This window comes from Streptomyces sp. NPDC097595 (assembly GCF_044761525.1).
Taxonomy (GTDB): Bacteria; Actinomycetota; Actinomycetes; order Streptomycetales; family Streptomycetaceae; genus Streptomyces; species Streptomyces drozdowiczii_A.
The window spans coordinates 111,922-158,606 of sequence record NZ_JBIWCN010000021.1 but is presented as its reverse complement, the minus strand read 5'-3'; the positions used below and the strand labels follow the sequence as shown (position 1 = coordinate 158,606).

The 46,685-nt window shown below is 71.4% G+C and carries 39 protein-coding genes and 1 tRNA gene (1 of these 40 running past the window's edge); 15 read left to right on the top strand and 25 right to left on the bottom strand.

From position 1 onward, the window contains the following. Nucleotides 1-226: 226 nt before the first annotated feature. The 3 genes from ACIQZN_RS28635 to arc form a co-directional block, all read right to left on the bottom strand. Nucleotides 227-445, bottom strand: a complete 219-nt coding sequence (locus ACIQZN_RS28635) for a ubiquitin-like protein Pup (RefSeq protein ID WP_018103742.1) — start codon at nucleotides 443-445, stop codon at nucleotides 227-229. Between the two features lie 130 nt (nucleotides 446-575). Further along, complete coding sequence (gene dop, locus ACIQZN_RS28630; protein WP_361035226.1) at nucleotides 576-2,087, bottom strand: depupylase/deamidase Dop; 1,512 nt, start codon at nucleotides 2,085-2,087, stop codon at nucleotides 576-578. A 241-nt stretch (nucleotides 2,088-2,328) separates the two neighbouring features. Continuing rightward, the gene (gene arc / locus ACIQZN_RS28625) at nucleotides 2,329-4,095 is read right to left on the bottom strand and encodes a proteasome ATPase (protein ID WP_073864561.1); all 1,767 of its coding nucleotides are present in this window, start codon (nucleotides 4,093-4,095) and stop codon (nucleotides 2,329-2,331) included. A gap of 242 nt (nucleotides 4,096-4,337) precedes the next feature. Between arc and ACIQZN_RS28620 the strand changes: the two genes are divergently transcribed. After that, a complete protein-coding gene (locus ACIQZN_RS28620; RefSeq protein ID WP_161212208.1) occupies nucleotides 4,338-4,649 on the top strand; it encodes a ferredoxin in 312 nt (103 codons plus the stop codon). Between the two features lie 24 nt (nucleotides 4,650-4,673). Here ACIQZN_RS28620 and ACIQZN_RS28615 read toward each other — a convergent pair whose 3' ends face one another. The 3 genes from ACIQZN_RS28615 to ACIQZN_RS28605 form a co-directional block, all read right to left on the bottom strand. After that, the gene (locus tag ACIQZN_RS28615; protein WP_403999715.1) at nucleotides 4,674-5,264 is read right to left on the bottom strand and encodes a hypothetical protein; all 591 of its coding nucleotides are present in this window, start codon (nucleotides 5,262-5,264) and stop codon (nucleotides 4,674-4,676) included. 199 nt (nucleotides 5,265-5,463) lie between these two features. Then, nucleotides 5,464-6,369, bottom strand: coding sequence for a tRNA (adenine-N1)-methyltransferase (locus ACIQZN_RS28610; protein WP_073967941.1), 906 nt, complete (start codon nucleotides 6,367-6,369; stop codon nucleotides 5,464-5,466). A 72-nt stretch (nucleotides 6,370-6,441) separates the two neighbouring features. Beyond that, nucleotides 6,442-7,692: a site-2 protease family protein gene (locus tag ACIQZN_RS28605; protein WP_403999712.1), complete on the bottom strand. Its 1,251-nt coding sequence runs from the start codon at nucleotides 7,690-7,692 to the stop codon at nucleotides 6,442-6,444. 183 nt (nucleotides 7,693-7,875) lie between these two features. Here ACIQZN_RS28605 and ACIQZN_RS28600 point away from each other — a divergent pair, with 183 nt between their 5' ends. Next, nucleotides 7,876-8,721 carry a RecB family exonuclease gene (locus ACIQZN_RS28600; RefSeq protein ID WP_403999744.1) on the top strand — a complete coding sequence of 282 codons (846 nt, stop codon included), beginning with the start codon at nucleotides 7,876-7,878 and terminating at the stop codon, nucleotides 8,719-8,721. A gap of 9 nt (nucleotides 8,722-8,730) precedes the next feature. Continuing rightward, the gene (locus tag ACIQZN_RS28595; protein WP_018103734.1) at nucleotides 8,731-9,402 is read left to right on the top strand and encodes a response regulator transcription factor; all 672 of its coding nucleotides are present in this window, start codon (nucleotides 8,731-8,733) and stop codon (nucleotides 9,400-9,402) included. A 22-nt stretch (nucleotides 9,403-9,424) separates the two neighbouring features. Here ACIQZN_RS28595 and ACIQZN_RS28590 read toward each other — a convergent pair whose 3' ends face one another. From ACIQZN_RS28590 to metH, 3 genes are all read right to left on the bottom strand, one after another. Then, nucleotides 9,425-11,026 carry an ABC transporter substrate-binding protein gene (locus ACIQZN_RS28590; protein ID WP_403999709.1) on the bottom strand — a complete coding sequence of 534 codons (1,602 nt, stop codon included), beginning with the start codon at nucleotides 11,024-11,026 and terminating at the stop codon, nucleotides 9,425-9,427. Between the two features lie 157 nt (nucleotides 11,027-11,183). Continuing rightward, nucleotides 11,184-11,876 (bottom strand): HAD family hydrolase, encoded by a 693-nt coding sequence (locus tag ACIQZN_RS28585; RefSeq protein ID WP_403999706.1) that lies wholly within the window; start codon nucleotides 11,874-11,876, stop codon nucleotides 11,184-11,186. A gap of 119 nt (nucleotides 11,877-11,995) precedes the next feature. After that, the gene (gene metH / locus ACIQZN_RS28580) at nucleotides 11,996-15,508 is read right to left on the bottom strand and encodes a methionine synthase (protein ID WP_403999703.1); all 3,513 of its coding nucleotides are present in this window, start codon (nucleotides 15,506-15,508) and stop codon (nucleotides 11,996-11,998) included. A 238-nt stretch (nucleotides 15,509-15,746) separates the two neighbouring features. On the opposite strand from metH, the gene ACIQZN_RS28575 reads away from it, so the two are divergent. The 5 genes from ACIQZN_RS28575 to ACIQZN_RS28555 all read left to right on the top strand — a co-directional run bounded on the left by ACIQZN_RS28575 (nucleotide 15,747) and on the right by ACIQZN_RS28555 (nucleotide 21,526). Next, complete coding sequence (locus ACIQZN_RS28575; protein ID WP_403999742.1) at nucleotides 15,747-16,511, top strand: IclR family transcriptional regulator; 765 nt, start codon at nucleotides 15,747-15,749, stop codon at nucleotides 16,509-16,511. A 240-nt stretch (nucleotides 16,512-16,751) separates the two neighbouring features. Beyond that, nucleotides 16,752-17,543, top strand: a complete 792-nt coding sequence (locus ACIQZN_RS28570) for an MIP/aquaporin family protein (RefSeq protein ID WP_403999700.1) — start codon at nucleotides 16,752-16,754, stop codon at nucleotides 17,541-17,543. Between the two features lie 42 nt (nucleotides 17,544-17,585). Further along, nucleotides 17,586-19,127, top strand: coding sequence for a glycerol kinase GlpK (gene glpK, locus ACIQZN_RS28565; RefSeq protein ID WP_403999698.1), 1,542 nt, complete (start codon nucleotides 17,586-17,588; stop codon nucleotides 19,125-19,127). A gap of 5 nt (nucleotides 19,128-19,132) precedes the next feature. Further along, nucleotides 19,133-20,746: an FAD-dependent oxidoreductase gene (locus ACIQZN_RS28560; RefSeq protein WP_403999695.1), complete on the top strand. Its 1,614-nt coding sequence runs from the start codon at nucleotides 19,133-19,135 to the stop codon at nucleotides 20,744-20,746. A gap of 108 nt (nucleotides 20,747-20,854) precedes the next feature. Beyond that, nucleotides 20,855-21,526, top strand: a complete 672-nt coding sequence (locus ACIQZN_RS28555) for a FadR/GntR family transcriptional regulator (RefSeq protein WP_403999692.1) — start codon at nucleotides 20,855-20,857, stop codon at nucleotides 21,524-21,526. A gap of 107 nt (nucleotides 21,527-21,633) precedes the next feature. On the opposite strand, the gene ACIQZN_RS28550 is transcribed toward ACIQZN_RS28555, so the two are convergent. From ACIQZN_RS28550 to ACIQZN_RS28530, 5 genes are all read right to left on the bottom strand, one after another. Beyond that, nucleotides 21,634-22,686 carry an ABC transporter permease gene (locus ACIQZN_RS28550; protein WP_403999689.1) on the bottom strand — a complete coding sequence of 351 codons (1,053 nt, stop codon included), beginning with the start codon at nucleotides 22,684-22,686 and terminating at the stop codon, nucleotides 21,634-21,636. After that, nucleotides 22,683-24,203, bottom strand: a complete 1,521-nt coding sequence (locus tag ACIQZN_RS28545; protein WP_403999687.1) for a sugar ABC transporter ATP-binding protein — start codon at nucleotides 24,201-24,203, stop codon at nucleotides 22,683-22,685. The genes ACIQZN_RS28550 and ACIQZN_RS28545 overlap by 4 nt, the downstream gene beginning before the upstream one ends. A 2-nt stretch (nucleotides 24,204-24,205) precedes the next feature. After that, entirely contained in the window at nucleotides 24,206-25,246 is a 1,041-nt protein-coding gene (locus tag ACIQZN_RS28540; protein ID WP_403999684.1) for a sugar ABC transporter substrate-binding protein, read from the bottom strand. 62 nt (nucleotides 25,247-25,308) lie between these two features. Next, nucleotides 25,309-26,088, bottom strand: a complete 780-nt coding sequence (locus ACIQZN_RS28535) for an SDR family NAD(P)-dependent oxidoreductase (RefSeq protein ID WP_403999681.1) — start codon at nucleotides 26,086-26,088, stop codon at nucleotides 25,309-25,311. After that, nucleotides 26,085-27,422 carry an enolase C-terminal domain-like protein gene (locus ACIQZN_RS28530; protein WP_403999678.1) on the bottom strand — a complete coding sequence of 446 codons (1,338 nt, stop codon included), beginning with the start codon at nucleotides 27,420-27,422 and terminating at the stop codon, nucleotides 26,085-26,087. The genes ACIQZN_RS28535 and ACIQZN_RS28530 overlap by 4 nt, the downstream gene beginning before the upstream one ends. Before the next feature lie 232 nt (nucleotides 27,423-27,654). Between ACIQZN_RS28530 and ACIQZN_RS28525 the strand changes: the two genes are divergently transcribed. Further along, a complete protein-coding gene (locus tag ACIQZN_RS28525) occupies nucleotides 27,655-28,767 on the top strand; it encodes a PAC2 family protein (protein ID WP_403999675.1) in 1,113 nt (370 codons plus the stop codon). A gap of 60 nt (nucleotides 28,768-28,827) precedes the next feature. On the opposite strand, the gene ACIQZN_RS28520 is transcribed toward ACIQZN_RS28525, so the two are convergent. The 5 genes from ACIQZN_RS28520 to ACIQZN_RS28500 form a co-directional block, all read right to left on the bottom strand. Continuing rightward, on the bottom strand, nucleotides 28,828-31,878 hold the full coding sequence (locus ACIQZN_RS28520) for an NPCBM/NEW2 domain-containing protein (protein WP_403999672.1): 3,051 nt from the start codon (nucleotides 31,876-31,878) through the stop codon (nucleotides 28,828-28,830). A gap of 122 nt (nucleotides 31,879-32,000) precedes the next feature. Then, nucleotides 32,001-33,230, bottom strand: a complete 1,230-nt coding sequence (gene mshC / locus ACIQZN_RS28515) for a cysteine--1-D-myo-inosityl 2-amino-2-deoxy-alpha-D-glucopyranoside ligase (RefSeq protein ID WP_403999669.1) — start codon at nucleotides 33,228-33,230, stop codon at nucleotides 32,001-32,003. A 110-nt stretch (nucleotides 33,231-33,340) separates the two neighbouring features. Further along, nucleotides 33,341-34,180 (bottom strand): SCO1664 family protein, encoded by an 840-nt coding sequence (locus ACIQZN_RS28510; RefSeq protein WP_403999667.1) that lies wholly within the window; start codon nucleotides 34,178-34,180, stop codon nucleotides 33,341-33,343. Then, nucleotides 34,144-34,734: a DUF3090 domain-containing protein gene (locus ACIQZN_RS28505; protein WP_403999664.1), complete on the bottom strand. Its 591-nt coding sequence runs from the start codon at nucleotides 34,732-34,734 to the stop codon at nucleotides 34,144-34,146. Before ACIQZN_RS28505 ends, ACIQZN_RS28510 begins: the two co-directional genes overlap by 37 nt. 93 nt (nucleotides 34,735-34,827) lie before the next feature. Then, entirely contained in the window at nucleotides 34,828-35,526 is a 699-nt protein-coding gene (locus tag ACIQZN_RS28500; RefSeq protein WP_403999661.1) for a histidine phosphatase family protein, read from the bottom strand. Nucleotides 35,527-35,600: 74 nt separating this feature from the next. Between ACIQZN_RS28500 and corA the strand changes: the two genes are divergently transcribed. Further along, complete coding sequence (gene corA, locus ACIQZN_RS28495) at nucleotides 35,601-36,596, top strand: magnesium/cobalt transporter CorA (RefSeq protein WP_403999658.1); 996 nt, start codon at nucleotides 35,601-35,603, stop codon at nucleotides 36,594-36,596. A 15-nt stretch (nucleotides 36,597-36,611) separates the two neighbouring features. Here the strand turns inward: corA and ACIQZN_RS28490 are convergent, their stop codons facing one another. Next, nucleotides 36,612-37,400, bottom strand: a complete 789-nt coding sequence (locus ACIQZN_RS28490) for a ferritin-like domain-containing protein (RefSeq protein WP_403999655.1) — start codon at nucleotides 37,398-37,400, stop codon at nucleotides 36,612-36,614. Nucleotides 37,401-37,636: 236 nt separating this feature from the next. Further along, complete coding sequence (locus tag ACIQZN_RS28485; RefSeq protein ID WP_403999652.1) at nucleotides 37,637-38,686, bottom strand: LLM class F420-dependent oxidoreductase; 1,050 nt, start codon at nucleotides 38,684-38,686, stop codon at nucleotides 37,637-37,639. 106 nt (nucleotides 38,687-38,792) lie between these two features. Here ACIQZN_RS28485 and ACIQZN_RS28480 point away from each other — a divergent pair, with 106 nt between their 5' ends. Together ACIQZN_RS28480 and ACIQZN_RS28475 are read left to right on the top strand one after the other, a co-directional pair. Continuing rightward, a complete protein-coding gene (locus ACIQZN_RS28480; protein WP_403999649.1) occupies nucleotides 38,793-39,776 on the top strand; it encodes an aldo/keto reductase in 984 nt (327 codons plus the stop codon). Nucleotides 39,777-40,123: 347 nt separating this feature from the next. Continuing rightward, a complete protein-coding gene (locus ACIQZN_RS28475; RefSeq protein ID WP_403999739.1) occupies nucleotides 40,124-42,277 on the top strand; it encodes a helix-hairpin-helix domain-containing protein in 2,154 nt (717 codons plus the stop codon). A 64-nt stretch (nucleotides 42,278-42,341) separates the two neighbouring features. Here the strand turns inward: ACIQZN_RS28475 and ACIQZN_RS28470 are convergent, their stop codons facing one another. Next, nucleotides 42,342-43,001: a hypothetical protein gene (locus tag ACIQZN_RS28470; protein ID WP_403999646.1), complete on the bottom strand. Its 660-nt coding sequence runs from the start codon at nucleotides 42,999-43,001 to the stop codon at nucleotides 42,342-42,344. Nucleotides 43,002-43,048: 47 nt separating this feature from the next. Here ACIQZN_RS28470 and ACIQZN_RS28465 point away from each other — a divergent pair, with 47 nt between their 5' ends. After that, entirely contained in the window at nucleotides 43,049-43,237 is a 189-nt protein-coding gene (locus tag ACIQZN_RS28465) for a DUF5703 family protein (RefSeq protein WP_018103708.1), read from the top strand. A 100-nt stretch (nucleotides 43,238-43,337) separates the two neighbouring features. On the opposite strand, the gene ACIQZN_RS28460 is transcribed toward ACIQZN_RS28465, so the two are convergent. From ACIQZN_RS28460 to ACIQZN_RS28450, 3 genes are all read right to left on the bottom strand, one after another. Beyond that, the gene (locus ACIQZN_RS28460; RefSeq protein ID WP_403999642.1) at nucleotides 43,338-44,102 is read right to left on the bottom strand and encodes a chaplin; all 765 of its coding nucleotides are present in this window, start codon (nucleotides 44,100-44,102) and stop codon (nucleotides 43,338-43,340) included. A gap of 135 nt (nucleotides 44,103-44,237) precedes the next feature. Beyond that, on the bottom strand, nucleotides 44,238-44,471 hold the full coding sequence (gene chpH, locus ACIQZN_RS28455) for a chaplin ChpH (RefSeq protein ID WP_403999639.1): 234 nt from the start codon (nucleotides 44,469-44,471) through the stop codon (nucleotides 44,238-44,240). Nucleotides 44,472-44,615: 144 nt separating this feature from the next. Continuing rightward, nucleotides 44,616-45,950 carry a M20/M25/M40 family metallo-hydrolase gene (locus ACIQZN_RS28450; RefSeq protein WP_403999636.1) on the bottom strand — a complete coding sequence of 445 codons (1,335 nt, stop codon included), beginning with the start codon at nucleotides 45,948-45,950 and terminating at the stop codon, nucleotides 44,616-44,618. A gap of 182 nt (nucleotides 45,951-46,132) precedes the next feature. Here ACIQZN_RS28450 and ACIQZN_RS28445 point away from each other — a divergent pair. Both ACIQZN_RS28445 and ACIQZN_RS28440 read left to right on the top strand, forming a co-directional pair. Beyond that, a tRNA-Leu gene (locus ACIQZN_RS28445) sits at nucleotides 46,133-46,217 on the top strand. Between the two features lie 181 nt (nucleotides 46,218-46,398). Further along, nucleotides 46,399-46,685, top strand: the 5' end (the start) of a protein-coding gene (locus ACIQZN_RS28440) for a glycoside hydrolase family 2 TIM barrel-domain containing protein (RefSeq protein WP_403999633.1). 2,602 nt of this gene lie beyond the right edge of the window; only the first 287 of its 2,889 coding nucleotides appear in the window; the start codon lies at nucleotides 46,399-46,401; the stop codon falls past the right edge of the window.

Below are 46,685 nucleotides of genomic sequence, written 5' to 3'. Positions count from 1 at the left end.
TCCTGCGCGGACTCGAAGATCCTCGGCTCAGCCATGTCCCTGCTCCTGCCCTTCACGCTCCACTGATCGTCCACGCTTTTTCAGACCGACCGGCGGGTGGGGGGGGGGGGGGGGGGGGGGGGGGGGGGGGGGGGGGGGGGGGCTGGGGGGGGGGGGGGGGGGGGGGGGGGGGGGGGGGGCCCCCCCGCCCCCCCACACCCGCCGCCGGCCTCCGGCGCGGGGCCGGTTACTCGCCGCCCTTTTGTACGAATGACCTGACGAAGTCCTCGGCATTCGACTCCAGGACGTCATCGATCTCGTCGAGGACGTCGTCCACGTCGTCGCTCAGCTTCTCCTGGCGCTCCTTGAGGTCCTCGGAAGCCTGCGCGTCCTGCGCCTGCTCCTCGACCTCCTCCGTGGAACGCGTCGCCTTCTGCTGTCCGCCGCCGGTGTCCTTGGTCGCCATCTAGCTCACCCCGCTCGGTTCGAAGCACTTGATCAGACCCTACCTACGGGGTCCGACATTGGCCCGGTACTTGTCTCAACGTCCGGAGGTCATCGGAATGATTCCCAGCCGGGAGCCCTTTCAGGCGCTTTCAGCGGCCCGAGAGGACGTCGACCAGCTCCTGCGCCGTGCGGCACCGGTCCAGGAGGGATTTCACGTGCTCCCGGGTGCCGCGCAGCGGCTCCATCGTGGGCACCCGCTGGAGGGAGTCCTGGCCCGGCAGATCGAAGATCACCGAGTCCCAGGAGGCCGCGGCCACGTCGTCCGCGTACTGTTCGAGGCAGCGGCCGCGGAAGTACGCCCTGGTGTCCTCAGGCGGCGCCGTACGCGCCCGCTCGACCTCGCGCTCGTCCAGGAGGCGTTTCATCCGGCCGCGGGCCACCAGGCGGTTGTACAGCCCCTTGTCCTGCCGTACGTCCGCGTACTGGAGGTCCACCAGATGCAGCCGGGCGGCGTCCCAGTCCAGGCCGTCGCGGCGCCGGTAGCCCTCCATCAGCTGCCGCTTCGCCACCCAGTCCAGCTCGCCGGCCAGGCTCATCGGATCGTTCTCCAGCCGGTTCAGGGTGTCCTCCCAGCGGCTGAGGATGTCCTTGGTCTGCTCGTCGGCGTCCGCCCCGTACCGTTCCTCGACGTATTTGCGGCCCAGCTCGAAGTACTCCATCTGGAGCTGCACCGCGGTGAGTGTCCGGCCGCTGCGCAGCGTGATCAGCTGCTGGAGCCCGGGGTCGTGGGAGACCTGGTGCAGGGTGCGCACCGGCTGGTCGACGGCCAGGTCGACGTTGATGAAGCCGTCCTCGATCATGGACAGGACGAGCGAGGTGGTGCCCAGCTTCAGATACGTCGAGATCTCGGAGAGGTTCGCGTCGCCGATGATCACATGGAGCCGGCGGTACTTCTCGGCGTCCGAGTGCGGCTCGTCGCGGGTGTTGATGATGGGGCGTTTGAGCGTGGTCTCCAGGCCGACCTCGACCTCGAAGTAGTCGGCGCGCTGGCTGAGCTGGAAGCCGTGCTCGCCGCCGTCCTGGCCGATCCCGACCCGTCCGGCGCCGGTGACCACCTGGCGCGAGACGAAGAACGGCGTCAGATGGCGCACGATGTCCGAGAACGGGGTCTCCCGCTTCATCAGGTAGTTCTCGTGCGTCCCGTAGGAGGCGCCCTTGTTGTCGGTGTTGTTCTTGTAGAGGTGGATCGGCTGGGCGCCCGGGAGCTGCGCCGCGCGCTCGGCCGCCTCGGCCATGATCCGCTCGCCGGCCTTGTCCCACAGGACCGCGTCCCTGGGGTTGGTGATCTCCGGCGAGCTGTACTCGGGGTGCGCGTGGTCGACGTAGAGCCGGGCCCCGTTGGTGAGGATGACATTGGCCAGGCCGATGTCCTCGTCCGTGAGCTGGCTGGAGTCGGCGGTCTCACGGGCGAGGTCGAAGCCTCGCGCGTCCCGCAGCGGATTCTCCTCCTCGAAGTCCCAGCGGGCGCGGCGCGCCCGGTGCATCGCCGCCGCGTACGCGTTGACGATCTGGGACGAGGTGAGCATGGCATTGGCGTTGGGGTGTCCGGGGACGGAGATCCCGTACTCCGTCTCGATGCCCATTACTCGCCGTACGGTCATGCGGCCCTCCTTGCCCGGCGGCGCTCCCTTCCGGGGGCGGCGCTCAAGTACCGCTGCTTGTTCGGTGCGTGCGCGGTCTGCCCGTCCCGCGCTGCGTGAACGGGCGGTACGCCTGAGCCTAGAACGCTCGCGTGCCGGTGGGGAGATCAATTGCGTCGTCATTGCCGCGGTGTCGTCGCGGCTGGCCGGAAAGCAACCGGCTGCGGATGCCCGGCGGGGCATCCGCAGCCGGTACGGCCTTTTACAGGTACTGACCGGTGTTGGCCACCGTGTCGATGGAGCGGCCGGTGTCCGCGCCCTGCTTTCCGGTGACGAGCGTGCGGATGAAGACGATCCGCTCGCCCTTCTTGCCGGAGATACGGGCCCAGTCGTCCGGGTTGGTGGTGTTCGGCAGGTCCTCGTTCTCCTTGAACTCGTCCACGCAGGCCTGGAGGAGGTGGGAGACGCGAAGGCCCTTCTGGCCGTGGTCGAGGAAGGCCTTGATGGCCATCTTCTTGGCCCGGTCCACGATGTTCTGGATCATGGCGCCGGAGTTGAAGTCCTTGAAGTACAGGACTTCCTTGTCGCCGTTGGCGTACGTGACTTCGAGGAAGCGGTTCTCCTCGGACTCGGTGTACATCCGCTCGACGACCGACTGGATCATGGCGTGGGCGGCGGCTTCCTTGGAGCCGGTGTGCTCGGCCAGGTCGTCCGCGTGCAACGGCAGCGAAGGCGTGAGGTACTTCGCGAAGATGTCCTTCGCGGCCTCCGCGTCGGGGCGCTCGATCTTGATCTTGACGTCGAGCCGGCCCGGCCGCAGGATCGCCGGGTCGATCATGTCCTCGCGGTTGGAGGCGCCGATGACGATGACGTTCTCCAGGCCCTCCACGCCGTCGATCTCGGCGAGCAGCTGCGGGACGATGGTGTTCTCCACGTCCGAGCTGACGCCCGATCCACGGGTGCGGAAGAGCGACTCCATCTCGTCGAAGAAGACGATGACGGGGGTGCCCTCGCTCGCCTTCTCGCGGGCACGCTGGAAGACCAGGCGGATGTGGCGCTCGGTCTCGCCGACGTACTTGTTGAGGAGTTCCGGGCCCTTGATGTTGAGGAAGTAGCTCTTGCCGGCGGGCTGTCCGGTGACTTCGGCGACCTTCTTCGCCAGGGAGTTGGCGACGGCCTTGGCGATGAGCGTCTTGCCGCAGCCGGGCGGACCGTAGAGCAGGATGCCCTTCGGCGGGCGGAGCTCGTGCTCCTTGAAGAGGTCGGGGTGGAGATAGGGAAGCTCGACCGCGTCGCGGATCAGCTCGATCTGGTCGCCCAGGCCGCCGATCTTGTCGTAGTCGATGTCCGGCACTTCTTCGAGGACGAGTTCCTCGACCTCGCTCTTGGGCACGACTTCGTAGACGTAGCCGGACCGGGGTTCGAGCAGCAGGGCGTCGCCGGGGCGGATGGTGATGTCCAGCAGCGGCTCGGCGAGCCTCACCACCCTTTCCTCGTCGGTGTGCCCGATGACCAGGGCGCGTTCGCCGTCCTCAAGGATCTCCTTGAGGGTGACGATGTCCCCGGCACGCTCGAATTCCATGGCGTCGACCACGTTGAGCGCTTCGTTGAGCATGACCTCCTGGCCGCGCCTGAGGTCTTCGAGTTCGACGCTGGGACTTACGTTCACCCGGAGCTTGCGGCCCCCGGTGAAGATGTCGCAGGTGCCGTCCTCATTCGCCTGCAGGAACACCCCGAAGCCGGCCGGCGGCTGTGCGAGCCGGTCGACTTCCTCCTTGAGGGCCACGATCTGGTCGCGGGCCTCGCGGAGTGTGCCGGCGAGCCGCTCGTTCTGAGCGGACACGCCTGCGAGGTTGGTCTGCAATTCGACGATCCGCTCTTCGAGAATCCTCGTATGACGCGGAGAGTCGGCGAGCTTACGTCGCAGGACGGCGATTTCCTGCTCGAGATAGGCGACCTGGCCGGCTGGGTCGTCGGACCCCCGCCCGGGCCGGATGCCGCGGTTGATGTCGTCGTCGTGGGCTGCCACGGTCCTCACCTCCTCCAAGGGGAGCTGGACGCTTCCTGACCCTACCTGCGTGGGTGGTGATTGAAACCCCTAGATCACAAAGACTGTGAGGTGTGTCCGATCTTCACCCTTGCGCTCTCCCCGTCCCCGGAGGGATACCCACCGTTCAACATCGGAAAGCGGCCGGTTGTATCGTCAAAGCGTTCAACACCCGTCAGGGCTGGCTCTTTCCCGGTCCGGCTACGCAGGAAACGGCAGGCGACATGACCGTGCGGCAGGACTCTCCCACCGGTGGCGAGACGCAGGACCTGGAGGTGTGGATCGACCAGGACCTGTGCACGGGGGACGGCATCTGCGTGCAGTACGCGCCCGAGGTGTTCGAGCTGGACATCGACGGTCTGGCGTACGTGAAGAGCGACGACGACGAGCTGCTGCAGGACAAGGGCGCGACCACGCCGGTCCCGCTGCCGCTGCTCCAGGACGTCGTGGATTCGGCCAAGGAGTGCCCGGGCGACTGCATTCATGTACGTCGCGTTTCGGACAGGGTCGAGGTGTACGGACCCGAGGCGGCCTGACGGTCCGGCCGTGCCGGGCCGGGGTCAGACGCCTTCGCCGGCGGACCGGGCCGTGTCGCTGCCGCGTGTGAAGGCGCCGTTCTGCCACTTCCAGGTGACCTTCTCCTGCTGGTCGGGGCAGCACGAGGGCACCGACGACGAGGAGTAGCCGAGAAGCGTGGCGGAGATGACGCGGTCGCGGACCGTGAAGTCGCCGATGGTCAGCTGCTGGGCGGGGTCCACCAGGGTCGCGACGATCCTGGGTGCGGCCCCGCCCGCCTGTGTGAGGACGTAGACGCCGCTGGGCGGGGTGCCCGATCCGGCCGCGCAGTGGACCACCGCGACGGTTTCGGGCTTGCCGTCCCCGTCGAGGTCGCCGGGGGCCTGCTTGGCCACGGTGGTGCCGACGTTGCCGCAGTCCAGGGGAAAGTCCGCCTTGGCCGGGTCGGGGGCGACGGCCGCTTCCTCGTGCTGCTGCTGGGCCGGCGTGCGGTGCCGGGTGGAGGCCGAGGCGCTGGTGTCGGGCTGGAGCAGACCGGCTGCCGCGATGACGGCGGCCATGGCCGCCGCGGTGGCGAGCCAGTGCATGGGCGTGGTGTCGGTGTGCGCGAGGTCCGGGAGCGCGGAGGTCTGCACGCGGGCTGTCTCCTGTGGTTCCTGTGGTGCGACCGTCGGCGTCGGCGGTACGGGGGTGGCCAGCATCGTGCCACACCTCACACGGCGGTGGAACGGTGGGGTGGACGAGCATGACGCGCCGCGTACGGAAAAGGCGCCGCCGCCGGGCCCCCGGGTCGGTCCGGGAACCCGGCGGCGGCGCCGGTCTGGTGCCGCGAGGTCAGTCGCGGGAGGCGCCGCTCCGGCCGCCGGGGCCGTCGTAGTCCTCGCCGTAGGCGCCCTTGGAGGGGCGGCGACGGCGGGCCGGGGCCTCGACGCCGTCGGCGAGCCGGCGGGCGGTGACGAGGAAGCCGGTGTGGCCGATCATGCGGTGGTCCGGGCGCACGGCCAGGCCCTCCACGTGCCAGTTGCGGATCATCGACTCCCAGGGCTGCGGCTCGGCGAAGCAGCCGATCTCACGGATGGACTCGACCGTCCGGGAGAGCTGGGTGGTGGTGGCGACGTACGCGCAGAGGATGCCGCCGGGCACGAGCGCCTTGGAGACGACGTCCAGGCACTCCCAGGGCGCCAGCATGTCCAGCACGACACGGTCCACGTCGGTGTCCGTGAGGTTGTCCTGGAGGTCGCCGACCGTGAGCTGCCAGGCGGGGTGCGGGCTGCCGAAGTAGCGCTCCACGTTCTGCTGGGCGATCTCGGCGAAGTCCTCGCGGCGCTCGTACGAGTGCAGCATGCCCTGCTCGCCGATGGCGCGGAGCAGGAAGGTGGAGAGCGCGCCCGAGCCGACGCCCGCTTCCACGACGCGGGCGCCGGGGAAGATGTCGCCGAAGGCGAGGATCTGGCCCGCGTCCTTCGGGTAGACCACGGCGGCGCCGCGGGGCATGGACAGGACGTAGTCGGGGAGCAGGGGGCGCAGCGCGAGGTAGGCGACGTTTCCCGTGGTACGGACCACACTGCCCTCGGGGGCACCGATCAGCTCGTCGTGCGGGAAAGAACCCTTGTGGGTGTGGAAGTTCTTTCCGGCTTCGAGCGTGAAGGTGTGGTGGCGTCCCTTGGGATCGGTGAGCTGGACCTGGTCCCCGACCTTGAAGGGCCCGCGTCGGCGGGCGGCACCGGTCGGTTCAGACATGTGACCAGCGTACCGGTGTTTCGGGGACCGCCGACCGCCGCCCGTACGGATGTACGGGGATGCGGGCGGGTGTCAGGCGGCGGGGCGGGCCATGGCGGCGACGAACGCGCGCTCGACGTCGGCCGTGGAGAGGACGCCGTAGATCTCGCCGGTCTCCTCCACCACGAGGTATTCGGTGGCGGGGGTGGCCTTGAGGCGGTCCAGGAGGGCTTCGCCGGCGAGTTCGGCGGGGACCTTCATGCCGGCGGTGAGGTCCTGGGCGAGGCCGCTGACGGCGACCCAGGGGCGGCGGTGCTCGGGGACGGCGACGATGGCCGTCTCCCGGACGAGGGCCTTGGGCTCGCCGGTGCCGTCCACGACGACGAGAGCCCGGGCGCCGGCCTCGTTGGCCCGGCGCAGCGCCTCGGAGAGCGGGGTCGCGGCCTCGACGGGGACGGCGCGGCGGGTGAGGCTGCGGGCGCGCAGGCCGGGCAGGTGCTCGCGGAGCCGGGCCATGCGCAGGCTGTTGCCGGCGCCGGTCCAGATGATGGCGGCGAGGATCGCGGCGAGCAGGGCGTCGGTGACCGTGTCCATGCCGCTGATCTCGCCGGCGTCGTTGCCCAGGGAGCCGCTGCGGGTGAGGAGCGGGAGGCCGACGAGGGTGCCGACGGCGAGCGCGCGGCCGACCCAGGCGGCGGCGACGGTGCCGCTCATCGGCTTGCCGGTGATCTTCCAGACGACGGCCCTGAGCATGCGGCCGCCGTCGAGCGGGAGGCCGGGCAGCAGGTTGAAGGCGGCGACGATGAGGTTGGAGATCATCAGCCCGCCGAGCAGGACGGCGGGGACGGTGCCGCGTTCCACGAAGCGCAGGGGTACGTAGAAGAGCCCGCCCAGGAGGAGCGAGAGCAGCGGCCCGACGAAGGCGAGGACGAATTCGCGGCCGGGGGTCTCGGACTCCTTCTCGATCTCCGAGACGCCACCGAAGAACTGGAGCTGGATACGCCGGACGGGGAGCTTGTAGCGCAGGGCGGCGATCGTGTGGGCGAGTTCGTGGACGAGGACGGAGGCGTAGAAGGCGATCGCGAAGAAGAGCGCGACGAGGTAGCGGGCGGCGCCGAGGTCGGGCAGCACCCGGTCGAGCTGGCCGCCGAAGACCCAGGTGATCAGGGCCGCCACCAGGAACCAGCTGGGGGCGACGTAGACGGGCACGCCGAAGGGGCGGCCCATGAGGATGCCGCCTCCGGGATCGTCCCTGCGCGGGGGCGCGTCCTTGCCGGGGCCGTCTCCGGGGCCGGGGGCCGCCGGGCCGGGCTGCGGTCGCCGGCCGTCGCCGCTCTCGTCCACGAGGTCCCTTCGGTTCGGTGCCTTTCGGCACGATGATGCGGTGTTCGAGGGTCTGTGGTCGATGGTATGCCGGTTGGTGTCAGTGGCGGGTCGTAGGGTCTTCGCATGACCTCCGTTCCGCCGCCCTCCCCACCGGTGCCGCAGCCGCCTTCCTCGCTCTCCCCTTCGCGGGCGAGCGATTTCATGCAGTGCCCCCTGCTGTACCGCTTCCGCGTCATCGACAGGCTGCCGCAGAAGCCCAGCGAGGCTGCTACCCGGGGGACGCTGGTCCATGCGGTGCTTGAGCGGTTGTTCGACAACCCGGCGGCGGAGCGCACGCCGGGCCGGGCGACGGCGCTGATCCCTGGGCAGTGGGACCGCCTCCTGGAGTCGAAGCCGGAGCTGGGCGAGCTCTTCGCGGAGGATCCGGAGGGCGAGCGGCTGGCGGGGTGGCTGGCTCAGGCGGAGCGGCTGGTGGAGCGCTGGTTCTCGCTGGAGGACCCGACGCGTCTGGAGCCGGCGGAGCGCGAGCTGTTCGTGGAGACGGAGCTGGAGTCGGGGCTGCGGCTGCGCGGGGTGATCGACCGGATCGATGTGGCCCCGACGGGCGAGGTCCGGATCGTGGACTACAAGACGGGGAAGGCGCCGCGTCCGGAGTACGCGGAGGGGGCGCTGTTCCAGATGAAGTTCTACGCCCTGGTGATCTGGCGGCTGAAGGGTGTGGTGCCGCGCCGTCTCCAGCTGGTCTATCTGGGCAGCGGTGACGTGCTGACGTACGACCCGGTGGTGGCGGACCTGGAGCGGGTGGAGCGCAAGCTGCTGGCGCTGTGGGAGGCGATCTCGCTGGCGACGCGGACGGGCGAGTGGCGGCCGCGTCCGACGAAGCTGTGCGGCTGGTGCGACCACCAGGCGCTCTGTCCGGAATTCGGCGGGACTCCCCCGGTCTATCCGCTGTCCGTCCGCCCGGCCGGTGCGGCGGAGGATGACCAGGGCAGAATGGAGCCGGTCCGGGCCGAGGCCGGCCGGCCTGTGGCCCTCGACGGGCATTGAGGAGATCTGGTGGCTATCCGCGTCCTTCTGGTCGACGACCAACCGCTGCTGCGCACGGGCTTCCGGATGATTCTGGAGGCCGAGGGCGATCTGGCGGTGGTGGGTGAGGCCGGTGACGGTCTCCAGGCTCTGGACCAGGTGCGCGCGCTCCAGCCCGATGTGGTGCTGATGGACATCCGGATGCCGCGGATGGACGGCGTCGAGGCGACGCGGCAGATCACCGGTCCCGGCCGGGACGGTCCGGCGAAGGTGCTGGTGCTGACCACGTTCGACCTGGACGAGTACGTGGTGGAGGCGCTGCGCGCCGGGGCGAGCGGCTTCCTGCTGAAGGACGCGCCGGCCGATGAGCTGGTGCAGGCGATCCGGGTGGTGGCGGGCGGTGAGGCGATGCTCGCCCCGAGCGTGACGCGCCGGCTGCTCGACAAGTACGCGGACCATCTGCCGTCGGGCGAGGAGCCCGTGCCGGACACGCTGCACACGCTGACGGACCGCGAGGTCGAGGTGCTGAAGCTGGTGGCGCGCGGCCTGTCGAACGCGGAGATCGCCGCCGACCTGTTCGTCAGCGAGACGACGGTGAAGACCCATGTGGGCCATGTGCTGACGAAGCTGGGTCTGCGCGACCGGGTCCAGGCCGCGGTGTACGCGTACGAGAGCGGCCTGGTGCGCCCCGGCGCGCAGTGACACCGGGGCGCGGGGGCCGGCCCTAGTCGGTGCCCCGGCCCAGTTCCCAGAGGTGGAGGTCGGCGCCCGAGTCGACGGCCCATTCGACGCCGCTCACTTCCTCGCGGGAGGCGACGTACTGCTTGCCCTGCCAGAGCGGGAGGACGGGCACGTCCCGGGCGACGATGTCCTGGAGCCGTTCGAAGGCGGGCGCGGCGTCGCTCCGGTCGGCCTGGCGGCGGGAGTGCGCGATGAGGTCCCGGGCCTCGGTGGAGGTGTAGGGCGAGCCGAGGAAATTGTCCGGGCCGAGGAAGGGCGCCGTGTAGTTGTCCGGGTCCGGGAAGTCGGGGAACCAGCCCATGCCGTAGGCGGCGTAGTCCCCGCGGAGTTCGGCGGGGCGGTAGCGGGTCCAGGGGGTGCCCTCGACGGTGATGTCGAAGAGCCCGGTGTCGTTGAGCTGCTTCTTCAGCGCCTGGAACTCGGTGGCGGTGTCCCGGCCGTAGTGGTCGTCGGTGTAGTGCAGGGTGAAGCGCACCGGAGTGCGGATTCCGGCCTTCTTGAGGAGGGCGGCGGCCTTGGCGGCGCTGGGTTCGCCGTAGGTGCTGTAGAACGCGTTGTCGTGGGCGGTGATCCCGCTCGGGATGAGCGAGTACAACGGTTCGACGGTGGTGCCGTAGACCTCGGCGGCGATCCTGCCCCGGTCGACCACCTGGGCGATGGCCTGGCGGACGGCCCTGTTCCGAAGGGCGGGTTCCTCGGTGTCGAAGCCGAGGTAGCTGATGGCGAGTCCGGGCATCTCGGTGAGCCGGACCCCGCTCTCGGGCTTGGCCAGCATCCGCTCGGCCCGGTCGGTGGAGATCGTGCGGGCCATCATGTCGATCTTCTCGGCGTCGAACGCCTTGCCCATGGCGGTGGCGTCGGGAAAGAGATCGAGTTCGATGGATTCGCTGCGCACCTCGTAGCTCCCCCGGTAATGGGGATTCCTGGTGAAGGAGATTTTCACAACCCGCCCGGATTTCACTTCCGGTTTCATGGTGTACGGCCCCGAGCCGTCCACCTGGAATCCGCTGCGGGCGGAATTCGCGGGGTACTGGTCGCGCGGGACGATACCGGCGGGCGGGGTGGCGAGCTTGTACGGGAAGGTGGCGTCGGGGGTCTTCAGGTGGAAGACGACCTCGCGGGTGCCTGCGGTCTCGACGGTGTCGATGTTCTCCAGGAGGGCGGCCGGCCCGTTCGCGGACTTGATACGCCGCACCCGGTCGAGGGAGAACTTGACGTCGTCGGCGGTGACGGGGGTGCCGTCCGCGAAGGTGAGCCCGGCGCGCAGCCGGCAGCGGTAGCTCTCGCTCTCGCGGTCCGTGAAGCCGCAGCTCTCGGCCGCTTCCGGGACCGGGAGGCCGCCGCCGCGCGGGGTGGCCATCAGGGTCTGCACGGTCTGCCGCAGCACGTTCCAGACACCCGCCTCATAGCCGACGGCCGGGTCGAGCGGGGCGGGCGCCTCGGTGGATGCGGCGATCCGGTCCGTGGTGCCGACGACGATGGTGCCGCCGCTCCCGGCGGTGCCGGCTCCCGTCGCGCCGCAGCCGGCGAGCACGGGCACCAGGAGGCCCGCGACGGCCGGCAGCACCAGGGTCTTGCGTTTCATGGTTGGCCGTTCTCCCTCATCGGTTCAGGGAGAAATACATTAGCGGGCGCGTTCCGGAATATGGGACGGGGGTCGTGCGCGGAATTCTTTCGCACGGCGACCGCGAGAGCTTTTCCCTTCATTCACAGGAATACTCTCGGTGCCCGCACCGGCGCATTCAGTTGATGAGGCTCCGGAGGAATGTGAGATTCACTTCTTCCAGCGATCCCACGACCACCCGGCCCTCGGCGGGCGCGATCGGCGAGACGGAGGGCACGGCGACCACCCGGCAGCCGGCGGCCTCGGCGGCGGCCACCCCGGTCGCGGTGTCCTCGATGACGGCGCACAGCCGGGGGTCGGCGCCGAAGCCGCGCGCGGCGGTGAGATAGGGCTCGGGGTGCGGCTTGGTGCGGGTGACCTCGTCGCCGGCGACGGTGAGCGCGAAGTGGTGGTGGCCCACCGAGTCCAGGACGCGGTCGATGATGCGGCGGTGCGAGGCGGAGACGAGGGCGGTGGGGATCTTGTGGTGACGCAGTTCGGCGAGGAGGCGGGCGGCGCCGGGCATCAGCGGCACTCCGTTGCCGATGCGCTTCTCGAACCGGTCGTTGAGCAGGACGGCGGCCTCTTCGAGGGTGATGTCCGCGCCGGTCGCCTCGATGAGGTAGCCGGTGCTGCGGGACATGGGCCCGCCGACGACCACCTCCCGCCATGCCTCGTCCAGCCGGTGGCCGAGGCCGGCGAAGACCTCGACCTCGACGTCCCACCAGAAGCCCTCGGTGTCGACCAGGGTGCCGTCCATGTCGAGAAAGACGGCCTGGAGGGCAGCGCCCTCCGCCGTGCGGGTCAGGGACGCGGGAACCGTACTGGTCATCCGGCACACCTTCCATGAGGGACGAGAAGGCCGGCCACCCGTCCCGGAGGATGGGCGACCGGCCTGCGCTGGACCGACCAGTGTACGACGTGATCGGCTACGACGCGTCGAACGGAGTCTTACCGCGCGTTGAAGTACTTCGCCTCCGGGTGGTGGATGACGATCGCGTCGGTCGACTGCTCGGGGTGCAGCTGGAACTCCTCGGAGAGGTGGACGCCGATCCGCTCCGGCTGGAGCAGGTCCGCGATCTTGGCGCGGTCCTCCAGGTCCGGGCAGGCGCCGTAACCGAGCGAGAAGCGCGCGCCCCGGTACTTCAGGGCGAACATGTCCTCGACCTCCGCCGGGTCCTCCCCCGCGAAGCCGAGCTCCGAGCGGACCCGGGCGTGCCAGTACTCGGCCAGGGCTTCGGCGAGCTGGACGGAGAGGCCGTGCAGCTCCAGGTAGTCGCGGTAGGCGTTGGCCTCGAAGAGCTTCGCGGTCTCGCCGCCGATCCTGGAGCCGACGGTGACGACCTGGAGGCCGATGACGTCCGTCTCGCCGGACTCCTCCGGGCGGAAGAAGTCCGCCAGGCAGAGGCGGCGGCCGCGGCGCTGGCGCGGGAAGGTGAAGCGGGTGCGCTCGGAGCCGTCCTCGTGGAGCAGGATCAGGTCGTCGCCCTTGGAGACGCAGGGGTAGTAGCCGTAGACGACGGCCGCTTCGAGCAGGTTGTCCGTCTGGAGCCGGTCGAGGAGGCCGCGCAGCCGCGGGCGTCCCTCACTCTCGGCGAGCTCCTCGTACGTGGGTCCGTCACCGGCCCTGGCCTGCTTCAGGCCCCACTGCCCCTTGAAGAGGGCGCCCTCGTCCAGCCAGGAGGCGTACTCCTTGAGCTGGATGCCCTTGACGACCCGGCTGCCCCAGAACGGCGGGGTGGGGACCGGGTTGGTGACGGAGACGTCGGAGCGGACGCCCTCCTCCGGCTCGGTCACCTCCAGGACGGCGGTGTCGCGCTTGGGGACGCGGCGCTGCTTGAGCTCGGGCAGGGTGGCGCCGGGGACGCCGCGCTTGACGGCGATGAGCGCGTCCATCAGGCGCAGGCCCTCGAAGGCGTCGCGCGCGTAGCGCACCTCGCCCTCGTAGATCTCGTGCAGGTCCTGCTCGACGTAGGCGCGGGTGAGCGCGGCGCCGCCGAGGATCACCGGGTAGTCGGCGGCCAGCTTGCGCTGGTTCAGCTCCTCCAGGTTCTCCTTCATGATCACCGTGGACTTGACGAGGAGGCCGGACATCCCGATGACGTCCGCCTTGTGCTCCTCGGCGGCCTCCAGGATCGCGGAGACGGGCTGCTTGATGCCGATGTTGACGACGTTGAACCCGTTGTTGGAGAGGATGATGTCGACGAGGTTCTTGCCGATGTCGTGGACGTCGCCCCGGACGGTGGCCAGGACGATGGTGCCCTTGCCCTCGGCGTCCGACTTCTCCATGTGCGGTTCGAGGTAGGCGACCGCGCTCTTCATGACCTCGGCGGACTGGAGCACGAACGGCAGCTGCATCTGGCCGGAGCCGAACAGCTCGCCGACGACCTTCATGCCCTCCAGGAGGGTGTTGTTGACGATGTCGAGCGCCGGCGTGTCCTTCAGGGCCTCGGCGAGGTCGGCCTCCAGGCCGTTCTTCTCGCCGTCGATGATCCGGCGCTGGAGGCGCTCGTCGAGCGGGAGGGCGAGGAGTTCCTCGGCCTTGCCCTCCTTCATCGACTTCATGTTGACGCCCTCGAACAGCTCCATGAGCTTCTGGAGGGGGTCGTAGCCCTCGGCACGGCGGTCGTAGACCAGGTCGAGCGCGACCTTGACCTGCTCCTCCTCCAGACGGGCGATCGGCAGGATCTTCGACGCGTGCACGATCGCCGAATCCAGACCCGCCTTCACGCACTCGTCCAGGAAGACCGAGTTCAGCACGACACGGGCGGCCGGGTTCAGGCCGAAGGAGATGTTCGACAGGCCGAGCGTGGTCTGCACGTCCGGGTGGCGCTTCTTCAGCTCTCGGATCGCCTCGATGGTGGCGATGCCGTCCTTGCGGGACTCCTCCTGACCGGTGCAGATGGTGAAGGTCAGGGTGTCGATGAGGATGTCCGACTCGTGGATGCCCCAGGTGCCCGTCAAGTCCGCGATGAGCCGTTCGGCGATGGCGACCTTGTGCTCGGCGGTGCGGGCCTGGCCCTCCTCGTCGATGGTCAGCGCGATCAGCGCGGCACCGTGCTCGGCGGCCAGCTGGGTCACCTTCGCGAAACGGGACTCGGGCCCGTCGCCGTCCTCGTAGTTGACGGAGTTGAGGACCGCGCGGCCGCCCAGCTTCTCCAGGCCGGCCCGGAGCACGGGCAGCTCCGTGGAGTCCAGGACGATCGGCAGGGTGGAGGCGGTGGCGAAGCGGCCGGCCAGCTCGTCCATGTCGGCGACGCCGTCGCGGCCCACGTAGTCCACGCACAGGTCGAGCATGTGCGCGCCCTCGCGGATCTGGTCGCGGGCCATCTCCACGCAGTCGTCCCAGCGGGCCTCGAGCATGGCCTCGCGGAACTTCTTGGACCCGTTGGCGTTCGTACGCTCACCGATCGCCAGGTACGCGGTGTCCTGGCGGAACGGGATGGTCTGGTAGAGCGAGGCGGCGCCGGGCTCGGGGCGCGGGTCGCGGGCGCCCGGGACCGTCCCGCGTACGCGCTCGACCACCTGGCGCAGGTGCTCCGGGGTCGTACCGCAGCAGCCGCCGACCAGCGAGAGGCCGTACTCCTGGACGAAGGTCTCCTGCGCGTCGGCCAGACCCTCGGCGTCGAGCGGGAAGTGCGCGCCGTCCTTGGTGAGGACCGGCAGTCCGGCGTTGGGCATGCAGAGCAGCGGGATGCGGGAGTGCCGGGTGAGGTAGCGCAGGTGCTCGCTCATCTCGGCCGGACCGGTCGAGCAGTTCAGGCCGATCATGTCGATGCCGAGGGGTTCCAGGGCGGTCAGGGCCGCGCCGATCTCGGAGCCCAGGAGCATGGTGCCGGTCGTCTCGAAGGCCAGGGAGCACAGCAGCGGGAGGTCGCTGCCGAGGGCGTCGAGGGCGCGGCGGGCGCCGAGGACGGCGGCCTTGGTCTGGAGGAGGTCCTGCGTCGTCTCCACGATCAGCGCGTCGGCGCCGCCGGCGATCAGGCCCTCGGCGTTCGCCTGGAAGCCGTCGCGGACGGTGGCGTACGCGATGTGGCCGAGGGTCGGCAGCTTGGTGCCGGGGCCCATGGAGCCGAGGACCCAGCGCTGCTCGCCGGTGGAGGCGGTGTACTCGTCGGCGACCTCTCGGGCGATGCGCGCGCCGGACTCGGACAGCTCGTGGACCCGCTCGGGGATGTCGTACTCGCCGAGCGCCGCCGTGTTGGCCCCGAAGGTGTTGGTCTCGACGCAGTCGACGCCGACGGCGAAGTACGCCTCGTGCACCGAGCGCACGATGTCCGGCCGGGTGAGGTTGAGGATCTCGTTGCAGCCTTCGAGGTTCTCGAAGTCCGCGAGCGTGGGGTCCTGGGCCTGGAGCATGGTGCCCATGGCACCGTCGGCCACCACCACACGGGTGGCGAGCGCCTCACGGAGGGCTGCGGCTCGGTTCCGGCTGTCGGCGGAAGGGGTCGGCGACGAGGCCATGGATGTACTCCCTGGGATGCGACGGCTGTCGGCTTTGCGTCTTCGGCGGAAGGCGCACCCGGCCAGGGTAGCCGGGCCGCGACCTGGGCCGTCACTCTGTCCCACGAGCCGGACGGCATCCTGATGACGGGGAGTTCCGGTGTCGCGGGGTGCTGCTGAATTCTCCCGCGATCGAGCGCGGGTCGGCATCGACCGATAGTGTTCAGCATTGTCGAACAAGGTGGAGGAGTACGGCGCGATGGCCAAGAACATCCAGTCGCTGGAGCGGGCGGCCGCGATGCTGCGCCTGCTGGCAGGCGGCGAGCGGCGGCTCGGGCTGTCCGACATCGCCTCCTCACTGGGCCTGGCCAAGGGCACCGCGCACGGCATCCTGCGCACCCTCCAGCACGAGGGCTTCGTGGAGCAGGACGCCGCCTCCGGCCGCTATCAGCTGGGCGCGGAGCTGCTGCGCCTGGGCAACAGCTATCTCGACGTGCACGAGCTGCGGGCCCGGGCCCTGGTCTGGACGGACGACCTGGCCCGCTCCAGCGGCGAGAGCGTCCATCTGGGCGTGCTGCACCAGCAGGGCGTCCTCATCGTCCACCACGTCTTCCGGCCCGACGACAGCCGCCAGGTGCTTGAGGTGGGCGCCATGCAGCCGCTGCACTCCACGGCCCTGGGCAAGGTGCTGGCCGCGTACGACCCGGTCGCGCACACCGAGGCGATGGAGGCGGAGCGGCAGCCGTTCACGCCCCGGACGGTGACCGGTGCCGAGGAGTTCGAGGCGGTGCTCGATCTGGTGCGGGCCCGGGGCTGGGGCTCCGATGTGGAGGAGACCTGGGAGGGCGTGGCCGCGGTGGCCGCGCCGATCCACGACCGGCGCCGGATGCCGGTGGGGGCCATAGCCGTCACGGGGGCGGTGGAGCGGGTCTGCAAGGACGACGAGCTGCGCCCGGAGCTGGTCGCGGCGGTCCGCGACTGCGCCCGCGCGGTCTCGCGGGACCTGGGCGCGCGTCGCTTCTGAGCCGCCCTCGTACCCGGCCGGCTCCCCTCGTAACGATCGACTCGTACGTCACACACCCCTTGACGCTGCCTTCACCGGGGAGCAACACTGCCGTTCACCGGTCGGCATTGTCGAACACTTAACGGAAATTCGCGTTACTGTGTGAGCGTGCCACGGGCCGGCCAAGCCCTCACACGAGGGCGCGGACCACCGGAGGGACCCGGGGTTCGGCTTCCCTGGACGAAGGACAAAGGAGTCGCGGTGTCCAGCTCCGACATCTTCATCGGCGAGACCATCGGTACCGCCGTACTCATCCTGCTCGGCGGCGGTGTCTGTGCCGCCGTCACGCTCAAGCACTCGAAGGCGCAGAACGCCGGCTGGGTCGCCATCACCTTCGGGTGGGGCTTCGCGGTACTGACCGGCGCGTATCTCGCCGGCGGCGTGTCGGGGGCGCATCTCAACCCGGCCGTCACCATCGGCCTGGCCATCGAGGGCGGCACGAAGTGGAGCGACGTACCGCTCTACCTCGCCTCCCAGCTCCTCGGCGCGATGATCGGCGCGGTGCTGGTCTGGCTGACCTACTACGGGCAGTTCCGGGCGCACCTCACCGATCAGGAGATCCTGCGCACCCATTCGGGTGAGGAGGGCATGGTCGACAAGGCGGCGGCCCCCAAGGCCGGACCGGTGCTCGGTGTCTTCTCGACCGGCCCCGAGATCCGCAACGGTCTGCAGAACGTCGTCACCGAGATCATCGCCACGGCCGTGCTGGTGCTGGCCATCCTCACCCAGGGCCTCAACGGCGACGGCAACGGGCTCGGCACGCTGGGCGCGCTCATCACCGCCCTGGTCGTCGTCGGGATCGGCCTGTCGCTCGGCGGCCCGACGGGGTACGCGATCAACCCGGTCCGCGACCTCGGTCCGCGTATCGTGCACGCGCTGCTTCCGCTGCCGAACAAGGGCGGCTCCGACTGGGGCTACGCGTGGGTCCCCATCGCCGGACCGCTGATCGGCGGCGCGCTCGCGGGCGGGCTCTACAACCTCGCCTTCGCCTAGCCCGTCCCCACACCACCCCACACAGACCTCCGGGAGCACACCGTGACCGACGCACACACCACCGGCAGCCATGGCACCGGCCCGTTCATCGCGGCCATCGACCAAGGCACGACCTCCAGCCGCTGCATCGTCTTCGACAAGGACGGACGGATCGTCTCCGTCGACCAGAAGGAGCACGAGCAGATCTTCCCCAAGCCGGGCTGGGTCGAACATGACGCGACCGAGATCTGGGAGAACGTCCAGGAAGTCGTCGCCGGAGCGATCGTGAAGGCGGGCATCACCGCCGCCGACGTCAAGGCGATCGGTATCACCAACCAGCGCGAGACCACCCTGCTGTGGGACAAGCACACCGGTGAGCCCGTCCACAACGCCATCGTCTGGCAGGACACGCGTACGGACGGGCTCTGCAGGGATCTCGGCCGCAACGTCGGCCAGGACCGCTTCCGCCGCGAGACCGGGCTGCCGCTCGCCTCGTACTTCGCCGGGCCCAAGGCGCGCTGGCTGCTCGACCACGTCGAGGGGCTGCGCGAGCGGGCCGAGCGCGGCGACATCCTCTTCGGCACCATGGACTCCTGGGTCATCTGGAACCTGACCGGAGGCACCGAGGGCGGCGTCCACGTCACCGACGTCACCAACGCCTCGCGCACGCTCCTGATGAACCTGCACACCATGCAGTGGGACGAGAAGATCTGCTCCTCCATCGGCGTGCCCATGGCCGTGCTGCCCGAGATCCGCTCCTCCGCCGAGGTGTACGGCAACGCCAAGGGCGGCGTGCTCGACGGTGTGCCGGTGGCCTCCGCGCTGGGCGACCAGCAGGCGGCGCTGTTCGGCCAGACGTGCTTCGCCGAGGGCGAGGCCAAATCCACGTACGGCACCGGCACCTTCATGCTGATGAACACCGGTGAGACGCCCGTCAACTCCTACAACGGGCTGCTGACCACGGTCGGCTACCGGATCGGCGACCAGAAGGCGGTGTACGCCCTGGAGGGGTCGATCGCCGTCACCGGTTCGCTGGTGCAGTGGATGCGCGACCAGATGGGGCTGATCCAGTCCGCGGCCGAGATCGAGACCCTGGCCTCCTCGGTGGAGGACAACGGCGGCGCGTACTTCGTGCCCGCGTTCTCCGGCCTGTTCGCCCCGTACTGGCGCCCCGACGCCCGCGGTGTCATCGCCGGTCTCACCCGCTACGTCACCAAGGCGCACATCGCCCGTGCCGTCCTTGAGGCCACCGCCTGGCAGACGCGTGAGATCAGCGACGCCATGACCAAGGACTCCGGCGTCGAGCTGACCGCGCTCAAGGTCGACGGCGGCATGACCTCCAACAACCTGCTGATGCAGACGCTCGCCGACTTCCTGGACGCGCCCGTGGTGCGCCCGATGGTCGCCGAGACCACCTGCCTCGGCGCCGCCTACGCCGCCGGCCTGGCCGTCGGCTTCTGGCCGGACACCGACGCGCTGCGCGCCAACTGGCGCCGGGCCGCCGAGTGGACCCCCCGCATGGACGCGGACACCCGCGCCCGCGAGTACAAGAGCTGGCTCAAGGCCGTGGAACGCACCATGGGCTGGCTCGACGACGAGGAGTAGAGAACATGACCACCCTGCAGAGCGTCCCCGCACTCGGGACGCATCCGGCCTCCGGCTCCCTCCCGAGCCGCGCCGAGACCCGGGAGCAGCTCTCCAAGGCGACGTACGACCTCCTGGTGATCGGCGGCGGCATCCTGGGCATCTCCACCGCCTGGCACGCCGCGCAGTCCGGACTGCGGGTGGCCCTGGTGGACGCCGGTGACTTCGCCGGCGCCACCTCCTCCGCCTCCTCCAAGCTGCTCCACGGCGGTCTGCGCTACCTCCAGACCGGTGCGGTGAAGCTGGTGGCGGAGAACCACTTCGAGCGCCGTGCGGTCTCCCGCCAGGTCGCCCCGCACCTGGCCAACCCGCTCACCTTCTACCTGCCGGTCTACAAGGGCGGGCCGCACGGCGCGGCGAAGCTCGGCGCGGGCGTGTTCGCGTACTCGGCGCTGTCCGCCTTCGGCGACGGCGTCGGCCATGTGATCAGCCCGTCGCGGGCCCAGCGCGATGTGCCGGAGCTCCGTACGGAGAACCTCAAGGCCGTCGCGGTGTACGGCGACGACCAGATGAACGACGCGCGGATGGCGCTGATGACGGTCCGCGCGGCCGTCGACGCGGGCGCGGTGGTGCTGAACCACGCGGCGGTGACCGGGCTGCGCTTCACCCGGGGCCGGGTGACGGGCGCGGAGCTGCGGGACTCCATGGACGGTACGGAGTTCGGGGTGACCGCCCGGCTGGTGCTGAACGCGACCGGGCCGTGGGTGGACCACCTGCGGAAGATGGAGGACCCGAACGCGGCGCCCTCCATACGCCTGTCCAAGGGCGCCCACCTGGTGCTGAAGCGGACCCGGCCGTGGAAGGCCGCGCTGGCCACGCCGATCGACAAGTACCGCATCACGTTCGCCCTGCCGTGGGAGGACATGCTGCTCCTCGGCACGACGGACGAGGAGTACGAGGGCGACCCGGCGGATGTCGCGGTCACCGAGAAGGACACCGCGCAGATCCTGGACGAGGCCGCGTTCTCGGTACGGGACCAGCAGCTCTCCCGGGATCTGATCACGTACTCCTTCGCCGGTCTCCGGGTGCTGCCCGGCGGGCCCGGCGACACCTCGAAGGCCAAGCGCGAGACGGTCGTCACGGAGGGCCGGGGCGGGATGCTGTCGGTGGCCGGCGGCAAGTGGACGACCTTCCGCCACATCGGCCGTACGGTGATGAACAAGCTGGCCGCGCTGCCCGGGCACCCGTTGGCGGAGGACATGGAGCCGATGTCGCGGCTGCCCAGGAAGCTGCCGCTGCCCGGGATCGCGTCCCCGAACGCGGTGGCGCACCGGCTGCTGGTGGACGGCGGGGCGCCCGGTCCCCGGATGGCCGCCGACACCGCCCGCCATCTGGCCACGCACTACGGCTCGCTCGCCTTCGACATCGCCCGGCTGGCCAACGAGAACCCGGCGCTGGCCGAGCGCATCCACCCGGACGCGCCGGAGGTCTGGGCGCAGGTCGCCTACGCCCGGGACCACGAGTGGGCCGAGACCGCGGACGACGTGCTGCGGCGGCGGACCACGCTGACGATCCGGGGCCTGGCGACGGACGAGGTCCGGGCCGGTGTGGAGAAGATGCTCGGCGAGCGGCGCGGCTGAGCGGGGACGGGCCGGGCGGCCGGCGGACCACGAGTTGGTCCGACGGTCGTACCGGCCTTCTTCGTGCCCGCATAATGGGGCGATACATCGGATGTATGGAGGTCGCCCATGGCTGTCACCGACGAGGCCATCGAGAAGATCAAGGGAATGATCGTCTCGGGTGCGCTTCGGCCCGGCGATCGTCTCCCCAGGGAGAGCGAGCTCGCCTCGGAGCTGGGGCTTTCCCGCAATTCGCTGCGGGAGGCGGTGCGCGCGCTGTCGCTGATCCGCATTCTCGACGTCCGCCAGGGCGACGGCACGTATGTGACGAGCCTGGACCCGCAGCTGCTCCTGGAAGCGCTGAGCTTCGTCGTGGACTTCCACCGGGACGACACCGTGCTGGAGTTCCTGGCGGTGCGCCGGATCCTGGAGCCGGCGGCGACGGCGATGGCGGCGAGCCGGATCGGTGAGGAGCAGTTGGACGCGCTGAGCGCGCAGCTCGACGCACTGGGCGAGCATCCTTCGGTGGAGGAGCTGGTCGCCTGCGACCTGGACTTCCACCGGGGCATCGTGCAATCGTCCGGCAACTCGGTGCTCTGCTCGCTGCTGGACGGGCTGTCGGGGCCGACGACGCGGGCGCGGGTGTGGCGGGGGCTGACGCAGGAGGACGCGGTGAGCCGGACGCTGCATGAGCATCGGGCGATTCTGGCGGCGTTGCGGGATCGCGATGCGGAGGCTGCGCGGGCGTGGGCGACGGTGCATGTGGCTAGCGTGGAGCAGTGGTTGCGATCGACGCTGTGACCGTTTCGGGGCTCTGCCCCGGACCCGCTCCTCAAGCGCCGGAGGGGCTTGAAGAAAAGCGCCGGACGGGCTGGAGGAGCCCGTCCGGCGGTTGAGGACCAAAAGGTTCAGTCCTGCTTCTCGCCGCTCGCGAAGCGGGAGATGACCAGGGCCACGATGATGATCGCGCCGTTCAGGAACTGGTTCCAGAGGGCCGGGACGCCGCCCAGGGTCATGACGTTGACGACCAGTTGGAGCGTCAGTACGCCGGTGAGCGCGCCGAACAGCGTGCCGCGGCCGCCCTTGAGGCTGATGCCGCCGATCACCGCGGCGGCGAACACCTGGAAGATCCAGCCGTCGCCCTGGGTGGCGGCGACCGCCCCGTAGTGGCCGGTGTAGAGGATGCCGGCGAAGGCCGCGAGCAGGCCGCCGATGGCGAGGACGATCCAGGTGACCCGGTCGACGCGGATGCCGGCCGCGCGGGCCGCTTCCGGGTTGCCGCCGATCGCGTACAGCGCGCGTCCGTGGCGCAGCCAGGCGAGCGCAACGCCGCCGGCCGCGAAGAGGACCAGGCAGATCCAGACGGCGGCCGGGACCCCGAGCCACTCGCTCTTGCCGAGGTAGCGGAAGGACTCCGGCACATCGGTGATGGACTTGCCCTCGGTGATGCCGATGTGGAGGCCGCGCAGCATCGTGAGCATGCCGAGCGTGGCGATGAAGCCGTTGACCCGGAGCTTCAGCATCAGGAAGCCGTTGACGGCGCCGATCGCCAGCCCGACCAGCAGGCAGAGCGGGATCGCGGACCAGGTGGGGAGCAGTCCGAGGCCGGCGAAGCGGCCGCCCTCGGTGGGCAGCACCAGCCACATGGCGACGACCGGCGCGATGCCGATCGTGGACTCCAGCGAGAGGTCCATCCGGCCGCAGATGAGGATCAGCGCCTGGCCGAGGACGAGCAGGCTCAGCTCGGAGGACTGCTGGACGACGCTGATCAGGTTGTCGGAGGTGAGGAAGACCGGCGAGACGATGAAGCCGATCAGCATCAGCACCAGGATCACCGGCACCAGCGAGAAGTCGCTCCACCGGATCAGCTTGAGCCTGCTGAGCGCGGTGTCACCGCCGGGGCCCGCCTTGAGCGCCGTGTCGAAGTCGTCGGCCGTGGACGGCCTTACCGTGCCGGTCATTCCCTCTCCCCCACACCTTCCATGGCGGCGACGAGTTCCCCGTCGGCCCACCCGCTGTCGAACGTTGCGACGACCCGCCCGTGGAAGAGGGCGAGCACCCGGTCGCAGACCCGTAGGTCGTCCAGTTCGTCCGAGACGACGACGGCCGCGTTGCCCGCGTCGGCGACCCGGCGCACGACTCCGAGGAGCGAGTCCTTGGACTTGACGTCCACGCCCGCCGTGGGCCGGACCGCCACCAGCACGCTGGGGTCGCGGGCCAGCGCGCGGGCGACGACGACCTTCTGCTGGTTCCCGCCGGAGAGCCCGGAGACGGGCTGTTCGGGGCCCTGGGTCTTGATGTCGAGCGAGTCGATCATGGACCGGGCGAACCGCCGGGTACGGGAGGGCAGGACGGTCCCCCAGGGGCCGAGCTGGTCGGCCACCGTCAGCGTGGCGTTCTCCGCGACGCTGCGCTCCAGGACGAGCCCCTGGTCGTGCCGGTCCTCCGGGATGTAGCCGATCCCGGCGGCAAGCGCGTCCGGCACGCTGCCCGCCCGTACGGCCCTGCCGCGCACCCGGACCGTGCCGCCGCCCGCCGTGCGCATCCCGGCGAGCACCTCGCCGACGGCGGTGTTGCCGCTGGCCGCCGCCCCGGCCAGGCCCAGCACCTCGCCGGGGCGCACCTGGAGGTCCAGGGGCTCGAACCGGCCCGGGAGGCTCAGCTGTTCGGTGGTCAGGACGGGTTCGGCGGTCGTGTCGGGCGCCGTGTCACCGGCCGCGTGCCAGGCGGTGGCGCCGGCCGCCTGCTCGCCGGTCATCGCGGCGACCAGGTCCTCCTTGGCGACCTCGGCGACGGGGGCGGTCAGGACGTGGCGGGCGTCGCGGTAGACGGTGACCGCGGTGCACAGCTCGTACACCTCCTGGAGGTGGTGCGAGATGAAGAGGAACGCCACGCCCTGGCTCTGGAGTTCGCGGAGCTTGCCGAAGAGCCGCGCGATGCCCCGGGCGTCGAGCTGGGCGGTCGGCTCGTCCAGGACGATGAGCCGGGCGCCGAAGGACAGGGCGCGGGCGATCTCCACGAACTGCCGCTGCTCGACCGCGAGATCGCGCGCCCGGGTGTTCGGGTCGACCTCGACGCCGTACGCCGCGAGCAGCCGTTCGGCCCGCTTGCGCAGCCTGCCCCAGCTGATCCAGCGGGCGTTCTCCTCGAACCGGTTGAGGAAGAGGTTCTCGGCGACGGTGAGATCGGGGACGACCATGGACTTCTGGTAGACGCAGGCGACCCTGGACTGCCAGGCCGTGGTGTCCCCGAAGGCGGGGGCGGGCTCGCCGCCGAAGGTGACGGTGCCGGCGTCCGCCCTGTGGAGGCCGGTGAGGACGCCGACCAGGGTCGACTTGCCGGCGCCGTTGCGGCCGACGAGCGCGTGGGACTCGCCGGGCCGCACGGTCAGCTTCACCCCGTCGAGCGCCACGGTCGGCCCGAAGCGCTTGACGACGCCTTCCGCCTGGACGGCGGGTGGTGGTGCCTGAGCGTCCATGGCTAGCTCTTCTTCTCCAGCTGGTTGGCCCACAGCTTCGGGTCGTCCACGTTCTCCTTGGTCACCAGGGGTGCGGGGAGCTGGTCCTCGTAGCCGTTGGGGATCTTGATGATCGTGGAGTCGTGGTCGGTGGGGCCCTCCTTGAAGGTCTTGCCGTCGAGGGCCGCCTTCGCGTAATACAGCGCGTACTTCGCGTACAGGTCGGCGGGCTGCGAGATGGTCGCGTCGATCTTCCCGGCGCGGATGGCGTCGAACTCCTCGGGGATGCCGTCGTTGGAGATGATGGTGATGTGGCCGTCCGTGCCGGCGGGCTTCAGCAGCTTCTTCTGTTCCAGGAGCGCCAGGGTGGGCTGCAGGAAGACGCCGCCGGCCTGCATGTAGATGCCGTTGATGTCGGGGTGGGCGGCCAGCGTGGACTGGAGCTTCGCGGAGGCGACGTCGCCCTTCCAGTCGGTGGCCAGCTCGAAGACCTTGACGCCCGGGTAGTCCTTGTCCATGCACGCCTTGAACGCCTCGGAGCGGTCGCGGCCGTTGATGGAGGACAGGTCGCCCTGGAACTCGACGACCTTGCCCTTGCCCTTCAGCTGCTCGCCGAGGTACTTGCAGGCGTTGGTGCCGTACGCCTTGTTGTCGGCGCGCACCACCATGTAGATGTCGCCCTTGTCCGGACGGGTGTCGACGCTGACGACGGGGATCTTCTTCTCGTTGAGCGTGTTGAGCGATTCGGCTATCGCGCCGGTGTCCTGCGGGGCCATCACGACGGCCTTGGCGCCCTGGTCGGTGAAGGTCTGGACGTTGGCGACGAGCTTGCCGATGTCGTTCTGCGAGTTGGTCAGCGGGAGCGCGGAGACCTCGCCGTCCTTGACGCCCTTCTTGATGTAGTTCTGGTAGGAGTTCCAGAAGTCGCTGTCGCTGCGCGGCAGGTCGATGCCGACCTTGCCGCCGCCCGCGCCGCTGTCCGACGATTCGCGGTTGCAGCCCGCGAGGGCGGTGACGGCCAGCAGTACGGCACAGGCTGCCGCACTCGTCGTACGCACTCTCATTGGTGTCCCGTTCCTTTGTGGGTCGCGGCTCGGAGTCCGGTTGGCTTGGCGGGGGTGCGGGTTCAGCTGCCGGCGGGGCGCAGGCGCAGGCCCTGCATCCCGCCGTCGACGGCCAGGGCGGTGCCCGTCACGGAGGCCGCGGCGGGGCTCGCGAGGTAGCCGATCGCGGCGGCCACCTCGTCGGCGGAGACCAGCCGGCCCAGCGGCTGCCGGGCGTCGAGCGCGGCGCGTTCGGCCGCCGGGTCCTCCGCCTGGTCCAGCAGCCGGCCGATCCACGGGGTGTCGGCGGTGCCCGGGTTGACGCAGTTGACGCGGACGCCCTCGCGGACGTGGTCGGCGGCCATGGCGAGGGTGAGCGCGAGGACGGCACCCTTGCTCGCGCTGTACAGGGCGCGCTGGGGCAGCCCGGCGGTCGCGGCGATGGAGCAGGTGTGCGTGATGGATACGGCTCCGGGGCGCTCGGCGGCCGCGCGGCGCAGGTGGGGCAGGGCGTGCCGGGCGGCGCGGACCATGCCGAGGACGTTGATGTCGAGGACGCGGGCCCATTCGGCGTCGTCGTTGTCCGTGACGGTGCCGATGGCGCCGATGCCCGCGTTGGACACGAGGGTGTGCAGGGAGCCCAGTTCGGCGGCGGCCCGGTCCACCCCGGCGTGCACGGCGGCGTCGTCGGTGACGTCGGCCTCGACGGCGAGGGCGCCCCGGGGCGTGCCGGAGGTGTCCCGGTCGAGGACGGCGACCTGGGCGCCGCGTTCCAGGAGCAGGGTGGTGACGGCGGCCCCGATGCCGGAGGCGCCGCCGGTGACCAGGGCGTTCATCCCCTCGAAGTCGCGTGTGCCGGTCATCGGCTCTCCTCCTTCTCGTGGCGCCGGGCCTGCCAGACGGGGCCCTGCGGGTAGCGGTGCGCGGCGATGGACTCGGGGCGCATCCTGGCCGAGAAGCCGGGGGACGCCGGGGCGGTGTAGTGGCCGTTGACGATGACGGCCGGGTCGGTGAAGTGCTCGTGGAGGTGGTCGACGTACTCGATCACCCGGTCCTCGCGGCTGCCGGAGACGGCCACGAAGTCGAACATCGAGAGGTGCTGGACGAGTTCGCAGAGCCCGACGCCGCCCGCGTGCGGGCAGACCGGGATGCCGTACTTGGCGGCGAGCAGCAGGATCGCCAGGTTCTCGTTGACGCCGGCGACGCGGGCGGCGTCGATCTGGACGAAGTCGACGGCCCCGGCCTGGAGGAGCTGCTTGAACACGACCCGGTTGGCGACGTGTTCGCCGGTGGCGACCTTGACCGGCTGTCCGGCGCGGACGGCGGCGTGGCCGAGTACGTCGTCGGGGCTGGTGGGCTCCTCGATCCAGTGCGGGTCGTACGGGGCGAGCGCGGTCATCCAGGCGACGGCGTCGGCCACGTCCCAGCGCTGGTTGGCGTCGACGGCGATCCGGACGCCGGGTCCGACGGCCTCGCGGGCGAGCGCCATGCGGCGGACGTCGTCCTCGACCCGGCCGCCGACCTTGAGCTTGATCTGGGTGAAGCCGTCGGCCACGGCCTGCTTGGCGAGCCGGACCAGCTTGTCGTCGGAGTAGCCGAGCCAGCCGGGCGAGGTGGTGTACGCGGGGTAGCCCTCGGCGCGCAGCCGGGCGGCGCGTCCGGCGCGCCCCGGTTCGGCGGCGCGCAGGAGGGCCAGCGCCTCGTCGGGGGTGAGGGCGTCGGTGAGGTAGCGGAAGTCCACGAGGGAGACCAGCTCCTCCGGGGTCATCCCGGCCAGGAACTCCCAGACGGGTCTGCCCGCCAGCTTGGCCGCCAGGTCCCAGGCGGCGTTGACGACCGCACCGGCCGCCATGTGCATCACGCCCTTCTCGGGACCGAGCCAGCGGAGTTGGGAGTCGTGCGTGAGGTCCCGGTACAGGGCGCCGAGGGCGGCGGCCGTACGGGGCACGGGGCGTCCGGTCAGATAAGGGCGCAGGGCCTCGATCGCGGCGGCCATGACCTCGTTGCCGCGGCCGATGGTGAAGCAGAAGCCATGGCCCTCGACCGGCTCGCCGTCCGCGCCGGCGGCGTCGGTCCGCAGGACGACGTAGGCGGCCGAGTAGTCGGGGTCGGGGTTCATGGCGTCCGAGCCGTCCAGTTGTTCCGAGGTCGGAAAACGGATGTCGTGCACCTCGAAATCCGTGACGGTCTGACTCATGCGCGCCCCCAGGGGAAATAACATCGGACCTCTGTTGCGGTCATCCGATGTATAGCCGCCCCCGAGGGCGCAAGTCCAGAGAGAGTCACGAATTTTCCGCCGACAGCTCGGATGTATCGGCCGTACGCTGCTGTACCAGACGAGCACCCGGCCGTGCACGGGGGCTGCGGTCCGGGAGGCCGCAGGCCGTAAGGTTGGTCCGTACGCAAGGGAACTTCGGAAGGAGGCTGGGGTGATCGAGCTCGAGGGCGTGCCCGAGCTGATCGACCCGGTCATGGTGGCCGCGTTCGAGGGGTGGAACGACGCCGGTGACGCCGCCTCCACAGCGGTCGCGCATCTGGACCGGGAGTGGAAGGGCGAGGTGTTCGCGGCGCTGGACGCCGAGGACTACTACGACTTCCAGGTCAACCGCCCGACGGTGTGGCTGGACAACGGGGTACGCAAGATCACCTGGCCGACGACCCGGCTCTCCGTGGTCCGCGTCGGCGGGGACAAGCCCCGCGATCTCGTCCTGGTCCGGGGCATCGAACCGTCCATGCGCTGGCGCTCGTTCTGCAACGAGCTCCTGGGCTTCGCGCATGAACTGGGCGTCGAGATGGTCGTGGTGCTCGGTGCGCTGCTCGGCGACACCCCGCACACCCGCCCGGTCCCGGTCAGCGGGGTGACGTCCGATCCGGACCTGGCCCGCACCATGGACCTGGAGGAGACCAGGTACGAGGGCCCGACCGGCATCGTCGGCATCCTCCAGGAGGCGTGCACCCATGCCGGGGTGCCCGCGGTGAGCCTGTGGGCGGCGGTGCCGCACTATGTGTCGCAGCCGCCCAACCCCAAGGCGACCCTGGCCCTGCTGAACCGGCTAGAGGATCTGCTCGGGCTGCGCATCCCGCTCGGCGAGCTGCCGGAGGACGCGCGGGCGTGGCAGGTCGGCGTCGACCAACTGGCCGCCGAGGACAGCGAGGTGGCCGAGTACGTGCAGACGCTTGAGGAGGCGCGGGACACCGCCGAGCTGCCCGAGGCGAGCGGCGAGGCGATCGCCCGGGAGTTCGAGCGCTATCTGCGGCGCCGCGACCCGGGCCCCGGGCAGCCGCCCGGCGGCCACGCCACGGAGAGCGGCGACGCGACGTACCTCCGGGACACGTCGAGCGGCCGGACGAGACCGCCCAAGCCGGTCCGGCCGGAGGCCGGTCCTGGACAGCCGGGCGGTCCTGGACAGCCGGGCCCCGTAAGCCCGCCGTCCGACGGGCCCGGCGACCGCGCGGACGACAGCCGGGCGGACGACGGCGACGCGGACGACGGCCGCCCCGACGACGACGCGCCGGACGACGGCCCCCCGTCGCAGGACTGAGTGCGGCACGGAGCCGGGCGGGTGCGAACCCGCCCGGCTCCTGCGCTGTGCGACCGTCATTCAGGAGCAGACGAAGCGCGCCGCGCCCCAGTCGCCGTGGTCACCGGTCTTGGACCCGTTCGTGTCCGTGACCTTCAGGCGTACGTGCCGTGCCCCGTCGAGCGCCACGTCGACCGGTACGGTCTCCGACGCGCCGGTCACCTTCGGCGAGGTCCACAGCACCTTGCCATCGGCCTCCACGGAGAACGCGACCTCGCCGTACCCGTTGATCTCGTCGTCGATGCCGGCATCCGCGGTGAACCGGGAGCACTGCCCGCCGAGGTAGACCTCGATGTCGGAGTCGGCGTGGGTGCCGATCCCCTTCTCGTACGTCTTCCCGGCCAGCGTGAGCGGGTGCCCGTCGGCCGCGCCCGACTCGCCGTTGCTGCGGTCCCGTTCGGCGGGGCCGTAGCCGTTGACCGCGTTCAGCCACTCCATGTCGCTCGCCCAGGTCTCACCGGTGGGCGGCGCCGGCATGACGGAGACCGCCAGCCGCTCCGTGGCGGTGCGGGACTCACCCGCCGACCGGTAGCGGGCGAGGGCGGTCAGCCGCTGCTCGCCCGCCTTCGCGTCCTTCGCCGGGGTGACCCGGACCTCGACGCGGCGGGTGGTGCCCGCGGGTATCCGCTTCACGGGCGCGGCGGGGGTGGCCTGCCAGCCCTTCGGGACGTCGAGCGTGACGGACGCGTCCGTGACGTCGGCCCGGCCCGCCGTGACGTCGACGGCGACGGTGCTCGGGGCGCCCGCGCCGGTCTCCTGGCCGCGCGGGGCGGTGACGGAGGCCGTGGCGGCGGCGTTCCGGCCGCCGACCGCGCTGGTGTGCTTGAGCTTCACGGAGAACTTCCGGTCCGTGGGCAGCGGTGCGGTCTTGATCTTCACCACGCCGCCCCGGTCGTCCCGGTCGTAGAACCAGCCCTGCTTCGCCTTCGCGTACGCGGCGGCCGAGGTGAGCCGGGGCAGGTTGCCCTTCAGCTGGACCGCGCTCGGCTCGGAGCCGGTGTGCACGGTGAACTCGTACGGGCGGCTGGTCTGCTTGCCCTTGAACCTCCCCTTGCTCGCGCCGATGTCCACGGTGACGTCGCCGGAGCCCAGGGAGGGTGCGCGGACGTCGGCGGTCTGGGTGGCGTACGCGCCGTCGCGGTGCTCGCGGGTCACGCCGTCGTCCTCGTACAGCGTGAACGAGGAGCGGCCCTGCGGGTAGATGTCCCAGGCCAGCGGGGAGCCGGCGGTGCGGTCGGTGTACGAGCGGATGCCCGGCCACATCGGCACGCTCGCCCCGGCCTTCACGAACAGCGGCAGGGTGTCCAGCGGGGCGCTGTAGTCGTCGAGGGTGACGGGGCCCTGGTAGGTGCGCCCGGTCCAGTAGTCGGTCCAGGTGCCCTTCGGCAGGTAGATGCCGTCGCGCTCGGTGCTGTCCTCGTAGACCGGGGCGACGAGGAAGTCCTCGCCCGACATGAACTCGTACTTCGCGGCGTCGGTCGCGGCCTTCGGGTCGTCCGGGTACTCCAGGACCAGCGGGCGGACCATGCCGACACCGGTCTTGGTCGCCTCGTGCGCGTAGGAGTACTGGTAGGGCAGCAGCGACTCCTTGAGCTTGAGGTAGTCGCGGTTGATGGAGGTGTACGGCTCGCCGTAGCGGAAGGGCTGCTTGTCGCTGGCCGCCCAGCCGTCCATGGTCATCGTGGTCCCCAGGAACATCTTCCACTGGAGGTCACGGGTGTACGTCTTGGCGCTGCCGCCGAAGATGCCGTCGACGTCGCCCGTGGTGTAGGCGAGGCCGGACATCGTGGCGCCCGCGTAGGTCGGGATCTGCCAGCGGATGTAGTCCCAGGTGCCGTACTGGTCGCCGGACCACTGGACCCCGCAGCGCTGCGCGCCGGACCAGCTCTCGGGGGCGTACGTGAAGCCGCGCGCGTCGCTGTTGGCCTCGATGCCCTGGTACGCGTCCTTGCAGCCGTCGAGCGCGAACTTGTAACCGTCGCCGACCCAGGCGACGTCCAGCTTGGCGACCCGCTGCCCGGCCTTGACCTGGTCGGCCAGCTTGTCGATGCCGTCCTCGGTCCAGAGGCCGGCCTGCATGCCCCGGTCCTGGAGGCCCTTCGCTGTCTCGGCGAGATCCTCGTAACCGCAGCCGTAGCCGTCGTTGACGAGCATCCAGCCGTTCGGCATGTCGTTGTCGAGGTAGCCGTCGGCGACCTTCAGCGCGTCCAGGGTGTGGCGCTCGCCCCGGTTGGCGTTGTGCAGATAGCAGTCGGCGTCGCCGATCTCCATGCCGTAGACGGGCGGCAGGAAGGGCTTGCCGGTGAGCTGCGTGTACTGGCCGATCACGTCCTTGGCGCTGTCACCGGCGAAGTAGTACGCGTCGAAGCGCCGCTCCTTCTCGCTGGTGGTCACCGGGTCGTTGAAGGCGTAGGTGCCGGGCGCGAAGGTGTTGCGGAAGACGCCGTAGCCGGCCGACGAGAGGTAGAACGGCACCGAGTTGGGGTGGCCGCCGTCGTCCCAGTTGTAGTCGACGCCCACCTCGACGGTCTTGTCCCGGTGCGAGGTGTTGCCCCGGCCGTTCTGCATGCCGGCGCCGTAGAACTGCTCGTCGGCGCCGCGCGCCAGGGTCTGGGTGGTCTGCTCGGCGTCCCAGCTCAGCCCCTTCGCCTCGGACCAGACCCGGCTGCCGTCCGCCCGATAGAGGGCGAACCGCAAAGGCGACTTGTAGACACGGAGGGTGACGCTCCGGGTGGACAGCTCGTAGCGGTCGCCGCGCTCCTTCCAGCGGGTGCGCGGCGGGGTGCCCTGCGGCAGCACGATGGCGTCGCCGGCGGGGTCCTCGAAGGTGCCCTCGGGGGCGAGTTCGATGCGGAAGGTCTCCTCAGAGACGAAGCTGACCCTGGCCTTCGCCGCCCCCGCCGTCAGGCGGTACACGGCCCCGTCGGCCGCGAAGCCGGTGAGATCGCCGACCGTCGCCCCGGCGGGCTCCGCCGTGTCGTCGGCGCGGGCGGCACCCGGTCCGGTGAGTACGGCGAGGAGTCCCAGCAGCGCTGCAACTACCGCCGATCTGATGCGCGTTGATGATTGCATAGAGCGCTTTTAGCGCAGCACCGAGCATTTGACCATGGACAAAACGGAACCGGCCCCGAACTTCATGAAGAAGTCCGGGGCCGGTGAAGTCGGTTGCTACGACGGAGAGTTACGAAAATGAACTACAGGGCCACGCCGAGGAGGGCGTCCACGGCACGGGAGACGAGGCCGGGCGCCCCCTCGTCCGTACCGCCCTCGGCGGTCTGCCGCTCGGCCCAGCGGTCCACCGCGGCCAGCGCGGCCGGGGCGTCCAGGTCGTCGGCGAGGGCCGCGCGGACCTCCTCGACCAGGGCGTCGGCGGACAGCCCGTCCGGGCGGGAGACGGCGGCGCGCCAGCGGTCGAGCCGGGCCACCGCGTCGGCGAGCACCTGGTCGGTCCACTCCCAGTCGGAGCGGTAGTGGTGGGCGAGCAGGGCCAGGCGGATCGCGGCCGGGTCCACGCCGTCGCGGCGGAGCGCGGAGACGAAGACGAGGTTGCCCTTGGACTTGGACATCTTCTCGCCGTCCAGAGCGACCATGCCGGCGTGCACGTACGCCTGGGCGAAGGGGTGCTCGCCGGTGAGCACCTGGGCGTGCGAGGCGCCCATCTCGTGGTGCGGGAAGGCCAGGTCGGAGCCGCCGCCCTGGACGTCGAAGCCCATGCCAAGGTGGTCGAGGGCGATGGCCACGCACTCGATGTGCCAGCCGGGGCGTCCGGCGCCGAGGGAGCCGCCGTCCCAGCTGGGCTCGCCCTCGCGGGCGGCCATCCAGAGCATGGGGTCGAGCGGGTTCTTCTTGCCGGGGCGCTCCGGGTCGCCGCCGCGTTCGGCGGAGAGCAGGCGCATGGCCTCGGCGTCGAGGTTCGACACCTCGCCGAAGTGCGGGTCGGTGTCGACGGAGAAGTAGATGTCGCCGTCGAGCTCGTAGGCGGCGCCCGCGTCACGGAGCCGTTCGACGAGCGGCACGATGCCGGGTATCGCCTCGACGGCGCCGATGTAGTGGCGCGGCGGGAGCATGCGGAGTGCGGTCATGTCCTCGCGGAACAGGGCCGTCTCGCGCTCCGCGAGCTCGGTCCAGTCCTGTCCGTCGCGCACGGCCCGCTCCAGCAGCGGGTCGTCCACGTCCGTCACGTTCTGGACATAGTGAACCTGCCGCTTGGTGTCGAGCCACACGCGCTGCACGAGGTCGAACGCGTTGTAGGTCGCCGCATGACCCATGTGGGTCGCGTCGTACGGCGTGATGCCGCAGACGTAGATGCGGGCGACGGGACCGGGGTCAAGGGTGATCCGTCCGCCGGTCGCGGTGTCGTGGATCCGAAGGTCGCGGCCCTTGCCGGGCAGGGCGGGGACCTCAGAAGCGGGCCAGGCATGCATGCCACGAGCGTAACCGGATGCGGCTTCCGGATACGAACCGGAGGGGTCATCCTGACCGAAGAGGCACTCTTGCGCCGCCGCGCACGGCGTGCATCGGGGCGGACCGGCCGTCAGACGGGCGGCCAGGGGATGGCGGGCCACTCGGCGCTGGGCTCCCGGTGCAGCCCGGTCTCCCGCAGGCCGGCCACGCGGGCCCGCAGGGCCTCGATCTCGGCCGCCGTGATGAGTTCGGCCAGCCGGGTGAGCAGCGGGGCCCCGGGCTCCAGTGCGGCGGCCAGCCGGTCCAGGACCTCGACGGCCTCGGCGGTCAGCGGTTCGCCCGCCCAGCCCCAGAGCAGGGTGCGCAGCTTGTCGTCGGCGTTGAAGGTCACCCCGTGGTCGATGCCGTAGAGCCGGCCGCCGGGCGCGGGCAGCAGGTGGCCGCCCTTGCGGTCGCCGTTGTTGATGACGGCGTCCAGGACGGCGAGCCGCCGCAGCCGGGGGTCGTCCGCGTGCACCAGCAGGGCGGTCCTGCCCTCCCCCACCTCGGCGAACGCGACGGCCTTCCAGCCCTCGCCGGGCTCCTCGTCCTCGACCAGCGCGAGCAGCCCGGGCTCGTCCTCGCCCGGCTCCTCGGCCTCGATCCACAGCTGGCACATGCCCTGGCCGTACGGCCCGTCCCGCAGCACGGTCGGCGGGATCAGCCCCCAGCCCATGGCCTCGGAGACCTCGTAGGCGGCCACCTCGCGCTGGGCGAGGGTGCCGTCGGGGAAGTCCCAGAGCGGCTGCTCGCCGGCCACCGGCTTGTACACGCAGTACGCCTCCTCGCCCTCGTGGGCGACGGAGCAGTACAGCACCGCGTTGGAGGCGCCGCGGACCTGCCCGAGGACGGTGAGCGTGCCCTCGGCCAGCAGGGCGACCTGCTCCGCGTCGCTCAGGCGCCCCGGCGGTATCCGTTCTGGCGCGGGCATACGTGTCCTTCCGGGTCGAGCGGCAGGCTGCACAGCGGGCAGGGCGGGCGGCCGGCGTTGACCACGTCCAGGGCGCGCTTGGCGAAGGCGCGGGCCTGGGCGCCGGTGAGCCGGACGCGGAGCATCGGCGGGCCGTTCTCCTCGTCCTGGAGCAGCCGCTCCTCGGCCTCGGCCAGGTCCTCGACGGAGTCGGCGTCCAGCTCGACCAGGGCCTGCGCCTCCACGATCATGCGCTGCTCCTCGCCGTCCCAGGCGAGCGCCATGGTGCCGACGCGGAACTCCTCCTCGACGGGGACGTCGAGCGGCGCGGTGTCCGTGACGTCCATCGGGGCGACCGCGGGCACCGGCGAGTTGCCGCCGGTGCGGCGTACGACCTCGTCGAGCAGTTCGTCCACGCGCTCGGCGAGCGCGGAGACCTGGGTCTTCTCCAGGGCCACGCTGGTGACACGTCCGCCTGAGGATGCCTGCAGGAAGAACGTACGGCGCCCAGGCAGCCCGACCGTGCCGGCCACGAAGCGGTCCGGGGGGTCGTAGAGGAACACCTGACGGGACACGTCCTGTCTCCCTTGAGAGTCGACGGGCAGATGGGGGTGGGCCGGAGCCTCGGAAAGCGTTCTACGGCGCGACCACCCTACTGCGCGCGGCGATCACGGCGCCCCAGCGCCGCCCCCCACCGCCGCGTCCCCGGCGGCACCGGCGTCCGGGCCCGGTTCGCGGGGCGCGAGTCCGGCGAGGTCGCCCGTGTCGCCGAGCCGCACCAGATAGGGGCGGAGCCTCGTGTAGCGGATCGCGGTGACCGAGCACGGGTCGGCGTGAACGCGCTGGAAGAGGTCCAGATGCATGCCGAGCGCGTCGGCGACGAGGGACTTGATGATGTCGCCGTGCGAGCACATGACGTACGCGGCGTTCTCGCCGTGCTCCGCCTCGATCCGCGCGTTCCACTCCCGTACCGCGTCGACGGCGCGGGCCTGCATCGCGCGCATCGACTCGCCGCCGGGGAAGGCGGCGGCGGAGGGGTGCTGCTGGACCACGGTCATCAGCGGTTCGTCGGTGAGCTCGGCGAGCTTGCGGCCCGACCAGTCGCCGTAGTCGCACTCGCTGATCCGGTCCTCGATGTGCAGCGGCAGGTCCGGGCGGGCGGCCAGCAGGGGTTCCAGGGTCTCCCGGCAGCGTTGCAGGGGGCTGCTGACGGCGGCGGCGAGCGGCAGTGCGGCCAGCCGTCCGGGGAGCGCGGCGGCCTGCGCGGCGCCGCGCTCGTCGAGGGCGACGCCGGGGGTCCGGCCCGCGAGCACCCCGGCCGTGTTGGCGGTGGAGCGTCCGTGGCGTACGAGGATCAGGGTGGGCATGCCGTCCAGCGTACGGGCGCCGCCCGGTTTCCCGGCGGGGCCAAAGGTGCATACCGGGCCGCACTCAGGGAAGAATGCGCGCCGTGATTGTCGACTGCGCCATTTACCGCGACGGACGCCGGACCGAGGGCCCCGCCGATTTCTCCGACGCGCTCGCCCAGGCGCGGGAGTCCGGCGACGCGTTCCTCTGGATCGGCCTGCACGAGCCGACGGAGAAGGAGTTCGACCTCGTCAGCCACGAGTTCGGGCTGCACCCGCTGGCCGTGGAGGACGCCCTCTCCGCCCATCAGCGGCCGAAGCTGGAGGTGTACGACGACTCGCTGTTCGCGGTGATCAAACCGGTCCTGTACGACCACGACAGCGACACGGTCACCACGCACGAGCTGATGGTGTTCATGGGCGACTCGTTCGTCGTGACCGTGCGGCACGGCGAGGGCGCGCCGCTGGCCGCCGTACGTCGCCGTCTCGAAGCGGAGCCGGAGGTGCTGCGGCACGGGCCGACAGCCGTCCTGTACGCGGTGAGCGACGCGATCGTGGACCACTACATAGACGTGGCGGGCGAGCTCCAGGTCGACCTGGAGGAGCTGGAGACGCAGGTCTTCGCGCCGAGCGGTACGGACGACTCCAAGAACACCGCGGCGCGCATCTACACCTTCAAGCGCCAGGTGCTGGAATTCCGCCGGGCGACCGTCCCGCTGTCCGGTCCGATGGCCCGGCTGGCGAGCGCCGGGGTGCCGTTCGTCCAGGAGCACGCGCAGCCGTTCTTCCGGGACGTGCAGGACCATCTGACCCGGGCCAACGAGCAGGTGGAGGGCCTTGACCGGCTGCTGTCCGACATCCTGTCCGCGCATCTCGCGCAGATGGGGGTGCGGCAGAACGACGACATGCGCAAGATCTCCGCCTGGGCGGCGATGGCCGCGGTGCCGACGATGGTCGCGGGGATCTACGGGATGAACTTCGAGCACATGCCGGAGCTGCGGTGGGTGGGCTCGTACCCGGTGGTGCTGCTGCTGATGGCGGGGGCGGTCGTGGGCCTGTACCGCCAGTTCAAGCGGCGCGGCTGGCTCTGACGGCGCCCGGCCCGCTCAGGCGTACTCGGGCGCGGGTGTCGCGGGTCCGCCGAGGGCGTCGCGCCGGGTCGGCGGTGCCAGGCTGACCATGCGCCGCCAGCCGCCGAGGCGTTCGTACGCGTACATGGCGTGGATGCCCGCGGCGAGCACTCCGGCCTTCGCCCGGGACCAGCCGAGCACCCGGCCCATGTGGTCCATGACGGCGAGGCTGACGTCGCGGTAGACCCGGATCTCGGCGAGCGCGCACTCGCGCAGGATGCTCTGGATCGTGCGGCCGTGCCCGGCCCGCGCGAAGCGCAGCAGCTCCTCGTGGCAGTACGCGAGGTGGTTGTCCTCGTCGTGGGAGATCATCCGGACCGCGCGGCCCAGCTCGGGGTGGTCCGCGAAGTGCTTGTTCAGCAGCCGCATCTGCTCGGAGGCGCGCTGTTCGGTGACCCGGCTGTGGGCCAGGTACGTGATGATGTCGCGCTCGGTCAGGGGCTCGTCGCGGCCCAGCTGCTCGTGCGCGAGTCCGATGCCGTGACGCTCCAGGAGCATCGTGTAGTCGGTGTCCGGGGGGACGGGCCCGGGGGCCAGGCCGCGCTTCTTGAGCAGGGCGTTGAAGATCCTGCCGTGCTTGTCCTCGTCGGCCCCGTGCCGGGCGATCTTGGGGGCCAGCGGGCGCTGGCTCGCGGGGACGAGGGCCGCGATCCGGCCGTTCTCCCAGCCGCCCTGGGACTCGCCGCTGGCCGCGATGGAGCAGAACAGCCGGAACGAGTCGTCGTTGTCGAGGATCTCCTGGAACAGGTTCTTTGCCGAGAGCATCACTGCCACCTCCGTGCCGGCGCCGCCGAGCGCCAGTCAAATGCGGCGGGGCGGGGCGGGCAACAGGCGCTGGGCCGAACGGGTGGCGCGGGAGCGACGGTGCGGGCCGGATCGCGGCGGGCGAACCGTTTTTGCGTGGACCCGTAACCCCGCCGCGCCGCCCGCGTTGTTCCCCGTGACGGCCGTGGCGGGGAGGACCCCCGAGCCCCCACCACGGCCGCAGAGCCTCTTCCGCGTTACGCGAGCCCGGCGCGCTCCAGCGCGTCCGTGCCGGCCCGGAGCGCCGCGATCCGCTCGTCCAGGGTGAAGCCGGCCGGTGCCAGGGTCAGGGTCGTGACCCCCACCTCCGCGTACGCCTGCATGCGCTCGGAGATGCGCTCCACGGACCCGAGCAGCGTGGTCTGGTCGATCAGCTGGTGCGGTACGGCGGCCGCCGCGCCGCTCTTGTCGCCGGAGAGGTACTTCTCCTGGATCTCGGCGGCCTCCTTCTCGTACCCCATGCGCTGCGCGAGCCGGTTGTAGAAGTTCTGCTTGGCGCTGCCCATGCCGCCGACGTACAGCGCGGTGTAGGGGCGGAACATGTCCGCGAGGCCGGGGATGTCGTCGCCGATGGCGAGCGGGACGGTCGGGCAGACGTCGAAGCCCTCCATCGTCTTGCCCGCCTTCTCGCGGCCGGCCCGCAGATGGCTGACCGCGGTCTCCTCCAGGTGCTCGGCCGACGGGAAGATCAGCAGGGCGCCGTCGGCGATCTCGCCGGTCTGCTCCAGGTTCTTCGGGCCGATCGCGGCGATGTAGAGCGGGATGTGCTCGCGCTGCGGGTGCACGGTCAGCTTGAGCGGCTTGCCCGGGCCGTCCGGCAGCGGGAGCGTCCAGTGCTCGCCCTCGTACGAAAGCCGCTCGCGGGTCATCGCCTTGCGGACGATGTCCACGTACTCGCGGGTGCGGGCCAGCGGCTTGTCGAACTTGACGCCGTACCAGCCCTCGGAGACCTGCGGGCCCGACACACCGAGGCCGAGGCGGAACCGGCCGCCCGACAGGGAGTCGAGCGTGGCCGCCGTCATGGCCGTCATCGCGGGCTGGCGCGCCGGGATCTGGAGGATGGCGGAGCCGACGTCGATGGACTCCGTCTGCGCCGCCACCCAGGCCAGCACGGTCGGCGCGTCGGAGCCGTACGCCTCGGCCGCCCAGCAGACGTCGTAGCCGAGCCGGTCGGCCTCCTGTGCGACGGCGAGATTGTCGCCGTCCATTCCCGCGCCCCAGTAGCCGAGATTGATGCCGAGCCGCATAGCCGAACCCCTTACCGATCAGTAACGTCCCTGAGTTCCGGACTCTAGCGCGCGGGAAGTTGATCCGGCAGGGGGCCGCCCCACGCCGGTTGTAATCTCAGCGCCCATGGAGCAGAGGCATCTGGGCCGCACCGGCCTTCGTGTGTCCAGGATCGGGCTCGGCACCCTCACCTGGGGCCGGGACACCGACGAGCACGACGCTGCGGAGCAGCTGAAGGTGTTCTGGGAGGCGGGCGGCACGCTGGTCGACACGGCCGATGTGTACGGGGGCGGCGAGGCCGAGTATCTGCTCGGGCAGCTCGTGGACGGCCTGGTGCCCAGGCGCGACCTGGTCATCGCGACCAAGGCGGGCAGCGTCGCCGACCCGTACCGCAGGGTCGACGCCTCGCGCGGGCACCTGCTGGCGGCGCTCGACGCCTCGCTGAGCCGGCTCGGCACGGATTACGTGGACCTGTGGCAGCTCCACGCGTTCGATCCGGAGACCCCGCTGGAGGAGACGCTCCAGACGCTGGACCTCGCGGTGTCCTCCGGGCGCGCCCGCTATGCCGGGGTGTCCGGCTTCTGCGGCTGGCAGCTCGCGAAGGCGGCGACCTGGCAGCTCGCCGCGCCCGGGACGCGGACCCGGCTCGCCGCGACGCAGATGGAGTACTCGCTGCTCCAGCGCGGCGTGGAACGCGAGGTGCTGCCCGCCGCGCTCGACCTCGGTGTCGGGCTGCTGCCCTCGTCGCCGCTGGGCCGGGGCGTGCTGACGGGCAAGTACCGCACGGGCACACCGTCCGACTCGCGCGGCGCGTCCGAACTGCTCGCCCCCTTCGTCGAGCCGTATCTGGACGACGCGGCGAGCCGCATCGTGGACGCGGTGTCGACCGCCGCCGACGGGCTGGCCACCACGCCCGTACAGGTCGCCCTGGCCTGGGTCCGGGACCGGCCCGGGGTCGCGGCTCCGATCGTCGGCGCGCGCAACGCGCAGCAGCTGACGGAGGCGTTGTCAGTGGAGACGCTTAGTCTTCCTGACGAGATCTGCCAGGCGCTGGACGATGTGTCGGCGCCCGTGCACCGCTATCCCGACCAGGACTGGAGCACGCTGTGACCGCGCTACCCCGGGGAGAATCCCCCGGCCCCCCGGCCACCGACGAAACCGCTGACGCGGCGAGCGAGCCGGAGGTCGGCCCGGCGGCCGACGCCGTGGCCGGCGCGGGCGCGGCGGCGGACGAAGCGCCGGACGGCGACGACGCGCACGACGGCCCCCGCGCTGAGCCCGACGCGGGCGCCTCGGACGGCGAGGAGGCGGGGCCTTCGGCCGACGGCAGCGCGGCGGCCGACGCGGGCGGCCGGAGCACCGGAGCGGACGCGGGCGCCTCGGACGGTACGGACGGCGACGGGGCCGGGCCGGCGGCCGACGACGGCGCGGAGGCCGATGCCGATGCTGTGGCCGGCATGGGCGCACCCGCTGACCCGGCGAGCGAGCCGGGGGCCGACGAGGGTGCCTCGGCCGGTGGGGACGGCGAGGGGACCGGGCCTGCGGCCGACGCCGTGGCGGGCGAGGCGCCGGAGGGGGCCCCCGGTCCGGAGGCCGGCGCCGGAGGCGCCCCCGCGCTTTCCGAGGCCGAGGCCGAGATCGCCGCTCAGCGGGAATTGCGGGAGCGGATCGAGAAGCGGAAGGCCGAGAAGGACGGGCCCATCGAGGCCGGGGGGAAGCTGAGCGGGACCGCCGCCGATCTGCTGGCGGCCGTCCGGGCCGTGGAGGGCGGGCAGAAGCCCGCCACCGCGTTCTACGACTCGCCCGCACCGGCGCCCGCCCGCCGGACGACGACGGCCCCCGCCCCCGCCCCGGTGCGGGAACAGGCCCCCGCACCCCGGGCCGCCTCGCCCGAGAGCGTCACCGCCGTGGCGGCCGTGCTGGCCGCCGGCGGTGCCCCCGCCGCCCTGGGCCGGTCCGCCGCAGCGCTGCTCGGGGACCGGGCCGCCGAGCTCCTGCGCGAGGACCCCTGGCAGCTGCTGGCCCTGCCCGGCGTCGGGCCCGACCAGGCGGACGGCTTCGCCCGGGCGCTGCTCGGCGCGGCGGCCGGCCCGGACGACGAGCGCCGCACCGCCGCCCTGACCGGCTGGGTCCTGGAGCAGGCCGCGCTCCGGGGCCACACCGCGCTGGACGCCGACCGGGTGCGCGAGGCGCTGGCCGGCCGGGGCGTGAGCGACCCCGAGGCAGCCGTGCAGCACGCCGTCGCGGAGGGCGTCGTGCTGGTCTTCCAGGACGGTCCGGAGGAGCAGGAGCAGGGCGACGAGGAGGCGGCCGAGGCCGTCGCTCCGGGCCCCGTGCTCCTCGGCCTCGACCGGTACGCCCTGGCGGAGGAGAGCCTCGCCGACGGGCTGGCCCGGCTGGTCAACGGCGGCGACAAGGAGGCGGACTGGTCGGAGGCGTCCGCCGCCGCGCCCTCCCCCTCGGCCGCCGAGCTGATCCGCGCGGCCGCCGCCCACGGCCTCGTCGCGCACACGGGCGGCGAGGCGGCCCGGGCCGAGCCGGCCGCCCTGATCGCCGCCGCCCGGGGGCTCGGCCTGCGCGCCCTGGGCGCCGCGCACAGTGTGGACGGCCGCCGGAGGCTCGCCGAGGACATCGGCGCCCCGGAGGCGGCCGTCACGCTCGCCGGGCTGCTGTCGGGCGCCGAGGGGCCGGGGCGGGACGAGGAGGGCGCGCTCGCGCTCGACCTGCTCGTCGTGCTGGACGCGCCCCAGCTGGACGTGGAGACCGCCGCGATGCTGGTGGAGTCCCTGGCCGACGGCGTCCGCCTGGTCCTCAGCGGCGACCCGGGCGTGCTCGGCTCGGCGGGCGCCGGGCAGGTGTTCGCCGATGTGCTGGCCGCCCGCGCCTGCCCCCGCGTCGTCTCCCGCACCCCGGACGCCGGACCGATCGGCGAGCTGGTCTCGGGCATCGGCATCGGTGAGCTGAACCAGGTGGCGGCGCCCGGCAAGGAGGTCGTCATCGTCCCGGTCCGGGAGGCGGGCGAGGCGGTGCACCGCACGGTGCAGCTCGTCGCCGACTCGGTGCCGCGCGCCATCGGGGTGCCGTCCGAGGACACCCAGGTCATCACGGTGGGCCACGGCGGCGCGGCGGGCACCCGCGCGCTGAACGAGGCCCTGAAGCAGCGGCTCAACCCGGGCCCCGGCCGCTTCGGCGGGTTCGACCCGGGCGACCGGGTCGCCCATGTCCCGGCGCCGGGGCGGACGGTGCCCGGTGTGGTGGTGTCGGCGGACGCGGAGGGGCTGCACCTGGACTGTGCGGGGACCCCCGTCGTCGTACCGCAGGAGCAGGTGGCGGACTCGGTGCGCCACGCGTGGGCGCTCAGTGCCCACCAGGCGGCCGGGATGCGGTGGCCGGCGGCCGTCGTGGTACTGCCGGGCGACGCAGCGCGCGGGCTGAGCCGGCCGTGGGTCTACACCGCGTTCGGCCGGGGCGAGCGCCATCTCTCCGTGGTGCACGGCGTCGACCAGGCCCTGCCGCGCGCGGTGGCCGAGGTGCCCGCCCAGGAGCGCAGCACGCGCCTGCGGGCCCTGCTGGAGGCGTCCCAGGAAGCCCAGGAGCCCGCGGAGCGGTGAGACGGCCGGAGGGCCCCCGCGTACGCCTGGCGCGTCCGTGGGGGCCCTCCGGGGGCTGCGGCGGTCAGCCGGCGGGGTGCCCCGGTCCCTCCGTGTCGTCATCGAGGTCGTCGTCGTCGAAGACCGCGCTGACGTCGAAGCGGCAGACCACCAGCTCAGGGTCGGCGTCGTCGAACGGGGCGGCCAGCCACTCCCCCGGATCGGGGAGTTCGTCCGCCGCGGCGACCCAGAGCGTGGAGTCGCCCTCCTCCAGGCCGAACTCCGTGTGCCGGGAGGCGATCTCGTCGGCCTCGTACTCCCCGAAGAGCACCCCGAGCGCCGCGTGCACGCTGTTGCCGACGAGCGCCGCCCCGGCGTCCTCCCGCTCGTCCGGGTCGGCGTCGGCGAGGCGCTGGGCCTGGGCCAGCAGCCGCTGGGGCTCCACCACCGCGTAGTCGCGGCGGATCAGCACGCTGAGGGCGTGCGGCTCGTCGGGTCCGTTGTAGGGCGGCAGGGCGTCCTGCTCCCCCGGGATCTCGAACGGGGTGACCTCGTCGTGGCGGTCGTAGAGGAGTTCGTCGTAGACCTCGGCGGCGGCGGCCAGTGCGTTGAACGCGTCGTAGACAGCGGGATCATCGTCCCCCGACCGGCGTTCGACCGCCGCGAGGTGGTGGTCGATCGCGGCTTTGACCGCATCGGCGGCGGCGCGTACCTCGGCAGCGGTGGGCTGCGCAGCATCAGACATGAGGCAGACGCTATCCGTACCGGGGCCTTGCCCGCACAATGGATTCGATGCCGGAATACGAATTTGTCGATGTGTACGTGCCACGCGGGGTGTCCCGGAAGGACACGGCCCGCCTGTTGACCGACCATGCCGAGTACGGGCACTGGGAACTGGACCGTCTGACGCTGCGCCGGGACGGCAGCCGCCGCGTGCGGCTGCGCCGCCGGATCATCCGTCAGCTACGGGCCACGTGGTGAGCCGGAAGGACCGGCCGCAGAACGTCCGAGCACACGAAACGGGCCCCGCGATCGCGGGGCCCGTTTCCTGCTCTGCGTGCTCGCCGGTGCAGCGCTGCCGTCAGGCGGCGGCCTTCGCGCGGCGGTAGAGCACCGTGCCCGCGCCGGCCAGCAGCAGGCCCGCGCTGGCCGGAATGAGCAGGTCGAGCCCGCCCGCGCCGGTGTGGGCGAGCTGCGGCGCCTCCGGCACGGTCTGCGGCTCCGGCGTGTTCGGAGTGGGCTTCTCGGGCGTCGGCGGCGTGACGTGGCGGACCGGAGGAGGCTCCGGAACGTCGACCGGCGGCGTGCTCTCGTTCTCGCACGTGTTGCCGATCGCCGGGTTCAGCAGGCCGACGACGTCGATGCTGTTGCCGCAGACGTTGACCGGAATGTCGATGGGCGCCTGGATCTGGTTGCCCGAGAGCAGACCGGGCGATCCCTGGGTGGTCCCCTGGGCGGTGGCCCCGCCGCCGTTGCCGCCGCCGGCCCGGTGCTTTCCGGTGCCCGGCTTCATCCCCCGCGTCCGGTCGTCGGACGACCGGTTGCCGGCGTGGTTGCCGGAGGTGCCCGAGGCGGCGCCGGAGCGGCCGGCGGACGCGCCGTCCGAACCGTTTCCGCAGGCGTTTCCGACGGCCGGGTTGAGCAGTCCGACGACGCTCACGGAGTTTCCGCAGACGTTCACCGGCACGCTGACCGGGATCTGCACCGAATTCCCTGAAACCACCCCCGGGGAATTCGAAGCGCCGCCGACCGCTCCCGCGTCGGCGTGCGCGTAGCCGCCGCCGAGGGCGAGAACGCCACCCGCGGCCGCCATGGTGATCAGGCCGTTTCGCGTGACCTGTCGCATAGGTGTTTCCTGCCTTCTACCTTCCGGAGTACCCCCGGACTACCGTGCGGAGGCAAAGGACCCGACGGCCCCGGAGCGCGTGGAGTGCGGTCCGGGGCCGAGCGGGCTCAAACCCTTACGGGTTGAAGCGCAACGTCAGTCGTTGACGCAGACGTTGCCGAAGGCCGGGTTCAGCAGCCCGATCACGTTGATCGTGTTGCCGCACACGTTCACGGGAACGTGGACCGGAACCTGGATGACGTTGCCCGAGAGCACGCCGGGGCTGCCGATGGCGGCACCCTGGGCACCCGAGTCGGCGACGGCCATGCCCGCGCCGGCGAGCACCAGGCTACCGGTGACAGCCGCGGCGGCGGCGATCTTCTTGATCATGATTCCTCCTAGTTGGCAAAGCGCGGTCCCAGCCGCGGACCGCACCTCCTGTAACGAGGAGGAAGTAAGGGGGCTACGAGCTGAACGCCCCATTCACTCGTTCCGGTGAGAGGCGTACACCCTGGCGATTTACGCCCTCGCGGGTCAGCTGTGGTCGATGAAACGGTCCAGGACCCGGGCGCCGAACTTCAGCCCCTCGACCGGAACGCGCTCGTCCACGCCGTGGAACATGCCCGCGAAGTCGAGCTCCGGCGGGAGCTTCAGCGGGGCGAAGCCGAAGCAGCGGATGCCCAGGTCGTCGAAGGACTTGGCGTCCGTGCCGCCGGAGAGCATGTACGGGACGGCGCGGGCGATCGGGTCCTCGGCCTTCAGGGCGGTCTGCATGGCGTCCACGAGGGCGCCGTCGAAGTCGGTCTCCAGCGCCTTGTCGCCGTGCACGTCCTCGCGCCGGACGCGCGGGCCGAGGATGCGGTCGAGGTCGGCCAGGAACTCCTCCTCGTAACCGGGCAGAAACCGTCCGTCGACGTGGGCGGTGGCCTGTCCGGGGATCACGTTGACCTTGTAGCCGGCGCCGAGCATGGTGGGGGCGGCGGAGTTGCGCAGGGTGGCGCCGACCATCTTGGCGATGCCGCCCAGCTTGGCGAGGGTGGCCTCCATGTCCTCCGGGTCCAGCGGGGTGCCGAGCGCGTCCGACAGCTCGTCCAGGAAGGACCGCACGGTCTTGGTCACCCGGACCGGCCAGGTGTGCCGGCCGAGCCGGCCGACCGCCTCGCACAGCTCGGTGATCGCGTTGTCGTCGTTGGTCATGGAGCCGTGTCCGGCCGTGCCGTCCACGGTCAGGCGCATCCAGTGCATGCCCTTCTGCGCCGTCTCCACGAGGTACAGCCGCAGGTTCTCGTTGACGGTGAACGAGAACCCGCCGACCTCGCCGATCGCCTCGTTGACGCCCTCGAACAGGTCGGGGTGCTTGTCCACGAGGTAGCGGGCGCCGTACGTGCCCCCCGCCTCCTCGTCCGCGAGGAAGGCGAGCACGATGTCGCGCGGGGGCTTGCGGCCGCTGCGCATGCGCTCGCGCACCACCGCCAGCGTCATCGCGTCCATGTCCTTCATGTCGACCGCGCCCCGGCCCCAGACGCAGCCGTCCGCGATCTCGCCGGAGAACGGGTGGTGCGTCCAGTCGTGCGCGTTGGCCGGGACGACGTCGGTGTGGCCGTGGATCAGCAGGGCCGGGCGGGACGGGTCCTCGCCCTCGATCCGCGCCACGGTCGACGCACGGCCCTTGTGGGACTCGAAGATCTTCGGTTCGAGCCCGACCTCGGCCAGCTTCTCGGCCACGTATTCGGCGGCCGCCCGCTCGCCGGGCCCGGAGTGGTCGCCGTAATTGCTGGTGTCGATCCGGATCAGGTCACGACAGAGGTCCACCACCTCGTTCTCGGCGGTCTCGCCCGAGCCGCTCCGGGCCGCATTGCTCTCGCTCACGCTGGTTCCTTCCCTCTCGCCGTGGTGCTCCCCCTCATCCTCCCGCGCGCCGCCCGCACACCCAAGGCCCCCCGCGCCTCGTCATGCGCCCTTCACACGGGACCGGGCGTGATCGAGCACCCTCCAATGTTTGCTATGGTTTTCCACGTCGGAACGGGCGAGGCCCGCGAGACAGACACCTTGTCCGGGTGGCGGAATGGCAGACGCGCTAGCTTGAGGTGCTAGTGCCCTTTATCGGGCGTGGGGGTTCAAGTCCCCCCTCGGACACCCATCACAAGCCCCACGATTCCTCGGGAATCGTGGGGCTTGTGCCGTTGTGCGGCCCGCCCCGGTGCGGCGGGCGAGCGGTTCGGCCTCGATGAACCGGTCCTCTCCCCGACCGCCCATGGTGAACCGGTTCTTCGCTCATTAGCGTGATCGCGGAGGGTCCCGTCGACCGAGGAGACGCATGCGCCGCACCGACACCGACTCGCTCACCTGGTACGAGAGTCCGTCCCCCGGCACCGGTTGTCTGCCGCCGCGTTCCTGGTACGCGGAGTCCGACGCCCGGCGACTGTCGCTTAACGGCCGCTGGGCCTTCCGGCTCTCGCCGCGCGCGGACGGCGAGGACACCTCGTTCGTACGGCCGGATTTCGACGCCTCGGGCTGGGCGGCGGTCGCCGTGCCGGGGCACTGGGTGCTTCAGGGGGCGGGCGGGGCACCCGCGTACACGAATGTCGTCTATCCGTTCCCGGT

Excerpts from the sequence above, each read along its gene's own strand:
- ACIQZN_RS28635 (WP_018103742.1), bottom strand. The coding sequence starts at position 445 with ATGGCGACCAAGGACACCGGCGGCGGACAGCAGAAGGCGACGCGTTCC.
- dop (WP_361035226.1), bottom strand. The coding sequence starts at position 2,087 with ATGACCGTACGGCGAGTAATGGGCATCGAGACGGAGTACGGGATCTCC.
- ACIQZN_RS28620 (WP_161212208.1), top strand. The coding sequence starts at position 4,338 with ATGACCGTGCGGCAGGACTCTCCCACCGGTGGCGAGACGCAGGACCTG.
- ACIQZN_RS28610 (WP_073967941.1), bottom strand. The coding sequence starts at position 6,369 with ATGTCTGAACCGACCGGTGCCGCCCGCCGACGCGGGCCCTTCAAGGTC.
- ACIQZN_RS28600 (WP_403999744.1), top strand. The coding sequence starts at position 7,876 with ATGCAGTGCCCCCTGCTGTACCGCTTCCGCGTCATCGACAGGCTGCCG.
- ACIQZN_RS28590 (WP_403999709.1), bottom strand. The coding sequence starts at position 11,026 with ATGAAACGCAAGACCCTGGTGCTGCCGGCCGTCGCGGGCCTCCTGGTG.
- ACIQZN_RS28585 (WP_403999706.1), bottom strand. The coding sequence starts at position 11,876 with ATGACCAGTACGGTTCCCGCGTCCCTGACCCGCACGGCGGAGGGCGCT.
- metH (WP_403999703.1), bottom strand. The coding sequence starts at position 15,508 with ATGGCCTCGTCGCCGACCCCTTCCGCCGACAGCCGGAACCGAGCCGCA.
- ACIQZN_RS28575 (WP_403999742.1), top strand. The coding sequence starts at position 15,747 with ATGGCCAAGAACATCCAGTCGCTGGAGCGGGCGGCCGCGATGCTGCGC.
- ACIQZN_RS28560 (WP_403999695.1), top strand. The coding sequence starts at position 19,133 with ATGACCACCCTGCAGAGCGTCCCCGCACTCGGGACGCATCCGGCCTCC.
- ACIQZN_RS28555 (WP_403999692.1), top strand. The coding sequence starts at position 20,855 with ATGGCTGTCACCGACGAGGCCATCGAGAAGATCAAGGGAATGATCGTC.
- ACIQZN_RS28550 (WP_403999689.1), bottom strand. The coding sequence starts at position 22,686 with ATGACCGGCACGGTAAGGCCGTCCACGGCCGACGACTTCGACACGGCG.
- ACIQZN_RS28545 (WP_403999687.1), bottom strand. The coding sequence starts at position 24,203 with ATGGACGCTCAGGCACCACCACCCGCCGTCCAGGCGGAAGGCGTCGTC.
- ACIQZN_RS28540 (WP_403999684.1), bottom strand. The coding sequence starts at position 25,246 with ATGAGAGTGCGTACGACGAGTGCGGCAGCCTGTGCCGTACTGCTGGCC.
- ACIQZN_RS28535 (WP_403999681.1), bottom strand. The coding sequence starts at position 26,088 with ATGACCGGCACACGCGACTTCGAGGGGATGAACGCCCTGGTCACCGGC.
- ACIQZN_RS28530 (WP_403999678.1), bottom strand. The coding sequence starts at position 27,422 with ATGAGTCAGACCGTCACGGATTTCGAGGTGCACGACATCCGTTTTCCG.
- ACIQZN_RS28520 (WP_403999672.1), bottom strand. The coding sequence starts at position 31,878 with ATGCAATCATCAACGCGCATCAGATCGGCGGTAGTTGCAGCGCTGCTG.
- mshC (WP_403999669.1), bottom strand. The coding sequence starts at position 33,230 with ATGCATGCCTGGCCCGCTTCTGAGGTCCCCGCCCTGCCCGGCAAGGGC.
- ACIQZN_RS28510 (WP_403999667.1), bottom strand. The coding sequence starts at position 34,180 with ATGCCCGCGCCAGAACGGATACCGCCGGGGCGCCTGAGCGACGCGGAG.
- ACIQZN_RS28500 (WP_403999661.1), bottom strand. The coding sequence starts at position 35,526 with ATGCCCACCCTGATCCTCGTACGCCACGGACGCTCCACCGCCAACACG.
- corA (WP_403999658.1), top strand. The coding sequence starts at position 35,601 with ATGCGCGCCGTGATTGTCGACTGCGCCATTTACCGCGACGGACGCCGG.
- ACIQZN_RS28490 (WP_403999655.1), bottom strand. The coding sequence starts at position 37,400 with ATGCTCTCGGCAAAGAACCTGTTCCAGGAGATCCTCGACAACGACGAC.
- ACIQZN_RS28485 (WP_403999652.1), bottom strand. The coding sequence starts at position 38,686 with ATGCGGCTCGGCATCAATCTCGGCTACTGGGGCGCGGGAATGGACGGC.
- ACIQZN_RS28480 (WP_403999649.1), top strand. The coding sequence starts at position 38,793 with ATGGAGCAGAGGCATCTGGGCCGCACCGGCCTTCGTGTGTCCAGGATC.
- ACIQZN_RS28475 (WP_403999739.1), top strand. The coding sequence starts at position 40,124 with ATGGGCGCACCCGCTGACCCGGCGAGCGAGCCGGGGGCCGACGAGGGT.
- ACIQZN_RS28470 (WP_403999646.1), bottom strand. The coding sequence starts at position 43,001 with ATGTCTGATGCTGCGCAGCCCACCGCTGCCGAGGTACGCGCCGCCGCC.
- ACIQZN_RS28465 (WP_018103708.1), top strand. The coding sequence starts at position 43,049 with ATGCCGGAATACGAATTTGTCGATGTGTACGTGCCACGCGGGGTGTCC.
- ACIQZN_RS28460 (WP_403999642.1), bottom strand. The coding sequence starts at position 44,102 with ATGCGACAGGTCACGCGAAACGGCCTGATCACCATGGCGGCCGCGGGT.
- chpH (WP_403999639.1), bottom strand. The coding sequence starts at position 44,471 with ATGATCAAGAAGATCGCCGCCGCCGCGGCTGTCACCGGTAGCCTGGTG.